Genomic DNA, 56739 nt, shown 5'->3' on the forward strand with positions numbered 1-56739 from the left:
CGACGCGTTCGCGGAGGTGGACGAGGATTTCGGGGATGTTGATGGCGACGGGGCAGACGTCGTAGCAGGCGCCGCAGAGGGTGGAGGCGTAGGGGAGGGAGGCGGTGTGGGGGGTGGTGGTGCCGTGGAGTTGGGGGGTGAGGATGGCGCCGATGGGGCCGGGGTAGGGGGAGTTGTAGGCGTGTCCGCCGGCGCGTTCGTAGACGGGGCAGACGTTGAGGCAGGCGGAGCAGCGGATGCAGCGGAGGGCTTGGCGGCCGGTGGTGTCGGCGAGGGTGTCGGTGCGTCCGTTGTCGAGGAGGATGAGGTGGAAGGTGGTGGGGCCGTCGTTGTGGGTGGTGCCGGTCCACATGGTGGTGTAGGGGTTCATGCGTTCGGCGGTGGAGGAGCGGGGGAGGGTTTGGAGGAAGATTTCGAGGTCTTGGAAGGTGGGGATGATTTTTTCGATGCCGACGATGGAGATGAGGGTGTCGGGGAGGGTGAGGCACATTCTGCCGTTGCCTTCTGATTCGACGACGACGAGGGTGCCGGTTTCGGCGATCATGAAGTTGGCGCCGGAGATGGCGATTTTGGTGGTGAGGAATTTTTCGCGGAGGTGGAGGCGGGCGGCTTCGGCGAGGTCGGTGGGGGTGTCGGTGAGGTGGGGTGGGGCGGGTCGGCCGTGGTCGGCCATGTGGTGGGTGAAGATGTCGCGGATTTCGGTGCGGTTTTTGTGGATGGCGGGGACGAGGATGTGGGAGGGGGTGTCGTTGTCGAGTTGGACGATGAGTTCGGCGAGGTCGGTTTCGACGGGGTGGATGCCGGCTTGTTCGAGGGCGTGGTTGAGGCCGGTTTCTTGGGTGGTCATGGATTTGACTTTGAGGACTTCGGTTTCGCCGGTGGCGTGGATGAGGGTGGTGGCGATGTGGTTGGCTTCGTCGGCGTTTGTGGCCCAGTGGACGGTGCCGCCGGCGGTGGTGACGGCTTGTTCGAGTTGGAGGAGGTAGTGGTCGAGGTGGTGGAGGGTGTGGTCTTTGATGGTGGCGCCGGCGGTGCGGAGTTGGGGCCAGTCGGGGAGTTCGGCGATGGCGGTGGCGCGTTTGGTGCGGATGGTGTGGGTGGCGTGGGTGAGGTTGGCGCGGAGTTGGGTGTTGTGGGTGGAGGTGTGGGCGGCCTGGGGGAAGGTGGGCATGCCCAGGTCGGTGGGGTTCATTGGGGGGCTCCTGTGGGTGTCGGGGGTGTGTAGGGGTGTTGTTCGGTGGAGGCGAGGATTTCGGCGAGGTGGAGGGTGTGGAGGGTGTGGTGGGGGGTGTGGGTGTGGTTGAGGATGCCGTTGAGGTGCATGAGGCAGGAGTTGTCGGCGCCGGCGAGGGTGGTGGCGCCGGTGTTGAGGGCGTGGCGGATTTTGTCGTGGCCCATGGCGAGGGAGACGTCGGGGTTTTTGATGGCGAAGGTGCCGCCGAAGCCGCAGCATTCGTCGGCGGCGTCGAGTTCGCGTAGGTCGAGGCCGCGGACGGCTTGGAGGAGGGTGCGGGGGCGGTGGCCGAGGCCGAGCATGCGCAGGCCGTGGCAGGAGGGGTGGTAGGTGACGGTGTGGGGGAAGTAGGCGCCGACGTCGGTGACGCCGAGGATGTCGATGAGGAATTCGGTGAGTTCGTAGGTGCGGGGGGTCAGGGAGGCGGCGGCGTCGGCGAGTTGGGTGCCGCGGCCTTCTGCGTGGGCTTTGGCGCCGATGCGGGGGTAGTTGTCGCGGATCATCGCGGCGCAGGAGCCGGAGGGGGTGACGATGTAGTCGTAGCCGTGGAAGGCGTGGGCCATCCGGCGGACGAGGGGTTCGGTCTCGTGGCGGTAGCCGGTGTTGAACTGGGGTTGTCCGCAACAGGTCTGGGCGGGCGGGAAATCCACCTCCACCCCCAACCGCTCCAGCAGGGTCACCACGGCCCGCCCGGTGTCCGGGTAGAGGAGGTCGTTGACGCAGGTCACGAAGAGGGCCACGCGCAGGGGGCCTTCTTGGCGCGCCGCGCCGCCGCTCGGTTCTCGATCACGCATGCGCTCATCCTGCCCCAGCCCCGCGCACCAGGGGAAGGATACATCCGATGTCTATCGGTGGGGTCGGCCCGTGAGAGCGGGTGGACTCCGGCGGGAGCTCCGCCGAACGCAGGCTGAACGGCGCCGCTGGACCACCGTCGGGCCGCCACCGGATCACGGGCCACCACCCGATCGCCGCCGGAACGGGGCCGCCGGAGCGCTCAGCGGGCAGGCAACGGCACCGCCGCCGGGACGGACCGCCCGGGCGCGGCGCCCGTGCCCCCGCCTCCACCCGCCAGCAGAGTTCGGATCTCGCGCACCGCGCCGCGCCCCGCCCGGTTGGCCCCGATCGTGCTCGCCGAGGGCCCGTAGCCCAGCAGGTGCACTCGCGGATCCTTCACCACGCGGGTGCCGTCCAGCCGGACGCCTCCGCCCGCCTCGCGCAGCCGCAGCGGCGCGAGGTGGTCCAGCGCCGCGCGGAAACCGGTCGCCCACAGGATGACGTCCGCGTCCAGCGTCCGGCCGCCGTCCCAGGCCACGCCGTGCGGCGTGATCCGGTCGAACATGGGCTCGCGGCGCAGGACGCCCCGCGCCTGCGCCGCGAGCACCGCCTCGGTCGCCGCCAGCCCGGTCACGCTCACCACGCTCTGCGGCGGCAGCCCCGCCCGGACCCGGTCGTCCACCCGGGCCACCACCGAGCGGCCCCACTCCTCGTCGAACGCCATGTCCCGGAAGACCGGCGGCCGCCTCGTCACCCAGGTGGTGCGGGCCGCGCCGCCCGGCTCGTTCAGCTCCATCAGCAGCTGCACGGCCGAGGTGCCGCCGCCCACCACGACGACGTGCAGCCCGGCGAACTCCGCCGCGCTGCGGTACCCCGCGGTGTGCAGCTGCCGCCCGAGAAAACCCTCCTGGCCCGGGTAGTACGGCAGGAACGGCCGGTCCCACGTGCCGGTCGCGTTCAGCAGCGCCCGCGCCGACCAGGTGCCGCGGTCCGTCTCCACCCGCATCCGCCCGCCGGTGCCCTCGCGCACCGCGATCACGTCGGCGGGGCGCAGCACCCGCAGGTCGAACGCCTCCTCGTACCGCCGGAAGTACTCCCCGACCACCTGGGACGACGGCAGGTCCGGGTCGCCGCCCGCCCATTCCATGCCCGGCAGCGCGTGCACCCGGTGCGCCTTGCCGTAGGTCAGCGAGGGCCAGCGGAACTGCCAGGCGCCACCCGGCCCGGGGGAGTGGTCGAACACCACGAAGTCCGTGCCGCTGCGCAGGCCCGCGCGGGTCAGGAAGTAGCCCGCGGACAGCCCGGCCTGCCCCGCGCCGACCACGGCCACGTCGATCTCCGCAGGGGCCGGGGTCGCCACGGGACCGCCCTCCGCGGCCGGGCCGCCCTGTTCCGCGAGGCGGCGCTCCGTACCCAGATCGTCCATGCCTCTGCCAACCGGTGCCGGCGGCGATTGCTTCCCGCGCGGCGGCTGCCGGAAGGCGACCGGGCGCCGCCCGGGCCCGGCGAAAGGCGAGGTCGGCCGCGGACGCGTGGATTCAGCGAGCCGCGGGCCGGTGCTCGTCCGCTGCCCTGGGGCGATCGAGCGGGCTCCCGGCGGAGGAGGGGACCAGGCACGGCTCCGAGGCCCATCGCCGCAGGCGGGACACGCGCGCGGCGGCCTCCTCGAGACGGGCGACGGGGAGGTCGCCGTCGCCGACGGCCCGCGCGGTGGCGGCGTGGATCGCGTCGCGTACCCCCGGCCCGCTGCCCGGGCCCAGCCGGATGAGGTCCGCCCCGGCGATCCAGGCGAGGACGGCGGCACCGGGCGCGCCCCAGCCGTCGACGATGGTCGGTTCGTCGAGGGGGGCGCTCAGCACGACGCCGCTGTAGCCGAGTTCGCCGCGCAGCACCCCGCTGATCGTGTGGCCGCTCACCGTGGCAGGGACGCCGGCGGAGATCGCGCGGACGCCCGCGGCCGCCGCCTCCGCGAAGGGCCGCAGGTTCCCGGAGCCGGTGAAGGGTCCCAACGCCGCGGCCACACCGTGGGCCTGGAGGTCGGACACGAAGTCGCGGGTTCCGTCCGCCCGCGGGTCCGGTCCCACGCCGAGGTGCAAGTTCGCCCCCACCGCCATCAGTTCCGCGGCGGCGGCGCTTCCGTTCTGCGTCCCGTTCTGCGTTCCGCCCCGCGGCCCGGGGTGACCGGTGAGCGCGTCCGGCACGGCGGCCCGCACCGCGTCCGAGGCGGCCCGGGCGGCGGTCCCGTCCGCGTGCACCGCGACGCCCGGGGTGCCTCTCTCCAGCCCGCGCAGGATCCACTCCGGCAACTCCGGGGCGCCGCCCCGCACGGACGGCAGCAGGCACGAGTCGACCAGTACCGCGAGCCGGTGCAGCGTGTTCACGTACGGGTCCCCCTTCGGGGCGCGGCAGTCGGCGATCCCCCGAATGGTACAGACCAATATGCGGCCGGGGCAACGTGTCCGGCTCCGCGTCCCCCTCCGCCCGCCGCGGCACCGCACGCGTACCGAGGTCCGGCGCGGGTGGCCGCGCGCGGCGACGCCCCGGTGGCGGTCGTGTGCGCGGCTCCCGGAGGTGCGTGGGCCACCATGGGGACATGGCCGAACGATTTGGAACCCGCGTCATCGACATCCATACCGGCAGGCAGGAGGCCGTGCACGATCTGACGGGCGCCTGCGAGGAGTTCCTGCGGGAGGCGGCGCAGGGGCGGGACGGGCTGTTCAACGTCTTCGTGCCGCACGCCACCGCCGGAGTGGCCGTCATCGAGACCGGCGCGGGCAGTGACGACGACCTGCTCGCCCTGCTGCGCGACCTGCTGCCCGCCGACGACCGCTGGCGGCACCGGCACGGCAGCCCCGGGCACGGGCGCGACCACGTGCTGCCCGCGCTCGTCCCCCCGCACGCCACGCTGCCGGTGCTCGGCGGGCGGCTCGAACTGGGCACCTGGCAGTCGGTGGTCCTGGTCGACACCAACGTCGACAACCCGCGCCGCCAGGTCCGGTTGACCTTCATGGCGGCCGGGTGAGAGGGCGGTAATGCACCGGCTCCGGCACGGCGGCATTGAGGGCGGGCCGCTGGATCGGGTGACTGTCTGGGGGTAGTATCCCAGCGGAGTTCAAAAGGGCGGTGTGACGCGGGGGTAGCTGGTCGTGGCAGCGGGCACGGTAATAAGTTTTGACGCGGTCAAGGGGTACGGGTTCATCTCGCCGGAAACGGGCACGGAGGACGTTTTTCTCCATGTCAACGATTTCCCCGGAGGCAAGCATCTCCTGCAGGTGGGCTCGGTGGTGGAATTCGAGGTGGAGAACGGCGACCGCGGGCCGAAGGCCACCGGGGTGCGCCTCGTCCATCAGCCCGGCGAGGGCCAGGTCCACGCCGGGTTCTCCGACGCGGGGCCGGCGGTGGGCGGCCTTTCACGTACGGGCCCCGCAGCGCCCGCAGCGCCCGGAGCGCCCGGCGTCGGGGCGTACCAACAGGAGCTCACCGAGGCGCTGATGGCGGCCGACGCCCAGTTGACGGCCCAGCAGATCCTCCGGATCCGGTCGGCCGTCGTGGAGGTCGCCCGCCGGCGCGGGTGGGTTCAGGGCTGACCGGGCCGGCCTCGCCGGTGACCGCCGCGCGTACCGGTGGCCCGTTCCGGCCTCTGCCGACGGAGCCCGCACGCACGGCCGTTGGGCGGGCGTCCATCCGTTCCCGGTCCCGCTGCCGCGCGGACCCCTGAGAATGTCCCGACCGGTCCCGGTCGTTCGCTGTCAATTGCCGTTGTTCGCCGTCGTCATTCGGTTGTCGAATCGTGCGCAAGAAAGGAAGGGTGCATCATGCCGGTGGAGACGTTCGAATTCCAGGTGGAAGCACGTCAGCTCCTGCAGATGATGATCCACTCGATCTATTCGAACAAGGACGTGTTCCTGCGGGAACTCATCTCCAACGCCTCCGACTCGCTCGACAAGTTGCGGCTGGAGGCACTCCGGGACGACTCGCTCGGCGCCGACGTGTCCGATCTCCATATCGAGCTCGAAGTCGACGAGAAGGCGCGCACGCTGACGGTCCGGGACACCGGCATCGGCATGTCCTACGACGAGGTCGTCAAGCTGATCGGGACGATCGCGGACTCCGGGACCGCGAAGTTCCTGCGGGATCTCAAGGAGAGCGACGACCCCGCGCGGTCCTCGGCCGCGGAGAATCTCATCGGCCAGTTCGGCGTCGGCTTCTATTCCAGCTTCATGGTGGCCGACGAGGTCACCCTGCTGACCCGGCGGGCGGGCGAGACCCAGGGCTCCCGGTGGGCGTCCGACGGCGCGGGCACCTACACGATCGAGGCCGTGGACGACGCCCCCCAGGGCACCTCGGTCACGCTGCGGCTCAAGCCCGAGGACGTCGACGACAAGCTCTACGACTACACGTCCCGGTACAAGCTCAGGGAGATCGTCAAGCGGTACTCCGACTTCATCTCGTGGCCGATCAGGATGGCGGCGGTGCCGCTCCCGGCAGGCGGGGACGACACGGACACCGAGGCAGGCACGGACGGCGACGCCCCCACCCCCGCGCCCGAGACGCTCAACTCGATGAAGGCGCTGTGGGCGCGCCCGCGGGCCGAGGTCTCCGACGAGGAGTACCACGAGCTGTACAAGCGCATCAGCCACGACTGGGTCGACCCGCTGGAGACGATCCTGCTCCAGGCGGAGGGCACCTTCGAGTACCAGGCGCTGCTCTTCGTCCCCTCCCGCGCACCCCAGGACCTCTACACCCAGGGGTACGTCAACGGCCTCCAGCTCTACGTGAAGCGTGTCTTCATCATGGGCGACTGCGAGGCGCTGCTCCCGTCGTACCTGCGCTTCGTCAAGGGCGTGGTGGACGCCCAGGACCTCTCGCTCAACGTGTCCCGCGAGATCCTCCAGCAGGACCGGCAGATCCAGCTCATGCACCGGCGGCTGGCCAAGAAGGTGCTGTCGACCATCCGCGAGATGATGACCGGATCCCCGGAGCGGTACGCCACGCTCTGGCGGGAGTTCGGCCGCGTCATCAAGGAGGGGCTGCTGAGCGACCGGGACAACTCCGAGGCGATCCTCGGCATCTCCTCGTTCGCCTCGACGCACGACCCCTCCGAACCCACCACGCTGCGGCAGTACGCGGAGCGGATGGGCGAGGGCCAGGAGCACATCTACTACATGACCGGGGACTCCCGGCAGACCATCGAGAACTCGCCGCACATCGAGGCCTTCAAGGCCAAGGGTGTGGAGGTGCTGCTGCTGACCGACCCGGTCGACGAGGTGTGGGTCGAGGCGGTCCCCGAGTTCGACGGCAAGGCGCTGCGGTCCGTGGCCAAGGGCGAGGTCGACCTCGACTCCGAGGAGGACCGCAAGGAGACCGAGACCCGGCGCGAGCAGCAGCGGGACGAGTTCGCCGGGCTGCTGGAGTGGATGACGGAGCGGCTGAGCGAGAGCGTCAAGGAGGTGCGGCTGTCCTCCCGGCTCACCGTCTCACCGGCCTGCGTCGTCTCGGACACCGACGCCGTGACGCCCGCGCTGGAGAACCTGTACCGGGCCATGGGCCAGGAGGTGCCGCACGTCAAGCGCATCCTCGAACTCAACCCCGGGCACCCGCTGGTCACCGGCCTGAACAAGGTGCACGCAGCCAACGCAACCAACGCAGCCAACGGCGCGAGCGGAGCGGACGGGCAGAACGGTGCCGACGGAGGAGCGGCCGAGGTCGCCGAACTCCTCTACGACCTGGCGCTGCTCGCCGAGGGCGGGGCCCTCGACGACCCGTCACGGTTCGTCCGGGCCGTGGCCGACCGCCTGGAGCGCACCCTCTAGCCGCGACGGTGTGCGCCCGGTCGACACACCGTCGGCCGGGCGCACACCGACGGCAGACCCTAGGTGCCGAGCACCTCGTCCAGGTCGTAGCCCACCGGCTCCTCCAGTTGCGCGTACGTGCACTGGTCCGGCTCGCGGTCCGGGCGCCAGCGGCGGAACTGGGCGGTGTGGCGGAACCGGTTGCCCTGCATGTGGTCGTAGGCGACCTCCACGACGCGCTCGGGGCGCAGCGGCACCCACGAGAGGTCCTTCTTGCCGGTCCAGCGGCTCGGCCCGCCCGGCAGCCGGTCGGCGGCCTGGGCCTCCTCGCTGGCCCACTCCTGCCACGGGTGACCCTCGGCGGACTCCATCCGCAGTGGCGCGAGTTCCTCCATGAGCGCCTTGCGCCGGGCCATCGGGAAGGACGCGCAGACCCCGACGTGCTGGAGCCGGCCGTCCCCGTCGTACAGGCCGAGCAGCAGGGAGCCGACCACCGGCCCGCTCTTGTGCGGCCGCAGCCCGGCCACCACGCAGTCCGCGGTCCGCTCGTGCTTCACCTTCACCATGGCCCGCGCCCCTGGCTGGTACGGCAGCTCGCGCGGCTTGGCGACGACGCCGTCCAGGCCCGCGCCCTCGAACTGCTCGAACCACCGGCGCGCCACGGCCAGATCGTCGGTGGCCGGCGTGACGTGCACCGGGGCGGCCGCGTCGCGCAGCGCCACCACCAGCGACTCCCGGCGTTCGTGCTGGGGCACCTCCAGCAGCGAGGCGTCGTCCAGTGCCAGCAGGTCGAACGCCACGAAGCTGGCCGGTGTCACCTCCGCCAGATGGCGGACCCGCGAGTCGGCCGGGTGGATCCGTTCCAGCAGCGCGTCGAAGTCCAGCCGCCCGCCTCCGGCGATCACGATCTCCCCGTCCAGCACGCAGCGTGGCGGCACCTGCGCCCGCAGCGCCGCGACCAGCTCGGGGAAGTAGCGGGTCAGCGGCTTGCCCGAGCGGCTGCCCAGCTCCACCTCGTCGCCGTCGCGGAAGACGATCGCCCGGAAGCCGTCCCACTTCGGCTCGTACAGCATGCCCGGCGGCACCGCCGCCGCGGACTTCGCCAGCATCGGCCGCACCGGCGGCATCACGGGAAGGTCCATGCCCGGATTCTCCGCCGTCCGGACGCCGGGCGCCCGCCGAACGGAAGGTCCGGGCCGTGCGCGCGGGGAGCCGCGGTGCGGGGCGGCGCGGTGGTGCGGGGCGGGCGGGAACACGCCGCCTCCGCCGGCGGGCGTGCCCCGCGGATGCGGCTTAGCGTGAGGGGCATGGCAGAGGCGCTGGAACTGACGGTCGGCGAGCGCACGGTCCGCGTGTCCAACCCGAACAAGGTGTACTTCCCGGAGCGCGGGTTCACCAAGGCCGACGTGGTCCGCTACTACCTGAGCGTCGGGGACGGCATCCTGCGCGTGCTGCGGGACCGGCCCACCACCCTGGAGCGGTACCCCGACGGCGTCGGCGGCGAGTCGTTCTTCCAGAAGCGCGCGCCGAAGAACCTGCCCGACTGGATCCCGACCGGCCGGATCTCCTTCCCCAGCGGCCGGCACGCCGACGAGATCTGCCCCACCGAGACCGCCGCCATCGCCTGGGCGGCCAACCTCGGCTGCCTGACCTTCCACCCCTGGCCGGTGCGCCGTGGCGACACCGAGCACCCCGACGAGCTGCGCATCGACCTCGATCCGCAGCCCGGCACCGACTTCGGCGACGCGGTGCGCGCCGCCCACCGGCTGCGCGAGGTGCTGGACGGCCTGGGCCTGACCGGCTGGCCCAAGACCTCCGGCGGCCGCGGCCTGCACGTCTTCGTGCCGATCGCCCCCGAGTGGACCTTCGTGCAGGTCCGCCGCTCGGCGATCGCGGTCGCCCGCGAGCTGGAGCGGCGCGACCCCGGCCACATCACCACCGCGTGGTGGAAGGAGGAGCGCGGCGCGAAGATCTTCGTCGACTACAACCAGACCGCCCGTGACCGCACCATCGCCAGTGCCTACTCGGTACGCCCCCGCCCGCACGCCCCCGTCTCCGCGCCGCTCCGCTGGGAGGAGCTGGACAGCGCGGTGCCGGCCGACTTCGACCTGGCCACCATGCCCGCGCGGTACGCGGAGGTCGGCGACCTGCACGCCGACATGGAGGAACACGCGTTCCGGCTCGACGCGGCCCTGGAGCTCGCCGCGCGCGACGAGGCCGAGCACGGCCTGGGCGACCTGCCCTACCCGCCGGACCACCCGAAGATGGCCGGCGAGCCGAAGCGGGTGCAGCCGAGCCGGGCGAAGAAGGCCCCCGAGCAGTAGCGGCGGGGACGTCCGTCACGCCGGGGACGTCCGTCACGTCGGGTACGGCCGGGCGGTGACCCGGGCCAGGAGGCACCTCGGCCCGGGTCACGTCGGGTGCCTCAGTCGAACGTCTCCACGAACTCCTCGGGAGGGCCCAGTTCCGGGCGGTCGCGCAGCTCGATCCGGTCGCCGAGCCGCTCCAGTTCCAGCACCGTCACGGTGTTGGCCCCGGAGGTCAGCAGCGGCGCGGGCACGTAGAGGGTGACCTGCGGGCCGATCTCCCAATAGCGGCCCAGCAGCGTGCCGTTCACCCAGGCGAAGCCCTTGCCGAAGCCCGGGAGGGCGAGGAAGGTGTCGGCCGGTTCGGAGAGGGTGAGCGACGCGGTGGCGAATCCCGCACCGCCCGCGGGCGCGGCCGTGCTCGGCGCGAGCCGCACGTCGTCCGGCGACCACTCGTCCAGCGGGAGCTCGCGCATCTCCCATCCGTGCACGAGCCGCCGCTCGATCCGGACCCCGTCGAGAATGCCCTTGCCCTGGCCCAGCAGCGGCCCGTAGTTGATCCGGCCCTGGTTCTCCACCAGCAGCTCCAGCCGGACCCGGGCACCGGTGCCCTCGACGGCGAACGAGCCCGTCTCCTGGTCCAGCACGCCCACGAGCACCCCGTCGGCGAAGACCTGGGCCCGGTCGTGCAGCCCGGTCACCGTCACCTCGTGGCTGCCGTTCGGCACCCGCGGCCACGCCCGGTAGAGCACCAGCCCGGACGGCTGTCCCAACTCCTCGAAGCTCAGCGGGTACGGCGACCGCACGGCCGTCGACATCGCCAGGAGACCGTCGAGCAGCCCCGCGCCCGGGCGCACCCGCAGGGTGCGCGGGGCCAGCAGCGCGGCCGGCGGGGGCAGCGGCCGGTCCCGCTCCGGGCCCGCCGCCGCTCCGGCGTCCCTGGCGCGTGTCTCCCGCAGCCGCTCCCGCAGCGCGAAGAACTTGGCGCCGGGCACGCCGTGTTCGGGGATGGGCGCGTCGGAGTCGTAGCTGGTGACGGTCGGCTGGAAGCGGGTGCCGTCGTGGTTGGCGCCCGCCCACAGGCCGAAGTTGGTGCCGCCGTGCGCCATGTACAGGCTCACCGAGCCGTCCTCGTCGAGGATCTCCCCGAGTGCGTCCCGGGCGCTGCCGGCCGAGCGGACGTGGTGCGGGTCGCCCCAGTGGTCGAACCAGCCGTTCCAGAACTCCGCGCAGACGAACGGCTCGTCCGCCCGGCGTTCTCGCAGCAGCCGGGCCGCCTGCCCCGCCCGCGATCCGAACGTCGCGGTGGCCAGCACCCCTGGCAGCGAACCGCCGTCCTGCATCAGCTCGGTCGGGCCGTCGGCGGTGCACAGCAACTCGCTGATCCCGCGCGCCACCAGCGCGTCGCGCAGCCACTCCAGGTACGCGGCGTCGTCGCCGTAGCTGCCGTACTCGTTCTCCACCTGCACCGCGACGACCGGCCCGTCGTACGCCGCCTGCGCGGCCGCGAGCTTGGGCACCAGGACGTCGAACCAGCGCGCCACCTCGTCGAGGAACGCCGGGTGGGACGTGCGCGGGCGCATCCCGGGCAGCCCCGTCAGCCAGGACGGCAGCCCGCCGTTGTCCCACTCGGCGCAGATGTACGGGCCCGGGCGGACGATCACGTCCAGACCGGTGTCCTGGGCCAGGCCGAGGAAGCGTTCGAGGTCGCGCGGGCCGTCGAAGCGGGGCGCGGTCCGGCGCGGCTGGTGGAAGTTCCACGGCACGTACGTGTCCACGGTGTTGAGGCCCAGCGCGGCGAGCTTCGCCAGCCGGTCCTGCCACTGCTCCGGGTGCACCCGGAAGTAGTGCAGCGAGCCGGCGAGGATCCGATGGGGCTCGCCGTCCCGCAGCAGTTCGCCCTCGGGGTGGGACAGGATCGGGGCGGGCGGCCGGCCCGGGCTCTGCACGGGCGCGGCGACCTTGAGCCGGCCCCGGGGCCCCGCCTGCGCGCCCACGCCGACCGCGACCCCCCGGAATGATACCGATACCGTGCGGTCCACCGCCGGGTTCCCCATGATCGCTCCCAAGTTGCAGTGCTCGCCGGTGGAGCAACCTGGGTGGAACTGTCGCACAAGATGATATCGATGCCAACTCCGGGGCCGGGCGATCGCCCTGCGGACGGGAGGACCGGCCGCACCGACCGCCCGGCCACGGGAACTAGTCCTGGGCCAGCGGCTGGACGGTGAGGTGGTAGTCCTCGACGATCCGGCCCGCGTCGTCGAGGAGCAGGAACGCCCGGGCGGCCCAGGCCACTTCGCCCGCTCCGGGGCCCTTGGCCCGGGTCAGCCGGAGGGTGAGCACGACGATGTCGTCGTGCACCGTGACCTGGTCGTCCTTGGTGACGTGGTACTCCCCGGAGGCGACGAACAGCCCGTGCGCCTCCGCCACCCGGTCCACCAGTCCGGTGTGGTCGCGGAACCGGGTGCCTTCGACGAACTCGACGCCGTCCGGGGCCCAGAGCGCGGCAACCGCACGCTCGCGTGCGGCGGTGTCCGGCTCGCTCCAGACGGCGACGTAGTCCGCGACGATCCGGTCGACGTCGACGGCGGTGGTCTGCGACATGACGAGTCAGCTCCCTTGCTGGGCGGATGAGGGGCGGCCGGAAGCCGGCCGCGGGAACCAAGGTCCCGGCCGCCGCCGCGGGAGGGTCAAGGGCGGCCTGCGCGCCGGACTCTCCCCCTACGGGAGGCCGCACACTCGATGCGTGACGAGCTACCTGTCGATCGGCGACTTCTCCCGTGCCACGCACATGACCGTCAAGACCCTGCGGCATTACCACGAGAAGGAGTTGCTGGAACCGGCCGCCGTCGATCCGCTGACCGGCTACCGGCGTTACACGCCCGAGCAGATCCCCACCGCCCAGGTGGTCCGCCGGCTGCGCGACCTCGGGATGCCCCTGGAGGAGATCCGCGCCGTCCTGGCCACCTCCGACGTCGCCACCCGCAACCGGCACATCGGCGCCCACCTGCAGCGGCTCGAAGAGGAACTCGGACGGACCCGGCGCGCGGTGGCGGCCCTGCGCGACCTCCTCGCGCCCCCCGCCGCCGAGGACCCGCCGATCGAACTGCGCAGCGTCGGCCCGGTCCAGGCCGCGGCGATCACGGCGACGGTCGCCGTCCAGGACGTGGGGGACTGGTTCCAGGGCGCTCTCGGCGAACTGTTCGCGACGGTGGCGAGCCAGGACCTACGGGAGACCGGGCATGCCGGCGGCGTGTACGCGGACGAGCTGTTCACCCTCCACCGCGGGCAGGCCACCGTCTTCGTGCCCTGCGACGGCGCGGTCCGGCCGGTCGGCCGGGTCGAGCCGCTGCGGGTGCCGCCGGCGGAGCTCGCGGTGATCGAGCACTGCGGGCCCCCGTCGGAGGTCGACCGCGCTTACGGCGTGCTCGCCGCGTACGTGGCCCGCCACGCGCTCGCCGTCGACGGGCCGATCCGCGAGTATTACGTCTTGAGCAGGCGGCACACTCCGGACAGTGCTCTCTGGCGGACCGAGGTGTGCTGGCCGGTCTTCCGCACGGCCCTCCCCTCCGACGAGTGATCGGGCGCCCCCTCGGACCGCGGTGTCCTTCTGCCCGGTGGGCCTCCCCGTTGCGTGTGGCGGCGCCCCCCTTTTCCCGGGAGCGGGGGCTGCTGCCCCAGACGGTGCCCCTTCTCGCAGGTGGGCGTCCCCTTTACGGGCTGGCGGTGCTCCCCCTTCCCGGTGGGGCGGGGCCGCTGCCCGAGAGGGTGCCCCTTCTCGCAGGTGGGCGTCCCCTTTACGGCTGGCGGTGCTCCCCTTTCCCGGTGGCGCGCGGCCGCTGCCCGAGAGGGTGCCCTCCAGGGGCGCGGGGAACTGCGCGGCCAGCCAGCGCGGCGCGGCCGGGGGCCCGCAGGCCCAAGCCCCGCGGGGGGTTCCCCCGGACCACCGGCCGGTGGCCGGTTCCTCGCGCAGTTCCTCGCGCCCCTGGTGGTGGACGTTTCCCCGTCGGGATGCCCACGCCAGGGGCTGGGGGTGCTTTTCAGGGGCGCGCCGAACTGCGCTCCCCCAGAGCTTCGCCTGGGAGGTGCCCCCAGCCACGACGGTGCGGCCGGGGGCCCGCAGGCCCAGCCCCCGCGGGGGGTTCCCGGAGCTCCGGGCGGTGGCCGGTTGCGCGGCCATGGGACCGTTATCATCGGGGAGGAGCGGAAGGGGCCCATGGAGAAGCAGAGCGGGCGCGAGGCCGTACGGCCGCCCGGGATGACGGACGTCGCGCGGGTCGCGGGCGTGTCCGCGCAGACGGTCTCGCGGGCCCTGGCCGGCCACCCGAACGTGCAGGAGAAGACCCGCGCGAAGGTGCTCGCCGCGGTGGAGCAGCTGGGCTACCGCCGCAACAACGCGGCCCGCATGCTCTCCTCGGGCCGCAGCCGCACCATCGGCGTGGTCACCCTCCAGACCAGCTTCTACTCGCGCACCGCGCTCACCTCGGGCATCGAGCACGCCGCGCAGGCCGCCGGGTACGCCGTGAGCACCGCGACCACCGCATCCCTGGACACCTCGGCGATCGAGGGGGCGCTGCTGCGGCTGGCCGACCAGCACGTGGAGGGCGTGATCCTCGCGGTGCCGCTGATCCATGTGAGCCGGCAGATCGAGCAGTTGACCGGCGCGGTGCCCACCATCACCATCGACGGTTCGCGCACGTCCGCCACCGAGGTGGTCGCCGTCGACCAGTCGCTCGCCGCCCGGCTGGCCACCAGGCACCTGCTCGACCTGGGCCACGAGACGGTGTGGCACGTGTCCGGGCCCGGCCAGTGGCTGGACGCGGCGAGCCGCTCCGCCGGCTGGCGGGCCGAGCTGGAGTCCGCCGGGCGCACCGTCCCGCCGGAGCTGGCGGGGGACTGGTCGCCCGCGTCCGGGTACCGCAACGGCCTGATCCTGGCCCGCATCCCCGACGTCACCGCGGTGTTCGTGGCCAGCGACGAGATGGCGTTCGGCGTGATCCGGGCGCTGCACGAGCTGGGGCGCAGGGTGCCGGAGGACATCTCCGTCGTGGGCGTCGACGACATCGCGCTCGCCGAGTACTGCTCGCCGTCGCTCACCACGGTCGCGCAGCCGTTCGCCGAGATGGGCGCGCTCGCGGTGGCCCATCTGGTCCGCGCGATCGCCGAACCCGGCGCCGAGCCCGAACCCGCCTCCGTCGAGCCGGAGTTGATCGTCCGCGCCAGCACGGCGCCGGTCCGCACCGCCTGAGCCGCGCGCGGGGCGCCGCCTGAACGGGGCCCGCCCAAGCCGCCCCGCCCGGAACCGGCAGCGCCCGCTGATTGCTGGGCGCTATCACCCTTCCTTCCACGCCTCACAGACTCTGGTGTTATCGATGCCATCGCCGCTACAGTCTGCACCACTCTCGGCTTTCCCCGGCCCTAGGTGGTAGTTGGAATGACCTCGCGCCCGCCCCGATCACCGCGCCGCAGACCCGGACGACGCCTTGCGAGCGTCACCGCGCTGCTCGCCTCCCTCGCGCTGCTCTCCCTCGGCGCCACGCCCGCGCTCGCCGCGGCCCCGCCCGCGCAGACGGCCGCCGCCGACCCCGGCACGCCCATCGACCCGGCCCAGTACAGCCTGGTCGGCGCCGACTCCCAGTCGCCGGCCTACCCCGCGCCGCCCGCGCTGGACGGCACCGCGCTCGCGGCGTTCGACAACGACACCGGCACGCAGTGGACGGTGGCCTACGACGTCGTGAACGGGACCGGGGTCGCCAAGACGCCGATGCCGCACTGGCTGACGCTCGACGTGGGTGGCTCGTTCACCCTCACCGGCCTCGACTACTCCGTGAAGAAGCAGGACAACGGCCCGGTCAAGGACTTCAAGGTCTACGTCACCGACGACGCGGCGACCGCGAAGGACCCGAACGGGGACTGGGGAGCGCCGGCGGCCACCGGGTCGTTCCACCAGCCGGCCGCCGACACCGACGTGCAGACGGTCGTCTTCGACAAGCCGGTCAAGGGCCGCTACGTCAGGTTCGAGGCCGACAGTGCCGTCAACGGCAGCGACAACGCGTCCGCGTCGGAGCTGCGGGTGCGCGCGATCGGGGACACCACGCCCGCGCCCGTGACCCCGCCGCCCCCGGCCCACCCCGCCACCCCGGTGCCGCTGTCCCGCGGGGGGCTCACGGTGCAGGTCGCGAAGGAGTTCCCGCAGGTCGTGTCGTACGCGATGGACGGCGGCACGCTCGGCGGGCAGGCGTCCGTGCTGGACACCTTCGACATCAACGGGAAGGCGTACACCGCGACCACCGCGATGCGCGCGAGCGGCGACACCGCGACCTACACCTCCACCTTCGCCGGCCTGCCGAACGTCACCATCACCTCGGCGATCACCGTGACCGCGAAGAGGACCGTGGTGTTCGAGGTGAAGAAGATCGCCGGCAGCGCGGCGCGCACGGTGGACGAACTGTCCATCCCCGACCAGTCGCTGGTGTCGGTCGACACCTCCGACCCGCACGCGAACCTGGCGCGCACCAGGATCTCCACGGACTCCACCACCACCGCGGACCAGTTCACCGCGGTCAACGGCGCCACCACGCCCGACCCCGCACCCGTCGGCACTCCCTACGGCTTCGTCGGCAACTCCCGGCTGTCCGCGGGGCTGCTCACCGACGCGACCGACGACGCCGCGCAGGACGACAACGACAACGGCAACTCCCGCCTCCAGTCGCGGATCGTCGACGCCGGGGGCGGCGCCCGCCGCGCCGAACTGTCCGTCGGGAACTACACCTACGCGCCCAAGGGCGCCACCGACCCGCGGGTCTCGACGTACACACTGCCCAGGACCACGGTGGTGCTGGCCGGGGACGCCAACGGTGACGGCGAGGTGACCTGGGAGGACGGGGCGATCGCCTACCGGGACGCGATGACGCACCCGCTGGGCGCGGACCGGGTGCCGGAACGCGTGGTGCAGCACATCCCGTTCAACTTCGCCAGCGAGGCGACCAACCCGTTCCTGAAGACGCTCGACAACGTCAAGCGGATCTCGCTGGCCACCGACGACCTCGGTCAATGGGTGCTGGAGAAGGGCTACGCCAACGAGGGCCACGACTCCGGGCACCCGGACTACGGGGGCGACTACAACGTCCGCGCGGGCGGCCTGGGCGACCTCGACGAACTCGCCGCGCAGGGCGAGAAGTACAACGCCGACCTGGCCGTGCACGTCAACGTCACCGAGGCGTACCCGCAGGCGAAGAACTTCAGCTCCGGCCTGGTCCAGGGCCAGGTCAACGGCTGGGACTGGCTCAACCAGTCGTACCACATCGACCAGCGCACCGACCTGGGCACCGGCGCGATCCTCGACCGGTTCGCGGAACTGCGCAAGCAGGCGCCCGGCATCAAGACCGTCTACATCGACGCCTACTACTCCAGCGGCTGGCTCGCCGACGAACTCGCCACCCAGCTGCACACGATGGGCTTCGAGGTGGCCAGCGAGTGGGCCTACAAGTTCGAGGGCGAGTCGATCTGGTCGCACTGGGCCAGCGACAAGAACTACGGCGACGCGACCAACAAGGGCATCAACTCCGACATCATCCGCTTCATCGGCAACTCCGACCGCGACGTGTGGAACGTCGACCCGCTGCTCGGCGGCTCCGACATCAAGGAGTTCGAGGGCTGGACCGGCCAGGACGACTGGAACGCGTTCTACGACAACATCTTCAGCCAGAACCTCCCCACCAAGTTCCTCCAGCACTACCAGGTCACCGACTGGGACTTCGGGAAGAGCGCCGAGCTGACCGGCGGGGTCCGCGTCGCCATGGACGACGGGGTCCGGCAGATCACCATGGGCGGCGCCCTCGTCCTGAAGGGCGACAGCTACCTGCTGCCCTGGGGTGAGGCCAAGGGCGGTGACGGCGTCTCCTCACCGAGCGACGCCGACAAGATGTACGCCTTCAGCGCCTCCGGCGGCGCCCACACCTTCGACCTGACCGCCCAGTTCGCCGGGAGCCGGCACTTCACCCTCTACAAGCTCACCGACACCGGCCGGGTGAAGGCAGCCGACGTCACCCCGGTCGACGGCCGGGTGACCCTGACCACCGCCGCGAACCAGCCGTACGTGCTGGTGCCCGCCGGCGGCAGGGCCCCGCACACGAGCGTCGACTACGGCCAGGGCACCGGCCTGTCCGACCCGGGCTTCAACGCCGGGAACCTGACCGCCTGGCACCCGACCGGCGGCGCGGCCGTCGCGCGCACCGCCGACGGCGACAACGTCGCCCGCCTGGGCACCGGCGCCGCGTCCGGCATCTCCCAGCAGGTGAAGGGCCTCAAGCCCGGGAAGACCTACACCCTCGGCGCCGACGTCGAGATCGCCAAGGGACAGCGGCGCACCGTCGACGTCACCGTCGGCGGCACGGCGAGACCTGCCGTGAACTCCTTCGACACCACACCCGCGCCCAACGAGGTCGCGGCCGACGCCAAGGAGGGCACCTACGCCCAGCGCGCCTCGGTCACCTTCACCGCGCCGCCCGGCGGCCGGGTGACGGTCGGCATCGCCGCGTCCCCGGGGGCGGCCGCGGTCACCCTGGACGACGTGCGCCTGATGGCCGACACCAGCGTGCCCGTCCTGAAGGCGGGGACCAGGGCCGGCGGCGGCACGGTCGTGGCCGCCGAGGACTTCGAGGGGAACCAGCCCGGTTGGGGCCCCTTCGTGAAGGGCGACGCCGGCGGGATCACCGACCCGCGCACCAGCATCAGCGACCTGCACGCGCCCTACAGCCAGAAGGCGTGGAAGAACACCTACTCGCCTTACGACACGGGCACACTCAAGGGCCAGGCGGTGGACGACGTCATCGGCGGCGACCACTCGCTGAAGTCCCATGAGGAGAACACCGGACTGGTCTACCGGACCGTCCCGGCCACCGTGCCCTTCGTCGCCGGCCACGCGTACCGGGTGTCGTTCCGCTACCAGACCGACGTGGACGGGCAGTGGGCCTGGGTGACGGGCGCCGACACCGTCGGCGGCGGCGAGGTCACCAGCAAGGACCTCACCCGCGACACCCTCGCCCCGGCGCTGGACACCGCCACCTACAGCAAGGACATCGTGGCCGGGTGCGGCGACACCTGGGTGGGCCTGCGCAAGCTCGGCGGCGCGGCCGGCACCGACTTCGTGCTGGACGACTTCACCGTCACCGACCTCGGCCCCTCGGCGACCGGGCCGGCCTGCGCGAGCGTGACGGTGCCGCCCACCGCCGAGCTGAGCCCGGGCACGCCGAGCGAGTACACCACCACCTTCACCAACAACGAGGCCGGCGCGGCCACCGGCGTCCGCACCACGCTCGACGGGTTGCCCGCCGGGTGGACCGCAGCGGTGGAGCAGAAGGGTGGCAACGCCTTCGCGTCCGTCGCGCCCGGCGCCACCGCGACCACCACCTGGCTGCTCACCGCACCGGCCGGCGCGGCGGGTACGACCGCGCAGTGGAAGGCCACCGCCACTTACACCAACGGCGGCGACACCAAGACCGTCACCGCCGACGCCAAGGCGACGGTCGCCTCGCGGGCACTGCTCCCGCCCGGCTCGATGACCGCGACCGCCGACTCCGAGAACCGCTCGTCCGGCGCCGCCGAGGGCCCGGTCGCCAACGTCCTCGACGGCGACCCGGGCACCATCTGGCACACCGACTACACCGACACGGAGGCCCCCTATCCGCACTGGGTCACCCTGAAGCTGTCCGGGCCCGCCGACATCGACGGCTTCGGCTACCTCGACCGCCAGAGCGGCGGCCCCAACGGCCGGATCGGCGACTACGAGATCGCGGTCTCCGACGACGGCACCACCTGGACGACCGTCACCCACGGCACCCTCGCGGACTCGCCGCAGACCCAGCAGATCGACTTCACACCGGTCCGGGCCTCCTATGTCCGCTTCACCGGGCTGGACGCGCTCAACGGCCTGCCGTTCGCGGCGGCCGCCGAGATGCGGGTCTACGGGTCGTACGCCGACCCGCCGGTGGGCTACCCGCCGCAGTAGGGCGCGTGCCGTGGCCCGGGGTGGCCGCTCCTCGCGGGAGCCGCCACCCCGGGCTCCGTATCTTGCCGGGTCAGACCATCCGCAGTGGCCTGCGCAGCCCGGAGAGCGCCAGCAGATCCACCGGCACGACCTCCTGGGTGCGGTCGTCGATCACCGAAACCCGCACCGCGGGGCTCGGGTTGGCGTCGGCGGTCGCGTTCTCGTCCAGGGCGAACAGCACGTTGACCGGTCGTGCGCCGCGGGCGTCCTCGTGCACGCCCGCGAACCGCAGCACCCGCCAGCCGTCGTCGTCCCAGGCGTCCAGCAGCGCCGACCGCACGATCGGCGCCGACGCCTGCCATGCGAGCGAGCGCTCCAGCAGCTCGACGGTTGCCTCTACGGGTACGCGGCCGCCCGGGTCCGCCGGCAGCGGGGTGCCGAACACCCGCAACCGCAGCCGGCGCAGCGGCAGCCACACCCGGTCCAGGTCGGTGGACAGGGCGAGCAGGCCCGCCGCGGCCACCGCGACCACCAGCACCGACCAGCCCGGATCCCGGGCCACCCGCGACCACCAGGCGGTGCCCGCGAAGGCCGCGGCGACCCCGCAGAGCAGCACCGCCCCGGCCCGCGCGAAGGAACGGACACCGATTGGACCCTCGTCGCGGGCGCTGCATCCGCAGGAGGACTGCGGCGCCGTCGCCTTCGCGTAGCCGAGGTAGCCCACGAAGCCCGCGCCGAGCACCGCCGTGGCGGCACCGGGTACGACCGTGGCCGGTGCCGCCAGCAGCCCGGCGGCGACGGCGAGTTCGACAGCTCCCACCGCGCGCAGCGCGAAGGCCGCCCGGTGGCCGTTGCCGAGCACGCGGACCAGCACGGTGTTCGCCGCGACCTGGGCGGTGCGCCGGCCGAGCAGCTTGGCCGCGCCGCTCACCGCGAGCAGTACACCGCACACCAGGGGAGCGAGGTCGAGGATCATCACGCCGCCCCTCAATGCCCGACGGTGACGCGGGCGATGTCCACCGAGTCGTCCGCGGGCCGCCACGCGCCGAGCACCTGCGCCGACTGGCCGATCCGCACCCGGGACAGGTCCGGGGTCAGCGACCCGCCCAGGTAGGAGGCGGTGGTGGTCTCGGGCACGATCCGGCCGACCACGGCGTGGTTGCCGTCGCCGTGCGTGAGGTGCAGACGGTCCTTGGCGATGCCCCGGACCGTGCAGAACAGGTTCACGATGTTGACCCACACGGCGTCCGCGGCGATCGTGCCGTCGGGCATGTCGACGCCCCGCGCGTACAGGCCGTCCCCGGCCTCGATGGCGTCGGCGGTGGTGGCACGCAGCTTCCAGACGCTGGTGGCGTGGGTGAGCTGGATCAGGTGCTGCTCGCCGTACGAGCCGGCCACTTCGAGCACGCTGCCGTTGATCGCGGTGATCCGGCCCTCGGCGAAGGTGGACTTGGCGATCGCGGGGTCGAGGGACGGCATCGGCGCGGCGAACGCGGCATCCGCGTCGATCCCGCCGAGCGCCGAGGCGCCCACGATGGTGGCGCCGCCGAGCGCGGCCGTGGTCAGGAAACGCCTGCGGTCGAAGCCGGAACGGGGCCCGGGGTCCTGGCGGTTGCTCATGTCGGTGCTCCTCCTGCCGGTCGGCTCACTCGTAGATGTAGACCGGCAGCTTGCCGGAGTCGAGGTTCCCGATCGCCGAGAAGGCCGCCGGGGTCAGGTCGATCACGCGGTTGGTGCGGCAGGCGCCGTTGCAGCAGGTGGCCTCGCCGCAGAAGCTCTGCGTGCGCGGGCCGCAGTCCGCGACCGTGACGCAGACCTCGGCGCCGGAGCACTGGTGCTTGACGTTCATCACCGAGCCGCAGCCGCGCCGGGGGATGCCCTCGCCGCACACGTCGGGACGGGTGATGTTGAAGCACGCCTGGGTGGTGTTGGGCCAGGCGGCCTGGTGGGCGCTGGACTGGCAGGTGCCGCAGGCGCCGGTGCCGGCGCTGCCGCACGGCCCCCAGGAGCTGCCGCAGCAGAACCAGGTGGTCTCACCTGCCCAGAGACTGGTCGATCCGCAAGCCATGTCGGGTTCCCTTCGTCGATCGTGAGTGATCTGTGCATGACAACTCGAACCGCCGGGGGAGCCGCCACCGTGACGCGGTGCGGATGGGGGTGTGCGGCGGTGCGGCGTTGCCCGGTGCGGGGTGCTGCGTACGAAGTACGGCGGTACGGGGGCGGTACGGCGGTACGGGGTACGGCCTGCTCGGTACGAGAGGCGACGTGCGATGCGCGGCGTTGCGACGTGCGAGGTGCCCGGTCCGGCGTGCGACGTGCCCGTGGAGCCTCGTGGACCCGCATGCCGAGCGGCGCCGCGCGCGAACGGGGCCCGGGAGCGGGCGGCGCCGGCTGTTCCGGGTGGGAAGGATGAGCCGGCAGTGCAGTGGGGCACGGCCATGATGCGCGTTTCTACGCGCGTCCGCCAGAGGGCCGACGGTGGTGGATCGCCGCCGGACCGCCGCGGATGGCCGGAATCGTCACTCCCTTGTCCTTGCCGCCAAACCGGCGCCGAGCCGACGATGGTCGCGTGACCAGTCGACGTATCGTCTTCGCCGTCTACCCGGGTTTCCAGATCCTGGATCTCACCGGGCCGCACGAGGTGTTCACGAACGCCGGCCGGCTGGCCGCTGTCGCGGGGGCGGGCACGGAGACGGGTGCGGGGACGGGCGCGGCGCCGACCGTGATCGAGGTCGTCGCCGCGGGGCCCGGGCCGATCGAGTCCAGTGGCGGCCTGGCGGTGGCCCCGACGCTGACCGTCGCGCAGGCCGCCGGACCGGTGGACACGCTCGTCGCCGTCGGCGGCCCGGGCGTCCAGCGGGCGTGCCGGGACCGGGAGTTCGTCGACTGGTTCGCCGCCACCGCGGCTGCCGCCCGGCGTACCGCGTCGGTGTGCAGCGGCGCGTTCCTGCTCGCCGAGGCGGGGCTGCTCGACGGGCGGCGGGTCGTCACCCACTGGTCGGTGTGCGCGCTGCTGGCCGAGCGCTACCCGGCCGTCACCGTCGACCCCGACCCGATCTTCGTCCGCGACGGCGACGTGTGGACGTCGGCCGGGGTCACCGCCGGCATCGACCTCGCCCTGGCCATGGTCGAGGCGGACCACGGCCCCGAGATGGCCCGGACGATCGCCCGCCACCTGGTGATGTTCGTGCAACGTCCCGGCGGACAGGCCCAGTTCAGCACCCAGCTCGCCGCCCAGCGGCCGGACCGGTCCCCGTTGCGGGAGGTGCTGGACTGGATCGCCGACCACCTCCGCGACGACCTCACCGTCCCGGTGCTGGCCGCGCGGGCAGGGATGAGCGAGCGCAACTTCACCCGGGTCTTCCGCGCGGAGACCGGCCGCACCCCGGCCGCATACGTGGAAGGCGCCCGCATCGAGGCCGCGCGCCGCCTGCTGGAGTGCACCGGCACCACGCTCGACGCCGTCGCCCGTACCTGCGGCTTCGGCACCGTGGAGACCCTGCACCGCAGCTTCAAACGCCGGGTCCGGGTCACCCCCGGGGAGTACCGGCGGCACTTCGCCACGGTCGCGCCGCCTCGACCGGCCGCCCCCGCCCCGCGGTAACCGGAACCCGGACCGTCCGGGCCGACTCCGTCCTCCGACCGCTCGACCGCCTCGCGGGTCGACAAACCGACGTGCCCGTAAGGCGATCCGCCCTGGGCCGACGGCGCCCGAACCGGTGCCGAACACGCCCGAAAACGATCACTCCTGGAAAGGCCCCGACCATGCGCATCGTCTTCCCGATCTTCGACGGGTTCACCTCGCTCGACGCCGTCGGCCCCTACGAGGTGCTGCGGATGCTGCCCGGCGCCGAGGTGGTGTTCGCCGCCGAGGACACCGCCCCGGTCACCGACGACGCCGGCCGGCTGACCGTGACCCCGTCCGCGACGCTGGCCGCGACGACCTCCGCCGATGTGCTGGTGGTGCCAGGCGGACCCGGCGCCCGGCGCAACCTCGGCAACGAGGCACTGCTCGGGTGGATCCGCCGGATCCACGCCACCAGCACGTGGACCACCTCGGTGTGTACCGGCTCGCTGCTGCTCGGCGCCGCCGGTCTGCTGGACGGGCTGGAGGCCACCACGCACTGGAGCGCGGTGAAGACGCTCGAGTCCTACGGCGCCACCTACACCGAGGAGCGCGTCGTGCGGCAGCCCGGGGGGATCATCACCTCGGCGGGGGTCTCCTCCGGGATCGACATGGCGCTGCGGCTCGCCGAGCTCCTCGCGGGCCGGGTCGCGGCCGAGGCGTTCCAACTCGCCATCGAGTACGACCCGCAGCCGCCGTTCGACTCCGGCTCGCTGTCCAAGGCGTCCCAGGACGCGAAGGACTACCTGACGGCGCGCTGAGCCGAGCGCTCGCGGTGGGCGGCGTCGTGGCCCCTGCCGCCCTGCGGGCGGTGCGCGGCCGGAACATCGGGCACGGGAGGCACCGGGGGCACCGGCGGAGCGGGAGGGGCGACGGGCGCGGGGGAGACGGGCGCAGGGGCGGGCGCCCGGACCGCCGCCGGCGCGGGCACCGGAGCCGGGGCCGGTACCGACTCGCCCGCCCCCGGCCCGGGTTGAGGCTGCGGCTCGGGGGCCCGCAGCTGCTCCGCCCCGCGCTCCACCGACTCCACCAGCGGCAGGAACCGTTCGGCCACGCGTTCCCGCAGGGCGATCTCGGTGCGGGTCCTGACCACCCCCGGCAGCTGGATCAGCCGCTGGATGATGTCCTCCAGGTGCGGGTTGTCCCGGGCCACGACGCGCGTGAGCAGGTCACCGCCGCCGGTGACCGAGTACGCCTCGATGATCTCGGGCACCGCCGCCAACTGCGCGCCTATCGCGTCGAGGTGGCCCTGCGAGACCTCGATCCGCACGAAGGCCAGCACCGGATGGCCGAGCGCCGCGGGGGACACCCGCGGGCCGGCCGCGGTGATCACCCCGTCGCGCTCCAGCCGGTCCAGCCGGGCCTGGAGGGTGCCACGGGCGACGCCCAGGATGCGGGCGTACTCGCGGACGCTGGTGCGCGGCTGCTCCAGGAGCAACCGCAGGATACGAGCGTCCAAGGCGTCGACGGGCATGGGCCGGTGGTCCCCTCACGGCAGTGTTTTTGGCATATTCACGGTACCGACGGGTGATCGCCCAACGATCATTTCGAGCCACCGTCGACGGCCGGGCGGAAAAACCCGTACCGGAAGGGAACCAACGGGTCATCGGCGGAATCTTCCTATTCACGGGCAAGGAAGCGGGCCGTGCGCATAGGCTCCGGCCACACCGGGTGCGATCACGCACGCCCCGGTGTGCGGCGACAGTGATCATGTCCGAGGGTGGGGGGAGTTCGCGGTGTCTTGGGATGGGCAGAACGGCAGCGGCGGAGGCGGGTACGGCCCTCCGCCGCCCGGCGGCGCGGGAGGGCCCGGCGCCCCCGACAACCCCGCGGGAAGCGGCGGTTACGGAAGTCCCGGCGGCTACGGCGCGCCGCCGCCGGTCCCGCCCGCACCGCCGGCTCCCCCCGCCGGCGGCGGTTACGGAGCGCCGGGCAGCGCGTACGGCGCCCCGGGCGGCGTGTTCGGCCCGCCCGGCAGCCCCGGCGGGTTCCTGCCGCCCCCGCCGCCCGCCCCGCCCAGACCGCCGGCCGACGCGCTGCGAGCCGTCGGTGTCGCGCTGCTCAACCTCAGCGGGCTGGGCCTCGGTTACGCCTTCATGCGGCGCTGGCTCGGCTTCGCGATCTGCCTGATCGCCAGCGGCATCCTGCTGGTGGTCGCGCTGCCCGCCAAGCCGGACGGCGTGTCCGGCGGCGCCCTCGTCGCCTACCTGGTCTTCCTGGTGCTGGCCGCCGCGCACGGTGCCTGGCGCGGGCTGCGCACCCGCCTGTCGTGGCCGCCCCTCGCACCGGTCGCCATCGTCCTCGGCGTGGTGCTGCTGGCCGTGCCCGCCGGCGGCGTGGTGCTTTACGACAACGCCCGCGACAACGCCACGCAGAAGATGCTGCTGGACCGCCTCGCCGCGGCAGACACCAAGGTGGCCGCCGCCAAGGGCAAGGACTTCGCGTCCGCGCAGTCCCAGTACAAGTCGGCCCTGGCCTCCTACCGCGACCTCAAGGACCACCACTCCGGGTCCAAGGCCGCCCACCTGGTGCCGGACCGGATGCGCACCTTCTACTCGACGGTCGCCGCCCCCTACGACCAGAAGCAGTACTGCGACGCGGTGCCTCCGCTGAAGTACCTGCGCACCGTGCCCGGCTCGTTCGGCAAGGACGGCCTCGGCTCGCTGGCCACCTGGCCCGACGACCGGCTGGCGACGTCCCTGTACGAGTGCGGTGCGGCCGACCTGGAGAGCACCGACGAGTCCGCGGCGAGCGGCGGCGACGAGAACGACCTGGGCGAACTCCTCACCACCTTCCCGCAGTCCGCGCAGGCGGCCAAGGTCGAGCCCGCGGTCGGCTCCACCATCGACAAGGCGGCGAAGGCGATCACCGGCAGCGACCCGTGCGGCGCCACCGACAAGGTGCGCGGCCTGGGCTCCTTCGCCTCCACCCTGTCCGGCAAGGCGAACGGCAGTGCCGCGAGCGCCCTCACCAAGGACTCGACGCGGGCCAACGGCCACGTGGAGTCCGGTACCTACGCGTGCGGCGTCCACGAGTACAAGTCCGGTGACTTCGACACGGCGCTCACCACGATGAACGACTTCGCCAGCACCTACCCGCACGACAAGAACCACGCCCTGGCCAAGAAGTTCTCCATCGCCGCCGAGATCGCCAAGGAGGAGGCCGCCGCCGGCAAGCACGTGCCGACGATGGCCTCCGGCGGCAGCATCAAACTGATCGTCAGCAACGACAGCCCCGACCCGGTGGAGATCCTCTACACCGGCAAGGTCACCGGCAGCTTCACCCTCCCGGCGTGCGGCAGTTGCTCCGACTACTCCAGCGAGATCACCGCCGGCGGCAGCGCCTGCCAGGCCAGTGGCAAGCACTACCCGAAGAAGACCGTGTACCTCCCGACCGGCACCATCTACATCCTGCACAAGCCCTCGGGCGGCTCCACCGCCACCGCGCACGCCGACTCCGAGACGCTGAGCTCGGGCAGTTACTACACCGACTGCGCCTATACCGTCTCGTCCTACGGCAGTTTCTGACCACCGGTCGGCAGCACGCCCCGGGCCCGGGTGCCCGCGTGACCGCACGGTCCGCGGCCCCGGGCCCGCCGCCGTGCACCCCCTGGGGCGACGCCGGGCCACGGCAGGTACTACTCTCAGCCGCCGTAAAGGGTGTCAGTCGGAAGAGGTACGGCAAGTGGCCGCACATGCATACATCGGGTCGTTCACGTCAGCGGGCGGGCACGGGCTCACCGCCGCCGGGTTCGACCCGGGCACGGGCGCGCTGACCGCGCTCGGCCACAACGCCGAGGTGCCCAACCCCTCCTTCCTCACCGCCTCCGCGGACGGGCGCACGCTCTACGCGGTCGGCGAGACCGATCCGGAGGGCAGCGCCGCCGCCTTCTCCCTGGCCGACCCGGCCGCGCCCAAGCTGCTCGGCGCCCCCGTCAAGGTGCGTGGCGGCGCCCCCACGCACCTGGCGCTGCACCGGGGTCACCTGGTGACCGCGAACTACTCCGCGCCCGGCAGCGTCAGCGTGGTGGCCGTCGAGGACGGCGGCGCCCTCGGCGCGGTTCGCTGGGTGCTGGAGCACGAGGGCGACGGACCGAACCAGGAGCGCCAGGAGGCCCCGCACGCCCACGCGGTGCTGCCCGACCCCACCGGTCACTGGCTGCTCAGCGTCGACCTCGGCACGGACTCCGTGCGGGTCTGCGAGCTCGACCCGGCCTCCGGCGAACTGGAGGTCGAGCGCGAGCTGGGGCTGCGCTCCGGGATCGGCCCGCGCCACCTCGCCTTCCACCCCGGCGGCGAGCACGCGTACGTCATGAACGAGCTCGACTCCGTGGTGACGGTGTGCCGTTGGGACGCCGGCAAGGGCAGCCTCCGGCCGCTCGCGGAGGCGCGGGTGCTGCCCGAGGGCACCCAGGGCGACAACTTCCCCTCGGAGCTGGTCGTCTCGGCCGACGGCCGGTTCGCGTGGGCCGCCAACCGGGGCCACGACAGCATCGCGGTGCTCGGCATCGACGAGAGCGGCGAGCGGCTCGAACTCCTCGACACCGTCAGCTGCGGTGGCTCCTGGCCCCGGCACCTCACCCTCGACCCGTCCGGCAGCCGCCTCTACGCGGCCAACGAGCACTCCGGCGACGTGAGCTGGTTCGACGTCGACGCGGCGACCGGCATCCCGAAGCAGGCCGGTGCGCTGGCGCTGCCCGCGGTGTCCTGCGTGCTGTTCGTCTGAACGCGCGTCGGGCGCCCCCTCCTTGGCGAGGGGGCGCCCGACGGACGTGAGCGGCCGGAGCCCTCGCGGGCCGGCCGTGCGTGCTGCTACTCCTGCTGGGCGCCGCCCTGGTGCACCGGCTGGAGCGCGATGCCCAGCGCCGTCGCGTACTGCGTCACCACGAGCTTGCCGACCGCCGGGTAGGGGCCGAGCGCGTCGGCGCCCGAGCAGTCCGCCTCCGCGGCCGCGGTGTGCAGGAGCTGCGGGGCGATCTCCGGACCGATCAGGCACGGCGCCAGCGCCAGCGTGGTGGAGCCGGAGGCGCGCAACTGCTCGGCGGTACCGGCGATCGCGCCGTCCACGTCCAGAGCGGCGGCCAGCACCGGCACGGCCAGCCGCGCGGCCAGCAGCAGCCCGGTCACCCCTGCGGCCTGCGCCGCCTCCTCGCCGCCCACGGTGGCCAGGATGATGCCGTCGGCCGCCGTCGCGACGGTGAACAGCCGGGCCCGGTCGGCGCGGGCCAGGCCCGCCTCCGACAGCCGCACGTGCAGCGCCTCGGCGAGCAGCGGGTGCGGGCCGAGCACGTCGGTCAGTTCCACGTGCGCCTTGCTGTCGACCACGGCCTGCCGGATCCGGCGCAGCGCGGCCGCCTCGGGGCCGGCCAGCAGCGGCACCACGACCGCCGAGGTGTCCTCTCCGGGCCGTTCGACCGCCACCTGGTCCAGCACGCCCCGCAGCGACGGGAACTCGCCCAGGTCGCCCTCGTCGCCGTCCACAAAGGCGATCCGCGGGTCGAGACCGGACAGCTCCGACCGCGCGATGCTCACCACCTCCTCGGCGAGGCTGAGCGCCGCGGGGGTCGGGGTGCCCGGGACGGCGAGAACCAGCGCCGGAGAGCCCTCGGGCGCGGCCAGCGCCTCGGGGCGGCGGTGGCGTCCCGGCTGGCGCGGACGCGGCATTCGAACGGGGAGGCCGGAGGCCGGCCCTGTGGCATTGCTCATGGCGTCGCATGTTAACGCCTTGCGCCACCTGCTTGTTCGCGCGGGTGCGAAGGAGGTCGGACCTGTCCGCAAGTGTCCGGTTCGCAGCTCGGCTCCGGTCCGCACGCGTGTCCGGCCGGTGCGGACCGGTGTCATGGCGTGCCAGGACCGGGGCGTCAGGGCGCGCTCGGCCGCTCTGTCACGGTGAGAAGCCCCGGGTCGACCGGCAGGGGCAGCCCGCCGCGGTGCAGGGCGCCCGCGATCAGGACCGCGCCGTCCAGCGGGTCGCCCGCGGCAGGCAGCAGGGTGGCGCCGGGCAGCAGCGATGCGGCCTGCGCGCGCAGCGGGCCGAGCAGCGGTTCGCCCATCTTGAACAGGCCGCCCGCGAGCGCCACGTCCACCGGGCCCGCGCCGGGCCGTACGGCGGCGGCCGACTCCAGGATGTGTGCCGCGGCCTGCCGCAGGATGCCGGCGGCCACCGGGTCCTCCCGCGCACACTGGCCGACCTCCGGCGCGAACGAGGCCAGCACGGCCGCCCGGTCGGGCCGCGGGTAGAGCTGCCCCGGCAGCGTCGCGAGCGACCCGAAGCGCTTCTGGGCCGCGGTCAGCAGTGCCGCCGAGCCGCCGGCCCGCCCGTCGTGGGCGCGCATGGCCGCGTCGAGGCCGGCCCGGCCGATCCAGGCGCCGCCGCCCGCGTCGCCCAGCAGGTGGCCCCAGCCGTCCGCACGGCGCCAGCCGTGGCCGCCGCCGGTTCCGTGCGGCCCGTCCCCCGTGCTGCCGCCGTCCTGGCCCACGTTGTCCTGGTCGCCGTCGGCCGCGGTGCCGAGCGCGATCATGCCGGTACCGGCGGCCACCACCACGCCGGGCCGCAGCCCCAGCGCGCCCGCGTACGCCGTCACCGCGTCGCCCGCCAACGCGAGGCGGCGTACGCCGAAGGTGTCGTGGAGCGCGTCCGGGAGCCGGGCCCGCAGGTCGTCGCCGAGCGAGGCCATCCCGGCCGCGCCGACGCACGCCGCGGAGATCGTCCGGGCTCCCGCGGCCGCCATCAGCCCCTCGGCGAGCGGCCGGAGCAGTGCCAGCAGGCTCCCCGCGTCGATACCGCGCTCGCCGGTGACCGCGGGGCGGTCCGCGGCGGCCACCGCCGCGCCGGCCCCCGTCGCTGCGGCGCGGTCGCCGGCGGGCACGAGGGCCACCCGGACGCCGGAGCCGCCGGAGTCGATGCCCAGCGCCCACGCGTCATGACCGGCACCTGCGCCGACGCCGTCGTCCGGCGCGGACCCGGTCGCGGCAGAGGAGGGGGGCACGCGTCAGCCGAGCCCGCGGGAGTCCTGCTTGAGGGCGGTGTCCACGGTGAGCGCGGACGCCACGACCATGCTCAGCAGCGGGTCGGCGAGCTGCCGGTGGATCTGGAGGACGTAGTTGTCGGCGGTGGTGAACATCGTCTTGGCCAGGCCCTCCCAGGTCTTGGTGATCCGGGCGATCTCGGTCTCGGTGTGGTCCACGATGGCGAAGTTCCAGGCCCGCCAGTTCTCGGCCTTGATCGCGCCTATCTGCTGGCCGTTGTACATGAAACCGAACTTGATCTTGCCGAAGGCGTTCTGCTGGACGATCTCGCCCAGCGGCTCGCCGTTCGCCCGGTGCACCAGCACCTTGGACTTGATGAACTTCGCCGGCCGGGTGAGCACCAGCTGCGGCTGACCCTGCGCGTCCCGCACCTCGAGCTTGTGGGTGAGGAACTGGTCCACGCTGGAGACGAATCGGAGCACCTTCTTGGCGGTGCTCTGGCCGATCTCCACCACCGAGCCGAGGGTGCGGCCGTTCTGGTCGAAGACGCTGTACTCGTTGACCAGCTCGATCAGCTTGGCCTTCTGGTTCACCACGAGCACGGGCTCGGTGAACAGGGTGCCGCCGCCGTATCCGGGCGACATGACGCCGGCCTGACCCTGCACCTGGTGCTGGATCTTCCCGGGGTCGGGTGTGCGGCTGACGTTCAGCTCCCAGGCGTTGCCGCCCTCCTGCTTGGGGCCCTGCTGGCCCGGGACCTGACCGGGGTTGGTGTGCTCGGTCCACTGGGAGCCGTCCCAGTACCGGAGCAGGTTCGGAGTGCCCTGCGGGTCGGCGTACCAGCCGGCCGGGGTGTTGGAGTGCGTCGTCACCCGGGAAGACTACCGTGGGCGCCCGCTCAGGGGAGCTGCCAATGCACCGGCTGGGCGCCCTGCTGGGACAGCAGGTCATTGGCGCGGCTGAAGGGGCGCGAGCCGAAGAAGCCGCGGTCCGCCGACATCGGCGAGGGGTGCGCCGACTCGATCGCCGGCAGGTCGCCCAGCAGCGGCCGCGCGTTGCGGGCGTCCCGGCCCCACAGGATCGACACCAGCGGGCGGCCGCGGGCGGCCAGCGCTCGGATCGCCTGCTCGGTCACCTGCTCCCAGCCCTTGTTGCGGTGCGCGGCCGGGGAGCGCGGCGCGGTGGTCAGCGCCCTGTTGAGCAGGAGCACGCCCTGCTGCGTCCAGGGCGTCAGGTCGCCGTTGGACGGCCGGGGCGTGCCGAGGTCGCCGTGCATCTCGCGGAAGATGTTCTCCAGGCTGCCCGGCAGCGGCCGAACATCCGGTGCCACCGAGAAGCTCAGGCCCACCGCGTGCCCGGGCGTCGGGTACGGGTCCTGGCCCACGATCAGCACCTTCACGTCGTCGAAGGGCTGCTGGAACGCGCGCAGCACGTTCGCCCCCGACGGCAGGTAGGTGCGGCCCGCGGCGATCTCGGCACGGAGGAAGTCCCCCATCACCGCGATCCGGTCCGCCACGGGTTCGAGCGCCTTCGCCCAGCCCGCCTCGACGATTTCGTGCAATGGTCGCGCAGTCACGGTCCGTCACTCTACTGGCTCAACAGCGGTGCCGCGTACGGGCATCCGCGATCCGGGCGCCCGGACCACGGGCGACGCGCGCGGTGTCCGCCGTCAACCGCCGTCGTGGTCGTCGCGTTCGCCGCGGTCGCGATGCTCGCCGCGGGCCGGCTCGCGGGCGGGCTCGCCGCCCGGCCCCAGCCGCGCCGCCTCCGGGCGGTGCTCCTGCGGGCCGGGGGGTGAACCGGCCCACCAGTCCAGGCCGTAGCGCTGGAAGAGCTCGGCGCGCAGCCGGGCCACCGGCATCGGGGCGCCCGGCAGCAGCAGGGCCACCGTCGCGCCCATCAACAGCGCCCGCAGCAGCGGGTACTCCTCCTCCGGGGACTGCGCGCCCCACCGCGCCACCGATTCCCGCAGCAGGGCCGCGAGCCGCTGCTGCTCGGGACACCGGATGAACCCCTCGTCGGCCAGGATCAGGGACATGTGGGTGCGCATCAGCTTGGTGTGCGTGACCGTCAGCCCGAGGATCGCGTCGATCGCCCGCGCCAGCACCTCCTCGCCGTCCTCCGCCGGCGGCTCCGCGTCGAGCGCCGCGGCCAGCTCCCGGTTCATCAGGCGGTGCACCGCGGACTGCACCAGCGCGCGCTTGCCCGAGTAGTAGTACGACACCAGGCCGCGTGCCGAACCCGCCCGCCGCGTGATGTCGGCGAGCGTCGTGGCCTCGTAGCCGCGCTCCTCGACCAGTTCGACGGTGGCCTGCAGGAGCCGGTCGCGGGAACGCTGACGCATCGCCTCGTTGACCGACGCGCTGCGAGGGGACATGATGAACTCCTGCGTTGGCTGGCTGCGAGCCAATATACTCAACGCGACTCGCCGGGCCAGATTGATGGCGGGTGTACGGGGATCGGGCGCCGGTTCCGGCGGAACAGGGGATCGCCGGAACCGGCGCCCGATGACGTCGCCCTACGGTCCGTGCCGTTCGCCTGTCATCAGTGCGCCCCCTCCTTGCCGCCGGGCAGGTCGAGCACGGGCAGGAGCGCGTCGGGGCGCCGCTCCACAGGCAGCGGGTCCACCAGCAGCACCCGGCAGCCGAGCGCAGCCGCGCCGCCGTCGGCGGCCGGACTGTCCCCGACCATCACGGCCTCCCGCACGTCCGCGCCCGTGATGCCGAGCGCGTCGAGCGCCACCCGGAACAGCCGCGGGTCCGGCTTCTGCACCTCGTGCTCGTAGCTGAGCACGAAAGCGTCGACGTGGTCCGCCACCCCGTGCACCCGGAAGATCGGCCGCAGGTCCCACCCGATGTTGCTCACCACGGCCACCGGCACCCCGCGTTCGTGCAGCCGCGCCAGCACCTGCGCGGTGTCGGGGTACGGCTGCCAGGCGGCCGGTGTCCGGTGCCGCTCGTACAGCGCGTCGTGCACGTCCCACGGCAGACCAGCCGACCGCGACAGGGCGGTGTACGCCGCCCGGTGCCGCTCGGCGGTCAGGTCCCGCGACTCCCACAGCTCCGCGAGGTCCGCGGGGGGTGCGTCCGGCATCACGCCTCCGGGCTGGGCGCCGACCCGCTCCAACTCCCCTGCGTACTTCGCGATGTCGACGTCATCCGCCTCGAAGCCCTCGGCCGCGAGCGCGCCCGCGAGCCACCGCTCGCAGGGCTCGATCCGGAACAGGGTGCCCGAGAAATCGAACATGACCGCCTTGATGGTGCCTCCCCGGGTAGTGGCCGCTCGCTTCCAGCATCCCAGACGCGATCCGGCGGCCTTCGGGGTGCTCCGGGCGGGCGTTCCCGCTGCCTGGCGGAGTGCGGTGGGACCGGTCGATGGGGAGCTGGGCGCCTTGACGCCAGGGGGCGTTCAGCTCAGGGCATGCAGGCCGGGGCCGAAGGTGATGATCAAGGGGACGGCCGGGACCAGCAGCGACAGCAGGGTCAGCCGCAGCCGGTGGGCGACCGGAAGGCGGGGCGCCGGTGAGAGCAGCCGGTTGACCCGGCCCGGGAGTTCGGCGAGCGGCGCGGGGGACGGGCCGAAGACGCCGCGCGGCTCGTTGAGTTCGACCAGCGCGAGAGCGGTGGTGAGGCGGCCGAAGCGGCGCGAGGCGGTGTCGTCGGCGGCGAGTTCGATCAGGAGGTGGACCTGGTCGCGGAAGGCGGCGAAGACCGGGACCTGCGGGAAACCGCCGGCGAGCGCGCCCGCGCAGTGCAGCAGCAGGTCGTGCCGGGCCCGGACGTGGCCCTGCTCGTGGGCGAGGACGGCGTCCAGCTGGCGGCCCTTGAGCCGGACCAGCGCGGCGGTGGTGATGACGAGCCGCGGCTCGGCGCCGGACAGCCACCACGCGTCGGAGCGGGTGTCCTCCAGCACCACCAGCCGCTCCCCGGCCCACACCGACTCGCCGGGCAGCCGGGGCGCGCGCACCCGGAGTTCGGCCCGGCGCGTGCGCCGCCTGCCCCGCGCGGCGCGCACCTCGCGGGTGAGCATCGCCGCGGTCCACACACCGCCGAGGGCGAGCAGCACCGCGAGCGCGCCGGCCCACCGGCCGTGGCCCTGCAGCCCGTAAGCGTCCTCGACGCCGTGCGGAGCGAACGCGAAGACATGGCCGCGGACGGCCGTCCACGCGGCCGAGGCGGTGAGCGCCATCGCGGACACGCAGCACAGCAGCACCGCGGCGACCACGCACTGCCACACCCACAGGGCGAGTACCGGCTCGCGCTCGGGCCATTCGGCACGGGCGAGCAGACGCGGCGCCGTCGCCGCCGCAAGTGCGCCGAGCACCAGCAGCACGAACGGGACCGTCATGCTGATCACCCTAGGAGTCGGCTCGCACCGTGTGATGCGGCACCGCACCGATGTGACGCACGACTCACATGGGCGACGTGCGGCCTTCGCCCGGGGCGTGCGAGGCGCCGTGGGACGGGGTTCTCACATGGCGAGCAGCATGACCACCATGCCCAGCGCCATCGACACCCGGCAGGCGACGGCCACCTCGGGGGCGTGGCGCAGCGGTAAGGACATCGGTGTGGGCGTGGGCGTGGGCGCGGGAGCCGGCGCGGGGCCGGCGACCGCCGCGCCCGGTATCAGCCCGCCGGCCGCCGGCGCCGGGGCTGGGACCGGCACCGTGACCGCCGCCGATGCGAGCCGGGCGCCCGTACGCAGCACGTAGACCGCGAAGTAGAGGAGGAAGAGCCCGGTCGCGACAGCGCTGCCCGCGCCTCCCATGGCCATGCCGCCGCCCGGGTGGGACGGCCCGGACCCGGCCATGGCCACCGCCATGTAGACCATCGCGGCCGAGCACACCACGTGGTGCACCCGGTGGCCGGGGGAGTGGGCGCCCGGGAGGACGGCGCGCAGTGCGGCCGCCGTGTAGACCACCGCGAAGGCGGGGGCGCACCAGGGCCGGGGGTCGAGCACCGAGACCGGCAGCGCCATCAGCGTCATGCCGGCGCCCATCACGGCTTCGTCCCGGTCCTCGGCGCGCACCAGGCACGCGACGGCCGCCGCCGCGCTGAGCGCCACCAGAAGCCACGCGACCAGCGATGGTCCGTGCATCACCGATCGCCCCTTCCCGTCGGCTCTCCCCAGGGCCGGCCGCGGGTCGGTCCCCGCACGCCGCTTGGGTCCTACCCGTCCCTGCGGGCGCGCAGGCAAGCGCACAGGATTGCCCGGGGGAGTGCGTTCGAGCGGCGCGCGCCCCCCTGCTCCGCCGTTGCACCGCGACGGCGCATGACGGGGACGGGCCCGGATCCGCCGGGGACAGCCCTCGGCGGCGGACGGCCGCTTCGGTAGCCTGACGGGCATGGACACCGCATCCCTCACCTTCCGCCCCGCCACGCCGGCGGACGTGCCCGCGCTCGTGACCCTGGTCGAGTCCGCGTACCGCGGCGACGCGAGCCGGGCCGGGTGGACCACCGAGGCCGACCTCATCGAGGGGCAGCGGACCGACCCCCAGGGCGTGCTGGACGTGGTGGAGAAGCCGGACAGCATGATGGTGGCCGTCGAGCGCGACGGCGAGCTGGTGGCCTGCTGCCAGCTCGAACACCGTGGCGTGCACGCCTACTTCGGCATGTTCGCGGTCCGTCCGTCACTGCAGGGCGCCGGGCTCGGCAAGGCGATCATCGCCGAGGCGGAGCGCCTCGCCGCCAAGGAGTGGGGCGTCGCCGAGATGCACATGACAGTGATCAGCGCGCGGGAGGACCTGATCGCCTGGTACGTGCGGCGCGGCTACACCCGCACCGGCGAGATGTCCCCCTTCCCTTACGGCGAGGAGCGGTTCGGCCGGCCCGTCCGCGACGACCTCCGGTTCGAGCTGCTGACGAAGAGCCTCGGCTGACCGCTGACCGTTCGGAGTCGGCCCGCTCAGAGCCGGCCCGCTCAGAGCCGGCCCGCCTCCGTGATGCGCCGCAGGAACTCTTGGGTGCGCTGCCGGCTCGGGGCGCCGAAGACCTCGGCGGGGGTTCCGCGCTCCAGGACGATCCCGCCGTCGAGGAAGCAGACCTGGTCGGCGACCTCGCGGGCGAACGCCATCTCGTGGGTGGCGATCACCATGGTCATGCCCTCCTCCTTCAGGTCGCGCACCACCGCCAGCACCTCGCCGACCAGTTCCGGGTCCAGCGCGGCGGTGATCTCGTCGAGGAGCAGCAGGCGCGGCCGGGTCGCCACCGCGCGCAGCAGGGCGACCCGCTGCTGCTGGCCGCCGCTGAGCCGGTCCGGGTACTCGTGCGCCCGGTCGGCCAGGCCGAGCCGCTCCAGCAGTTCCCGGGCCCTGCCCTCGGCCTGCTCGCGCGGCTCCTTGTGGACGCGCCGGGGCGCGAGGGTGATGTTGTCCAGCACCGTCATGTGCGGGAAGAGGTTGTACGCCTGGAAGACGACGCCGATCCGGCGCCGCACCTCGTCGACGTCCGTGCGGGGGTCGGTGATGTCCTGGCCGTCGAGGAGGATCGCGCCGTCGTCGACGTCCTCCAGCAGGTTCGCGCAGCGCAGCAGCGTGGACTTGCCCGAGCCGGACGCGCCGATGAGCGCGGTGACGGTGTGCGCGGGCACCTCCAGCGCGATGTCGCGCAGCACCACGGTGCCGCCGTACGTCTTGCGGACCGCCTCCATCCGCAGGACCGGCTCCGCGCGCAGCGCCGGCTCGGGTCCGTCCGCCGTACCGGACTTCGGGCCGATCGCGCTCATACCGCGCCTCCCTGCGACTGCCGCCGGTTCATCCGCGCGGCCACCCAGTCGGTGAAGCGCGTCATGGGGATGGTGATCGCCACGAAGATCAGACCCGCGATCACGTAGGGCGTGTAGTTGAAGTCGCGGCTGGCGATGATCTGCGCGGCGTAGACGGCGTCCACCGCGCCGCCGATGGAGACCAGGCCGGTGTCCTTCTGCAGGGACACCAGGTCGTTGAGGAGCGGCGGCACCACCCGGCGGACGGCCTGCGGCAGCACCACGTAGCGCATCGCCTGGGCGTTGCTGAGTCCGAGCGAACGGGCCGCCGCGCGCTGGCTGGGGTGCACGCTCTCGATGCCCGCGCGGAACACCTCGGCGACGTAGGCGGTGTAGGTCAGGCACAGCGCGAACGCGCCGAGCAGCACCGGGTTGTTGGTCACCCCGGTCAGCCGCAGTGCCGGGATGCCGAAGACGCACAGCAGGATGCAGATGATCAGCGGCAGCCCGCGGAAGAAGTCCACGTAGGCGGTCGCCAGGGCGCGTACCGGGAAGAACACCGGGCCGCGCAGGGTGCGCAGCAGGGCCATCAGGAGCCCGGCGACCAGGACGATCGCGCCGCACACCGCCAGCAGCCGCAGGTTCAGCCACAGGCCGTGCAGGATCGGGTGGAGGGAGATCCGGGCGTAGTGGGCGTCGAAGAACGTCTGCCGGGTGCGTTGCCAGCCGGGCGAGTTGACGATCAGTGCGTACAACGCCCCTGCCGTCAGCAGGGTGCTGGCCGAGGCGACGGCGAAGGCGCGCCGGGTGCGGGTGCGCCGGTAGCGCTCCCTGGCGATCCGCCGCGCCGAGGGGCGGTACCCGTCGTCGCCGCCCTTCCCGCCGGCGGGACCGGGTCCGGCGGGACCGGGTCCGGCGGGAGGGAACGGCGGCGGTGCGACGTCCTCGCCGCCGCGCTCCTGCCCGTCCCGGACGGTCACTTGAGCACCGGGGCGTTCACCGCGTCGGACAGCCACTTCTTCTCCAGCGCGGCGAGCGTGCCGTCCTTGCGCAGCGTGGTGACGGCCTGCGAGACGCAGGGCGTGAGCCTGCTGCCCTTGTCGAGCACCAGCCCGAACTGCTCCGGTGTGCCGCCCGCCGCGTCGAACTGCCCGATCACCTTGGCGTCGGTGACCTCGGCGCCGGTGATGTAGAACGCGGTCGGCAGGTCGACCACGATCCCGTCGACCTGGCCGTTCTTGAGGGCGGCGACCGCGAGGTCGTTGCGCTGGAAGACCGCGGGCTGCTTGGCGGGCTTCACCAGGTCGTCGATGACGTCCAGGCTCGTGGTCCCCACCTGGGCGCCCAGCTTGGCGTTCTTCAGGTCGGCCAGCGAGCGCGCCCCGGCGATCTTCGAGCCCTTGGGGACGACGACCGCCTGGCGCACGTCGTAGTAGCCGGGGGAGAAGTCCACCGTCTTCTCGCGGGCGGCGGTGATGGAGACCTGGTTGATGTCGATGTCGAAGTCCTTGGCACCGGGCGCGAAGGCGCTGTTGAACGGCACCTTCTGCCAGACCACCTGGTCGCTGGTGTAACCGAGTTGCTTGGCCACCGCGTAGGCGACCGCCGACTCGTAACCCTTGCCGTTGGACGGCTTGTTGTCGGCGAACCACGGGTCGTACGCCGGGTTGTCGGTGCCGACGGTGAATTTGCCGGCGGTGTGTGTGGCGAGTGACGCGGCGGTGCAGGAGCCGGCCGGGGAGGAGGAGTTGGCGGCCGATCCGCCGGAAGGCGAGGACGAGGCCGACGCGTTGCCGTCGTCCTGCGGTGAACAGGCGGCCAGGGCCAGGGTGAGCAGGGCGGCCGAGGCGAGGGCCGCGCGGTGACGGGACGGAGGTGTCGCGGGTCGCATGGCGGGACCTTGGCACCCGGCGGGCGGATCTGTCCACGCCATTCGGCCCGCTGTCCGGATGCCGGACCTTTGTGTCCGAGGTGTTTCCGATCCGTGGCGGCGGACGGTCGGTCAGGCGCGCGGCGGCACCGGAAGGTCCCGGCCCTGCGCGGGCGGCAGGTCGGTCGCCGCGCCGTCCAGGCCGAGCGCGCGGGCCAGCGCCCAGTCCTGCGGGGTGTTGACGGTCCACGCCATGACGGCGATACCGGCGGCATGGCAGCGGCGCACCGTGTCGAGGGTGAGCCGCGTGAGGTCGAGACTGACCAGGCGGGCGCCGACCGCCTGCGCGCGCGGCACGACGTCGGGGCCGGACGCGCCGGCCACCAGCACGGTGGCGACCCCGGGCAGCAGGGTGTGGATCTCGGCGAGCGCCTCGTCGTGGAAGGACAGCACGCTGACCCTGCTCGTCTCGCCGCGCTCGCGCAGGGTCGCGGCGAGCACCCGGGCGGCGGCGGTGTCCTTGATCTCGGCCTGGATCGGGCGGGCCACCGCGTCCAGGACCTCCTCGAAGACCGGCACTCGCTCGCCCAGCCCCGCGTCCAGGCCGCGGACCTCGGCGAGGGTGAGGTCGCGGATCTGGCCCTTGCCGTCGGTGGTGCGGTCGACCGAGCCGTCGTGCATGACGACCAGGGCGCCGTCCTTGCTCAGGTGCAGGTCCAGCTCGATCTGGTCCACGCCCTCGCGCTCCGCGCGCCGGAAGGACCGCAGGGTGTTCTCCGGCTCGACGCCCATGACGCCGCGGTGGCCGACGGTGAGGAAGCTCATGGGGGCACCCTAACCACGCCCCGTCCGGCCGAGGCGACCATCGTCCGAACACGCCGTGACGAGCGGGTGTGCCCCGCCCCCCGCCCCTGCCGCCACCCCTGGCGCCGGCCGCGTACGCCGGCGGTCGTGCTCCGGTGGCCCGCCGCGTGGTGGTGTGCTCCGGTGGCGGCGGGCACCCCGCACATCCCTGGCGATGCCGCAACTTTTGGCGCCACATCCAGGCGACCGGCCGTAAAAACAACGGCTCTTGGCCCCTCCGGCAGGACGATCTCAAGGAAGTGACCTTGTACGCGGAGGCCGCCCATGGATACGCTGGTCCGACGACAGTTTCTTTTGCGAAGGAGGGGTCATGGGCGAAGTTCTTTCGTCGAAGGTGGCAGCCGGAGGCGGGATATCCGGTGAAGGCGTCCTGGGGCACCCTCAGTGGCCGGTGCTGAAGCAGGCCGTCGAGGCGATCCGGCCCTGGCAGCGAAAGGACGGTTCGATCGACTTCGAGGCGGAGGACGCGCCGACCCGCGACGACGCGAGCCGCACCCTCGGCCGCGTCGTGGACGCGCTCGAACAGCTGGCGCCCCTGCTGCCGCACGACGAGGCGTACCACCAGGCGCTCGCCACGGACCTGCGCCGCTGGTCCGAAGGGGGGTTCGCGGTACCCGACTTCCTCGACTCGCTGCTGGCCTTCCAGCCCTCCGCCGACCGCCGTGACGGCCTCCAGCACCTCGTCGTCTTCCCGATGTACACGCAGAACGGCAACCCGGACCGCAACCTGGAAGCCGTCGTCCTCCGCGTGGTGTGGCCCGAGTGGCTCGCCGAGCTGGAGCGCACCCGCTACGACAACCCGCAGTTCGTCCCGATCACCTTCGAGGACTTCACCCCGGGGTACGACACCAACTCCGCGGTGCTCTTCCCGGAGACCGTCGCGGTGCGCAAGGCGCCCGACCGCTGGACCTGGGGCGCGATCTTCTGCGACCGCGAGGCCGCCCGCTTCCGCGCGGTGACCTCCGCCGCCGTGGACACCCTCGGCCTCGACCTGCCCGAGGACGCGGCCCGCCTGGTCGACGACCAGGAGCTCGCCCAGCAGACCTACGTGTTGTGGGACATGATCCACGACCGCACCCACAGCCACGGCGACCTGCCGTTCGACCCGTTCATGATCAAGCAGCGCGCCCCCTTCTGGATGTACGGCCTGGAGGAGCTGCGCTGCGACCTGACCACCTTCAAGGAGGCGGTCAAGCTCCAGGCCGAGGGCCACCCCATGGGCCTGGGCGTCCAGTACGCGATCCTCTTCGACCGGCTCTTCCGCTTCCCGGTCACCGGCGAGCGCGTGCGCAACTACGACGGCCTCGGCGGCCAGCTGCTGTTCGCCTACCTCCACAAGCACGACGCCGTACGCTGGACGGACAACACCCTGCACATCGACTGGGAGCGCGCACCCCAGGTCACCACGCAGCTGTGCGCCGAGATCGAGACGCTGTACCGCGACGGCATCGACCGGCCCAAGCTCGTGCACTGGCTGGCCGCCTACGAACTGGTTGCGACCTACCTCTCCCCGCACCCCGGCTCGGTCTGGGCCAAGGGCGCGGACGCCCTGGACCTGACGCTCCCGCCGCGCAAGCTGGTGGACGACGTGCTGCCGGACGAGTTTCCGCTCAGCATGTTCTACGAGGCCCTTGCGAAGAAGCTCCGCGAGGTGATCGCCTCGACCAAGGGCATCACCGGCGACAGCGCGCTGCGAGGCGCCGCATGACCGGTGCCGGCGAGGAGGCGGAGATGACGACCGACACGTACGCGGGCGGGCTCGACGGTGCGGTGATCGCGGTCGCGGGTGCGGCGGGACCGGCCGGGCGGGCCGTGCTCCAGCGGCTGGCCAGGGCCGGCGGCCACGTGGTCGCCGCGGACGCGGACCCCGAGCGGCTGGCGCAGGCGGTCGACGCCGCGCGTTACGACGCGGGCGGCGCGGACATCACCGGCGAGGTGGTGGACCTGCTGGACCTGGAGGCGACCGAGAACTGGGCCGCCCGGGTCGAGAAGGACCACGGCAGGGTCGACGGCCTGGTGCACGTGGTCGGCGGCTGGCGCGGCTCGGCGTCCTTCCCCGAGACCGAACTCGCCGACTGGGACGTGCTGCACAACCTGCTGATCCGCACCGCGCAGCACACCACGCTCGCCTTCCACGACGGCCTGATGCGCAGCCCCGGCGGTCGCTTCGTGCTGATCAGCGCGGCCGGCGCCAGCGCCCCCACGGCGGGCAACGCGGCCTACGCCGCCGCGAAGGCCGCGGCCGAGGCGTGGACGCTGGCCATGGCCGACTCGTTCCGCAAGCTCGGCGGCGACGACCTCACCGCGGCAGCCACTGTGCTCGTGATCAAGGCACTGGTGCACGATGAGATGCGGGCCCAGCGCCCGAACGCCAAATTCGCCGGCTTCACCGACGTGCGCGACCTCGCCGAGGCCATCGCGGACGTGTGGAACGCAAGCCCCCAGGAAGTGAACGGGACCCGACAGTGGCTGACGCCCCGACCGTGACCGACTCCATCGACAACACCACCCCCGGCGCGACGGCGCCGACCGGCTCCACCGACGCCGTACGGCGCCACGACCCGCAGGTCCGGGGTTTCGCCAGCGACAACTACGCCGGCGTCCACCCCGAGGTGCTGGCCGCCCTGGCGCTGGCCAACGGCGGCCACCAGGTGTCGTACGGGGACGACGCCTACACCGACCACCTCCAGGAGATCTTCCGCGGGCACTTCGGCCCCACCGCGGAGGTCTTCCCGGTGTTCAACGGCACCGGTGCCAACGTCACCGCGCTGCAGGCGATCACCGAGCGCTGGGGCGCGGTGATCTGTGCCGAGTCCGCGCACATCCAGGTCGACGAGTGCGGGGCGCCCGAGCGGGTCGGCGGCCTGAAGCTGCTCACCGTGCCCACCGAGGACGGCAAGCTGACGCCCGAGCTGATCGACCGGCAGGCGTACGGCTTCGACGACGAGCACCGCGCGCAGCCGCAGGTCGTGTCGATCACCCAGACCACCGAACTGGGCACCCTGTACACGCCGGAGGAGATCCGGGCGATCTGCGACCACGCCCACGCGCTGGGCATGGCCGTGCACCTGGACGGCGCCCGCATCGCCAACGCGGCGGCGAGCCTCGGCGAGCCGCTGGCCCGTTTCACCACCGAAGCGGGCGTGGACATCCTGTCCTTCGGTGGTACCAAGAACGGCCTGCTGCTCGGCGAGTGCGTGGTCGTGCTCAGCCCGGAGCGGGTCCGCGCGCTCAAGCATCTGCGCAAACTGTCCATGCAGCTGGCGTCCAAGATGCGGTTCGTGTCGGTGCAGTTCGAGGCGCTGCTCGCCGGGGACCTCTGGCTGCGCAGCGCCTCGCACGCCAACGCCATGGCCCGCAGGCTGGAGCAGGCGGTCCGCGGGATCGACGGGGTCACGGTGACCCAGCGGGTGCAGTCCAACGCGGTGTTCGCGCTGCTGCCGCGCGAGGTCAGCGAGCGGCTGCAGAAGCGCTACCGGTTCTACTTCTGGAACGAGGCGACCGGCGAAGTGCGCTGGATGTGCGCGTTCGACACCACCGAGGAGGACGTGGACGGTTTCGCCGCCGCGGTCGCCGAGGAGATGCGCGACGCCTGAGGCGTACTGCATGAGTATGCGCAGATCGGTAAATTGATTGATCGAGAGGTCGGTGGGTCCCTAGGCTCCGCGCTATGGAGCCGATCCCGGAAACCACCGACCTCTCCGCGTACCTGGCGGCCGACGCGGTCATCGACCACGATCACCCCCAGGTCCGGCAGACCGCCGCGCAACTGCGGAACGGCGCGCCGACGCCGTATGAGTATGCAAAGGCCGCCTACACCCACGTGCGCGACAGGGTGCCGCACTCCTTCGACAGCGGCGACGACCGCGTCGTCTGGCGCGCCTCCGACGTGCTGAGCACCCGCAACGGGATCTGCCACGCCAAGTCCCACGCCCTGGTGGCGCTGCTGCGCGCCGAGGGCATCCCGGCGGGGCTGTGCTACCAGCGGCTCACCGAGGACGACGGCAGCGACCCGGTCGTGCACGGCCTGGTCGCCCTGCTGCTGCCCGGCACCTCGCGGTGGGCCCGGCAGGACGCGCGCGGCAACAAACCGGGTGTCGACGCGCGGTTCTCCCTCGACGAGGAGCGCCTGGCCTTCCCTGTACGGCCCGAACTCGGCGAACGCGACTACCCGACGCTGTACGCGGCCCCGCCCGCCTCGGTGCTCGACGTGCTCCGCGGCTCCGCCGACCGCCAGGAACTGGCCGCGCGGCTGCCGGAAGCGCTGGACTGACGCCCCCCGCGGCCCTCGGCCGCTCAGGCGCTCGTGACGCGCTTCAGCAGCAGGTACATCTCGCAGCCCAGGCAGTAGGCGAACGCCGCGTTGAGGAAGGCGGCGGCCAGCGCGCACGCGGCGGCCGCCGTCCCCAGCCACTGCGGCCCCGCGAGGTAGCCGACCGAGCCCACCACCGCGAAGAACAGCCCCACCGCCTGGGCGAAGCGCGGCGGCGCCGCGTCCTCCGTCCCGGGCGGCGGCCCCAGACGCGGCCGGACCAGGGTGCGGAACACCCACCCGTACGGCGACCTCGCCACCCCGGCCGCCGCGCCGACCGCGAAGACGACCGCCTGCGCGGCCAGCAGCGGACCGCTGCCGGTGACCAGCACGACCGCGAGTACCACCGTGGTCAGCGCGGCGCCGAAACGGGGGCCGCGTACGTCGATCTCCATGGCTGGGATCATCACCCAGGAAGGCCGCCGCGCACCCGCGGGAATCATTGCGATCGCGTGAACGCTGCCTTCGACGGACTGGTGGGCGTTCTCGGCGCCCGCCTCGGCAGGCAGGGTGTACGGCAGGACGACGAGGGAGGCGGGACGGCGTGACCGGACTGATCGTGTGCCTGGCCGTGCTCGCCGCCGCAAGCGTCTTCGGCGTCGTGCACCGGCGCAGGGACGGGAGGATCAGGGTGCGGGCCAAGGACGGCGGGCAGCGGCTGACGGCCGACGACCTCGGGGCGCCGCTGGGGGAGCGGGCCACCCTGGTGCAGTTCTCCAGCGCGTTCTGCGCGCCGTGCCGTGCCACCCGGCGGGTGCTCGACGAGGTCGCCGGCATGGTGGAGGGCGTGCGCCACGTCGAGATCGACGCCGAGGCGCACCTGGAACTGGTGCGGCGGCTGGACGTGCTGAAGACCCCAACGGTGCTCGTCCTCGACGCCGACGGCGCCGTCGTGCGCAGGGCCACCGGGCAGCCGCGGACGGTCGACGTGATCGCCGCGGTGGGCGCGGCGGTCTGAGCCGTCGTGCGAGCAGTCGAGCCACCGGGGCAGCGGTCGCCGCGGGGGCCTGTCCGGTGTGACGGTCCTTCCATCTGCCCGAGCACTCTTGACGGTTGGCGCCCTGCATCGTCACTCTGACGTTATGTGCCGAGACCCGCAGCCGAGCGCACGCGCCGACGCCGACCACGGCCGCCGTCCCGGCGCGCGCTGTCCGGGTCACTGAGCGCCGACGCCCCTCCGCCCCGCGCACGGCTCCACCGAACGGCCGCCACGCCCGCAGCAGAAGGACGCACCCACCCGTGACCGCAACGCGCGACCTCGCCTCGGCCCGCCCGGACACCCCCGACCTCGACCCGGCCGTCTTCCGCTCGGTCTTCCGCCGCCACGCCGCCGGCGTCGCCGTGGTCACCGCGCAGGGCGACCACGGCCCGGTCGGTTTCACCGCCACCTCCCTCACCTCGGTGGCCGCCGAACCCCCGCTGCTGTCCTTCGGCATCAGCGTCGGCTCCTCCTGCTGGCCCACGGTCTCCACCGCCGAGCACGTCGGCGTCCACATACTCGGCGACCACCAGCAGGAACTCGCCGCCGTCTTCGCCAAGTCCGGGGCCGACCGGTTCGGGCCGCCGACATCCTGGTCCCTCGGCCCGCACGGAGTGCCGCTGCTCGGCGGCGTGCAGGCGTGGCTGGTCGGCCGGGTGGCGGGCATGGTGACGGCCGGCGACCACCGGATCGTGGTGGCCCAGGCGGTCGCCGGCGACCCCGACGGCCCCGGCGGGCCGCTCGTCCACCACCGCGGCGGCTTCCACCGGCTGCCGGGCTGAACCACGGCCGACCCGCGCCGCGTTCGGCGGGCACCTCCCGGGACGTCGGCCACGTCACAGTGCAGAGGTCTTGCGGATGGGTAAGTGCCTCTGTGTACTGACGAGTAATATATTCGGCGGGGAAGATACCGTGCCTTGGCAGGGAGCCGCCACAGAAGGCGCCTAACCTGGGCAGTTCACGAAGACGTGCAGGACGGAAGCAGTAGGAGAGCAGGCGTGAGCTTGAGGATCGTAGTCGCAGTGAAGTATGTGCCCGACGCCACGGGCGACCGTCACTTCGCCGAGGACCTGACCACCGACCGCGACGCGGTCGACGGCCTGCTGTCGGAGCTGGACGAGTACGCCGTGGAGCAGGCGCTCCAGATCGCCGAGGCCGCCGACGACGCGGAGGTCACCGCGGTCACGATCGGCCCGGAGGACGCGCGCGGCGCGGTGCTGAAGGCGCTGCAGATGGGCGCGGCCAAGGGCGTCCACGTCGAGGACGACGCCCTGCACGGCACCGACATCATCGGCACCTCGCTGGTGCTGGCCAAGGCCATCGAGCACATCGGCTACGACCTGGTCGTGACCGGCATGGCCTCCACCGACGGCACCGCCGGCGTGGTCCCGGCGCTGCTGGCGGAGCGCCTGGGCATCCCGCAGGTGACGCTGCTGTCGGAGGTCGCGGTCGCCGACGGGAAGGTCACCGGCCGCCGCGACGGCGACGTGGCGAGCGAGCAGCTGGAGGCGGCGCTGCCGGCGCTGGTGTCGGTCACCGACCAGTCCGGCGAGGCCCGTTACCCGTCCTTCAAGGGCATCATGGGCGCGAAGAAGAAGCCGCTGGAGACGCTGGACCTGTCCGACCTCGGGGTGGACGCCGCCGAGGTGGGCCTGGACGGCGCCTGGAGCGCGGTGCAGGACGCCACCGCGCGCCCCGCGCGCACCGCGGGCACGATCGTCAAGGACGAGGGCGAGGGCGGCAAGCAGCTCGCCGAGTTCCTGGCCGCGCAGAAGTTCATCTGAGCGACCCCGGCCGCGGCAGCCCCTCCGGGCGCCACCGCCGCGACCGCTCCGCCGCCCCTGTGACGGCCCGCCGCCCCTTCCCGAACCCGCAGGAGAACGATTCCCATGGCTGAAGTCCTCGTCTACGTCGACCACGTGGACGGTGCCGTCCGCAAGCCGACCCTCGAACTGCTCACGATCGCCCGCCGGATCGGCGAGCCCGTCGCGGTCCACCTCGGCCCGGGTGCCGAGGCCGCCGCCAAGGTGCTCGGCGAGCACGGCGCGACCCGCGTACTGGCCGCCGACGCACCGGAGTTCGCCGACTACCTCGTCGTCCCCAAGGTCGACGCGCTGGAGGCCGCGGCCAAGGCCGTCGGCCCGGCCGCCGTGCTGGTGCCGTCCTCCGCGGAGGGCAAGGAGATCGCCGCCCGCCTGGCGCTGCGCCTGGGCTCGGGCATCATCACCGACGCCGTCGACGTCGAGGCGGGCGCGGACGGCCCGGTCGCCACGCAATCGGCGTTCGCCGCCGCCTTCAGCACCAGGTCCACGGTGCGCAAGGGCGCTCCGGTGATCACCGTCAAGCCGAACGCCGCCCCGGTCGAGGCCGCGCCGGCCGCCGGCGCCGTCGAGCCGCTGGAGGTCTCCTTCGGCGAGCTGGCCACCGGCACCAAGGTCGTCTCGCGCACCCCGCGCCAGTCCACCGGCCGCCCGGAGCTGACCGAGGCCGCCATCGTGGTCTCGGGCGGCCGCGGGGTCAACGGCGCCGAGAACTTCTCGGTGATCGAGGCGCTCGCCGACTCGCTGGGCGCCGCGGTGGGCGCCTCCCGCGCCGCGGTCGACGCCGGCTGGTACCCGCACAGCAACCAGGTCGGCCAGACCGGCAAGTCGGTCTCGCCGCAGCTCTACATCGCCAACGGCATCTCCGGTGCGATCCAGCACCGTGCCGGCATGCAGACCTCGAAGACCATCGTCGCGGTCAACAAGGACGCCGAGGCGCCGATCTTCGACCTCGTCGACTACGGCGTGGTCGGCGACCTGTTCAACGTCGTCCCGCAGCTGACCGAAGAGGTCAAGGCCCGCAAGGGCTGAGCTCCCGGACCGCACCGGCCCCCGGACGCCCCCGGCGTGCGGGGGCCGACCCGTGTCCGCGAACGCCCGCGCTCGCGGGGCTGTTGACCGGTCCGCACGGCCCCGCTAGCTTGCACTTCAACGATTTGTTGAATTCGGGGAGGGTGCAGATGCCGGCCGTGACGACACTCGCAGACGCCGTGGGCGCCCGGATCGGCGCCGCGCTGGCCGCCACCGACGCCGAACTGGCCCGCCGCTATCCCGGCGAGCCCGCCACCCGCCAGCCCGTGCACACCGTCTACGTGCCCGCCGACGCCTTCCACGCCGGCACCGTCCGCGCCTGGGGCGACCAGGCACTGGCCGCACTCGACGCCCACGCCCCCGACCCCGCCGCGCTGGGCGCCGTACTCGGCCTGGACGGCGCGCTCGCCGCCGACGTGTACGACCGGGTCCGCGCCAAACTGCGCGACGAGCCCGTCGAGGACCTGCGGATCGACTTCGAGGACGGCTACGGTCCGCGCCCGGACGCCGAGGAGGACGCCGCGGCCGTTACAGCCGCCCGGACCGTCACCGCCGCCGTCGCCGACGGCACCGCACCGCCCTTCGTCGGCATCCGCATGAAGTGCATGGAGGCCGCCGTGCGCGAACGCGGCATCCGCACGCTCGACCTGTTCCTCACCGCACTGCTCGACGGGGGAGCGCTGCCCACCGGGCTCGTCCTGACCCTGCCCAAGGTCACCTTCCCCGCGCAGGTCGCCGCGATGGCCGACCTGTGCGAGGCGTTCGAGCGGGCGGCGGATCTGCCCGAAGGGCGGCTCGGCTTCGAGATCCAGATCGAGACCACCCAGGCCATCCTGGGACCCGACGGCGCCGCCACCGTGCCCGCCCTCATCGACGCCGCCCGCGGTCGCGCCACCGCACTCCACTACGGCACCTTCGACTACAGCGCGGCCTGCGGGGTCAGCGCCGCCCACCAGTCCCCGGACCATCCGGCCGCCGACCACGCCAAGGCCGTCATGCAGGTCGCCGCGGCCGGCACCGGAGTACGCCTCAGCGACGGCTCCACCAACGTCCTCCCGGTCGGCTCGACCACCGACGTCCACTCCGCCTGGCGGCTCCACTACGGCCTCGTACGCCGCTCTCTGGCCCGCGCGTACTACCAGGGGTGGGACATGCACCCTGCCCACCTCCCGACCCGCTACGCCGCCACCTACGCCTTCTACCGGGAGGGCCTGGCCGCCACCACGGCCCGCCTCGCCGCCTACACCACTCCCTCCGGCGCGCCCACCCCCGCCGTCCTCGACGAACCCGCCACCGCCCGCGCCCTCGCCACCCACCTCCTCCGCGGCCTCGACTGCGGCGCCCTCACCCCCACCGAACTCCCCCTCCCCACCCCCACCTTGACCACCCTCGCCACCCGCTGACCCGCCAGAGGGCCGCGAGGAACTGCGCGAGCAACCTCATCGGACGGGCACCCACCAAACCGCCCCGCACCCCCCCAGGCGAAGCTCTGGGCGAGAACTGCGCGACCAGCCCCACATCGGACGGGCACTCAACAAACTGCCCGTACCACTCCAGGGGCGCGTGGGGGCACCTCCCAGGCGAAGCTCTGGGGGAGAACTGCGCGACCAGCCCCCACCGGCAGGTGGTCTGGGAACAACCGGCACCCCCCACCCCGGAGGGACCCCCACCGGCAGGTGGTCCGGGAACAACCGGCACCCCCCACCCGTGGACGGCCCCCTCACCTCGCGGGCGGAATCTCCCCGGACCCCCGCTCGATCAACCGCACCGGCAACTCCGTCCGGGTCGCCTCCTCCGCCGCGATCCCGTCCAGCCGCCTGAACAACTGCTGCGCCGCCACCCGCCCGATCCCCGGGGCGTCCTGCGCCACCACCGTGATCGCCGGATCCAGCACGTCCGCCAGCTCGAAGTCGTCGAACCCGACCAGCGCGACCGGGTCCGGCCGGGCCGCGAGGACCCGCACCGCCGTCACGGTCACGCGGTTGTTCCCCGCGAACAGCGCCGTCACCGGCTCCGTCCCGTTCAGCATCGCGTCCAGCGCCGCCTCGACCCGCTCGGGGGTGGTCGGACCCATGGCGTACCACTCGGGCCGCACCGCGAGCCCCGCCGCGGCCATCGCCTCGCGGTAGCCGCGCAGGCGCTCACCCGCGGTGTGGATGCCGGGCTGGTCGCCGATGAAGCCGATCCTGCGGTGGCCGTGCGCGATGAGGTGCGCGACGCCCTCCCGCGTACCGCCCGCGTTGTCGGTGAGCACGACATCCGCGTCCAGCCGCCCGGCCGGCCGGTCCACGAAGACCGTCGCGACCCCGGCCGCGATCTCCGGCAGGAGGTACCGGTGGTCCTCACCGGCCGGCACCACGACCAGCCCGTCCACCCGCCGCGCGCAGAACGCCAGCACCAACTCCTGCTCCCGGCGCGGGTCCTCCGCGCTCGACCCGGTGAAGAGCAGCGCGCCGTGCGAGCGGGCCACGTCCTCCACCGCGCGGCTGAGCGCCGCGTAGAACGGGTCCGCCAGGTCCTCCAGCACCAGCCCGACGCTCGCGGTCCGCCGGGTGCGCAGCAGCCGCGCGCTGTCGTTGCGGCGGAAGCCCAGCGCGTCGATGGCGGCCTGCACGCGCGCGGCGGTGTCCGGTGTCACGCCGGGTTCCTCGTTCACCACCCGCGACACCGTCTTGAGGCCGACGCCCGCCCGCGCGGCGACATCCTTCATCGTGGGCCGGGGTGTGCGTCCTGGTGTTTGGGTCACGGTCGTAGTATTCCCTGCGGCAAGAGATGGACAACGTTGTCACGAACAGGCGAGACTACCCTCGTCGCCACCCCTTGCCGAGAACCCCCACCGAACGAGTCTCATACGAACGCAAAGCGACCGATAACCCACGCGCCGTGCGCGTCCAGAACCCACCGGACGGCACCGGCGCGAGAATCCGACCCGCCGGCCCCGCCGCAGACCACCTCCGTACCACCCCCACACCTCATGTACCGACAACGAAGCACCAGGCACCGCCCACCATCCCCACCCCGCACGCACAACGCACAAGGAGACGCCGCAGCGATGCACCCTGACAGCGCGACCGGTCCACTCGTGGCCGCACTGGACATCGGCGGTACCAAGATCGCCGGAGCCCTCGTCGACTCCGAGGGGCGCCTGGTGGCGCGCGCGCTGCGCCCGACACCCGCCGGCCCGGACGGCGACCGGGTGATGGGCGCGGTCGACGAGGTGCTCGCCGAACTGCGCGCCGCACAGTACTGGCCCGCCGTCGTCGCGGTCGGCATCGGCAGCGCCGGGCCGGTGGACGCGGCGCAGGGCACCGTCAGCCCCGTCAACGTGCCCGGCTGGCGCGAGTTCCCGCTGGTCCCGCGGGTCTCGGCGGCGGCCGGCGGCCTGCCCGTGATCCTGACCGGAGACGGCGTCGCCATGACCGCGGCCGAGCACTGGCAGGGCGCGGCGCGCGGCTACGACAACGCGCTGTGCATGGTGGTGTCCACCGGCGTCGGCGGCGGGCTGGTCCTCGGCGGCGCTCTCCTGCCCGGGCCGACCGGCAACGCCGGGCACATCGGGCACATCAGCGTCGACCTCGACGGCGACCCGTGCCCGTGCGGTTCGCGCGGCTGCGTGGAGCGGATCGCCAGCGGCCCCAACATCGCCCGGCGCGCCGTCGAGCAGGGCTGGCGGCCGGCGGCCGGCACGGAGCCGACCGCGGCGGCCGTGGCCGCGTCCGCCCGCGCGGGCGACCCCGTCGCGCTGGCCTCCTTCGACCGCGCCGCCCAGGCGCTGGCCGCGGGCATCGCGGCGACCGCCACGCTCGTGGAGATCCACGTCGCCGTGATCGGCGGCGGGGTCTCGGCGGCCGGCCCGCTGCTGTTCGACCCGTTGCGCGAACACCTGTCCCACTACGCCACGTTGTCCTTCGCGGCGGGTGTCGACGTGGTGCCCGCGAAGCTCGGCACCGACGCCGGTCTGGTCGGCGCCGCGGCGGCCGCCGCCCAGGCACTGCAACTGTTCCCCACCACCGCGTAGGCTCCGGCCCGGGCTCGCGCCGCGGCGGCGCGGGGCGGTGAGGAGGCCGGTGCGGTGGTCGGGAGCGAGCGCGACGTGGTCGTGGCGGTGCTGCTGCGGGCCGACCGGTTCCTGGTGATCCGGCGTGGGCCCGGCGCGCGGATGCCCGGCTATTGGGCGCCGCCGAGCGGCGTCGTCGAGGCGGGGGAGAGCCGGCAGGACGCGCTGGTGCGGGAGGTGCGGGAGGAGGTCGGCCTCACCGCCGTGCCGTCGGCGGAGGTCTGGCGGTCGCGCAGCGCGGACGGGGTGTCCCTGCTGCACTGGTGGACCGCCCGCGCCGAGCACGGCGAGGTCGTTCCGGACCCGCGTGAGGTCGCCGCGAGCCGCTGGGTCACCGCGGCGGAGTTCCTCGCCCTCGACCCGGTCTTCCCCGGCGACCGGGAGTTCTTCGTACGGGTGCTGCCGCGGCTCCAGGGACCCTGAGCGCAGGGGCGGCGCGTCATGTCGGTACGGCCGCCCGCGCGTCGGCGGCCCGCTGCCGGTCCTCCGAGCGGCCCGGCCTACGCCGAGCGCACGTGCAGGTGGCCCTCCTCGGGGAACTGCGGCGGATACGGCGGCAGTACGGTGCGCAGCTCGTACCCGCCCTTCTCCGCCACCCGGCAGGACGCCTCGTTGCTCCTGGAGTGCAGCAGGGCGATCCAGGTGAGCGGCAGCGGGCACTGGGGGCCCAACGCCCAGCGGGAGACGGTGTCCAGGGCGCGCGGCGCGATGCCGCGGCCCCGGGCTCCGGCGGCCGTCCAGTAACCGACCTCCGCGGCGCCCTCGGCCGGGCCGGTGCCCTCGCGTACGACGATGTGCCCGAGCAAGGGGGTCGTTGGACCGCTGAGGACGTTCACGGCGGTGTCGACGGTGTCGGTGTGCTCCTCGGTCGCGGCCGGTTCCTCGACGGCGAACGCGAAGCGGATGCCGGCGGCCCAGCCCGCCGCCTGGGCGTCGATCCAGCGCCGGGCGGCGGCCTCGTCCTCGAGGAAGGTCATCAACCGGCGCCGCAGCAGCGGGTCCTGGTGGGCCAGCGCCAGCGCCCCGGCGTCCTGCGGCTGCCACGGGCGCAGCCTCAACGCGGGTGCGGACGCGGTCGGTTCGACAGGCAGGTGGACAACCATGCGGGCTCCTCGGAGTGTTCGCCGGACCGCCCGCAAAGCTACCGGTGGATCCTCGGATCATCGGCGGTTTCGCCGTCCCCGTACGACGGCGACCTCGCGCACAGCGCCGCGCGAACGGCCGCCCGCCCGCACCGCGTTGGACGTCCCTGCGGCGGCAACGCCGCTCCGCTGGGCGGGGCCGGGTGCGTACCGGTGCCGCCCGCGGGCGCCCCGGGTGACCCGCGGCCGAGCCCGGTCCCTCCGCCGGAACCTTCGGTACCGTCGCCGCTCCCGACATACTGTGATGCCCCGCGGCGAGCCGGCCGCGGGCACACCGCGCGGCACACGGAGGGGGCCGATGGAGGACGACGAGGCGTACGCACTGTCCCTGTACCAGGCATTGCGCGCCAGCGGCGAGGCAGAGGCGGCCGGCCTGTCCACGGCGACCGGACTCGGCGGCGAGCAGGTCGAGCGGGGCCTGCGGCGGCTGCGCCGGCTCGGTCTGGTCCGCGAGACGGGCGGCGTGCTCGAGCCGGTCGAACCCGACGCCGCGCTGCTCGGCAAGATGGGCGCCCACCGGTCCACGGCCGCCGCGCACGCGGCGAGCGCCACCGAACTGGAGCAGCTCACCCACGCGCTGCTGACCCGGTACCGGCCCGCCGTCGCGGACGAAGCATCGCAGTTCGAGGTGGAGTTCGTCAGCGACCGGCGGACCAAGGACCGCAGGCTGCGCGACCTCAACGCGGAGGTCAAGCTGACCTGCGACTCGCTGCATCCCGGCGGGATGCCGCCGATGGACGTGCTGACCAGGTCGCTCGCCGAGGACGCGCGACTCGTCGAGCGGGGCGTGCACTGCCGCGCCATCTACCGGCAGGGACTGCTCCAGACCCCCAAGCACGCGCGCTATCTGCACGAACTCGTCCAGATCGGCGTCGAGGTGCGGCTCATCGAGCACGCGGCCTACGATCTGCTCCTCCTGGACCGCACGATCGCCTGGATCCCGGCCGCACCGGGCACCACCTCGCCGTCGGTGGTGCTGTTCCGCGGCGCGGCCCTGATCAACGCCCAGATCGCGCTCTACGAGGACTGCTGGCTGCGCGCGGTGCCGTACCCGAAGGCGCTCGCCGACTCCGAGCGGACGGCGCTTCCCGCACAGGAGCGGGCGGTGGTCCGGCTGATGTCGGGCGGCCTCAGCGACGACCAGATCGCGCGCAAACTGGGCGTGCACCGCCGGACGGTGCAGCGGACCGTCGCCAGGCTCATGGAACGGCTCAACGCCGGCAGCAGGTTCGAGGCCGGGATGAAGCTGGCCCGCACCATGGGCGGCGCGAGCGACGTCCCGGAACGGCCGCAGCTGTTCCAGCCGCGGCAACCGTCCCCGGCGTCCCCGGTCTCCTCCTCCGCGCCGTCCTCCCCGTCCGCGCCATCCGCGCCGGTACCCTCGCAGGCTCCCGCCGGCCGCAGCTCGTAGCCTCCTCCCGGCCGGGGCGCCCCGCGGCCGTCAGCCGCCGAGTACCGCGAGCGGGTCGTCCAGCACGGGCTGCCAGGCGAGTTCGGCGGCGCCGACGAGGCTGTTGTGGTCGAGCGCGCAGGCCAGCAGCGGCACGCTCCCGCTGCGCCCCCACAGGCTGCGGTCGGCGACCACCGCCCGCAGCCGCTCGGGGTCGGCGTCCAGCAGGTGCCGGTGCAGGCCGCCGAGCAGGATGCGGTCCGGGTTGAGCACGTTGACCAGCCCGGCCAGGCCGGTACCGAGCCGGTCGATGAGGGTGTGGGCGGCGCCGCGCACCGCCGGATCGTCGTACTCCGTGCTCAGCAGGTCGCGGGACTGCTCCAGCAGCGAGATCTCGGGCCCCGCCGGGCGCCCGGCGGCCTCGATGAAGGCCAGCGGGTCGGCCTCGACGTCGAGGCAGCCGCGGGAGCCGCAGTGGCAGGGGCGCCCGTCGGGCCGGACGGTGAGATGGCCGACCTCCAGGGCGAGGCCCGAACTCCCGGTGTGCAGGTGCCCGTCGAGGACGAGGGCGCCACCCACGCCGCGGTGGCCGGAGGCGACCACCAGCAGGTGCTGGGCGTCGCGCCCGGCTCCGTGGCGGTGTTCGGCGAGCGCCGCCACGTTGACGTCGTTGCCGACGAAGCAGGGCACCGGCCGCCCGCCGGGCCCGGTGATGCCCGCCTTGGCGATCTGCTCGGTGAAGATGCGCAGCACGGGCGCACCGGCCGGCCAGGCGAGGTGCAGCGGGTTGAGGGCGGTGCCCTCGGGTTCGGCGACCGCGGACGGCACGGCGAGCCCGGCGCCCACGCAGGTCCGCCCGTGCGTGCGCAGCAGCTGCAGCCCGGCCGCGACGACCTCGCCGAGGACATGCGCGGGATCGGCCGGCACCGTCATGCACCCGGGCGCGGTGGCCACGGTCTCGCCGCCGAGGCCGACCAGCGCGGCCCGGAAGCCGTCCGCGTGCACCTGCGCCGCGAGTACGACCGGCCCGTCGGCGGCCACCTCCAGCCGGTGGGAGGGCCGGCCCTGCGCACCGGACGGACCGGTCGGCCGGGTGTCCACCCTGATCAGGCCGAGCGCTTCGAGTTCGGCCGCCACCGCCCCCGCCGTGGCCCTGGTCACACCGAGTTCCGCCGTGAGCAGGGCGCGGGTGGCCGCGCGGCCGGTGTGTACCAGGCCGAGCGCGGGTCCGAGCGCGCCTCGGCCACGCTCAAGCCTTGTCCGAATCTGTGTCACCACTCTATTCTCACTTTGTGCCGACGCTGAACAAAATAGGGACGGCGCTGTCCCGATCCCACCACACATCCACCACCGACCCATCCCTCCGCGCGCTGCGCGTCGCGCTGACGGTCTTCTTCGGGGTGGACGGTTTCCTGTTCGCCGGGTGGGTGGTGCGCATCCCGGCGATCAAGGCCCAGGTCGGCGCGTCCGCGGGGCAGTTGGGGCTGGCGCTGCTCGGCGTGTCGGTCGGTGCGGTCGCCACGATGGTGATCACCGGGCGATTGTGCCGCGTGTTCGGCAACGAGCGGGTGACCGCCGTGACCGCCGCGATGCTGGCGATCAGCGTGGCCCTGCCACCGCGTACCCATTCCGCCCTGGCGCTGGGACTGGTCCTGCTCCTGTTCGGCATGTCCTACGGCGGTCTCAACGTCGCGATGAACAGCGTCGCGGTCGACCTCGTGGCCGCTCTCCGCCGCCCGGTGATGTCGGGGTTCCACGCCGCCTACAGCATGGGCGGCCTGCTCGGCGCGGGCATCGGCGGCGTGCTGGCCCCGCATCTGTCGCCCGCCACCCACCTGTTGCTGCTCACCCCGATCGGGCTGCTGACCGTGGTGTTCGCGGGGC

At 73.4% G+C, this 56739-nt stretch carries 51 protein-coding genes and 1 pseudogene (1 of these 52 only partly in view); 25 read left to right on the forward strand and 27 right to left on the reverse strand.

The genetic code is table 11. From position 1 onward, the window contains the following. The 4 genes from C4U44_RS33050 to C4U44_RS33065 all read right to left on the reverse strand — a co-directional run. On the reverse strand, nt 1-1192 hold a 1192-nt coding region (locus C4U44_RS33050), incomplete at its 3' end, for a lactate utilization protein B (protein WP_103889777.1). Further along, nucleotides 1189-1980 carry a (Fe-S)-binding protein gene (locus tag C4U44_RS33055; protein ID WP_103889907.1) on the reverse strand — a complete coding sequence of 264 codons (792 nt, stop codon included), beginning with the start codon at nt 1978-1980 and terminating at the stop codon, nt 1189-1191. The genes C4U44_RS33050 and C4U44_RS33055, both read right to left, overlap by 4 nt. A gap of 248 nt (nt 1981-2228) precedes the next feature. Next, complete coding sequence (locus tag C4U44_RS33060) at nt 2229-3434, reverse strand: NAD(P)-binding domain-containing protein (RefSeq protein WP_103889778.1); 1206 nt, start codon at nt 3432-3434, stop codon at nt 2229-2231. A 112-nt stretch (nt 3435-3546) separates the two neighbouring features. Next, the gene (locus C4U44_RS33065) at nt 3547-4389 is read right to left on the reverse strand and encodes a glycoside hydrolase family 3 protein (RefSeq protein ID WP_103889779.1); all 843 of its coding nucleotides are present in this window, start codon (nt 4387-4389) and stop codon (nt 3547-3549) included. 212 nt (nt 4390-4601) lie between these two features. On the opposite strand from C4U44_RS33065, the gene C4U44_RS33070 reads away from it, so the two are divergent. The 3 genes from C4U44_RS33070 to htpG all read left to right on the forward strand — a co-directional run bounded on the left by C4U44_RS33070 (nt 4602) and on the right by htpG (nt 7821). After that, nucleotides 4602-5030, forward strand: coding sequence for a secondary thiamine-phosphate synthase enzyme YjbQ (locus C4U44_RS33070; protein ID WP_103889780.1), 429 nt, complete (start codon nt 4602-4604; stop codon nt 5028-5030). A gap of 124 nt (nt 5031-5154) precedes the next feature. Next, nucleotides 5155-5595 carry a cold-shock protein gene (locus C4U44_RS43520; RefSeq protein WP_146088405.1) on the forward strand — a complete coding sequence of 147 codons (441 nt, stop codon included), beginning with the start codon at nt 5155-5157 and terminating at the stop codon, nt 5593-5595. A gap of 228 nt (nt 5596-5823) precedes the next feature. Further along, a complete protein-coding gene (gene htpG, locus C4U44_RS33080; protein ID WP_103889782.1) occupies nt 5824-7821 on the forward strand; it encodes a molecular chaperone HtpG in 1998 nt (665 codons plus the stop codon). Nucleotides 7822-7880: 59 nt separating this feature from the next. On the opposite strand, the gene C4U44_RS33085 is transcribed toward htpG, so the two are convergent. After that, complete coding sequence (locus tag C4U44_RS33085) at nt 7881-8942, reverse strand: ATP-dependent DNA ligase (protein ID WP_103889783.1); 1062 nt, start codon at nt 8940-8942, stop codon at nt 7881-7883. A 165-nt stretch (nt 8943-9107) separates the two neighbouring features. Here C4U44_RS33085 and ligD point away from each other — a divergent pair, with 165 nt between their 5' ends. Beyond that, on the forward strand, nt 9108-10124 hold the full coding sequence (gene ligD, locus C4U44_RS33090) for a non-homologous end-joining DNA ligase (RefSeq protein WP_103889784.1): 1017 nt from the start codon (nt 9108-9110) through the stop codon (nt 10122-10124). A 101-nt stretch (nt 10125-10225) separates the two neighbouring features. On the opposite strand, the gene C4U44_RS33095 is transcribed toward ligD, so the two are convergent. Then, a complete protein-coding gene (locus tag C4U44_RS33095) occupies nt 10226-12055 on the reverse strand; it encodes a glycoside hydrolase family 35 protein (RefSeq protein WP_235032549.1) in 1830 nt (609 codons plus the stop codon). A 250-nt stretch (nt 12056-12305) separates the two neighbouring features. After that, complete coding sequence (locus C4U44_RS33100) at nt 12306-12710, reverse strand: hypothetical protein (RefSeq protein ID WP_103889786.1); 405 nt, start codon at nt 12708-12710, stop codon at nt 12306-12308. 142 nt (nt 12711-12852) lie between these two features. Here C4U44_RS33100 and C4U44_RS33105 point away from each other — a divergent pair, with 142 nt between their 5' ends. The 3 genes from C4U44_RS33105 (at nt 12853) to C4U44_RS33115 (ending at nt 20115) form a co-directional block, all read left to right on the forward strand. Next, complete coding sequence (locus C4U44_RS33105; RefSeq protein ID WP_103889787.1) at nt 12853-13686, forward strand: MerR family transcriptional regulator; 834 nt, start codon at nt 12853-12855, stop codon at nt 13684-13686. 636 nt (nt 13687-14322) lie between these two features. Next, entirely contained in the window at nt 14323-15354 is a 1032-nt protein-coding gene (locus C4U44_RS33110) for a LacI family DNA-binding transcriptional regulator (protein WP_103889788.1), read from the forward strand. A gap of 186 nt (nt 15355-15540) precedes the next feature. Next, nucleotides 15541-20115, forward strand: a complete 4575-nt coding sequence (locus C4U44_RS33115) for an endo-alpha-N-acetylgalactosaminidase family protein (protein WP_103889789.1) — start codon at nt 15541-15543, stop codon at nt 20113-20115. Between the two features lie 70 nt (nt 20116-20185). Here C4U44_RS33115 and C4U44_RS33120 read toward each other — a convergent pair whose 3' ends face one another. The 3 genes from C4U44_RS33120 to C4U44_RS33130 are packed head-to-tail and all read right to left on the reverse strand — an operon-like array spanning nt 20186 to nt 22162. After that, a complete protein-coding gene (locus C4U44_RS33120; RefSeq protein ID WP_103889790.1) occupies nt 20186-21070 on the reverse strand; it encodes a MauE/DoxX family redox-associated membrane protein in 885 nt (294 codons plus the stop codon). A gap of 11 nt (nt 21071-21081) precedes the next feature. After that, nucleotides 21082-21714 carry a cell wall protein gene (locus C4U44_RS33125; RefSeq protein WP_103889791.1) on the reverse strand — a complete coding sequence of 211 codons (633 nt, stop codon included), beginning with the start codon at nt 21712-21714 and terminating at the stop codon, nt 21082-21084. A gap of 25 nt (nt 21715-21739) precedes the next feature. Beyond that, nucleotides 21740-22162: an RlpA-like double-psi beta-barrel domain-containing protein gene (locus C4U44_RS33130; protein WP_103889792.1), complete on the reverse strand. Its 423-nt coding sequence runs from the start codon at nt 22160-22162 to the stop codon at nt 21740-21742. A 501-nt stretch (nt 22163-22663) separates the two neighbouring features. Between C4U44_RS33130 and C4U44_RS33135 the strand changes: the two genes are divergently transcribed. Both C4U44_RS33135 and C4U44_RS33140 read left to right on the forward strand, forming a co-directional pair. After that, on the forward strand, nt 22664-23698 hold the full coding sequence (locus C4U44_RS33135) for a GlxA family transcriptional regulator (RefSeq protein ID WP_235032532.1): 1035 nt from the start codon (nt 22664-22666) through the stop codon (nt 23696-23698). 161 nt (nt 23699-23859) lie between these two features. After that, a complete protein-coding gene (locus tag C4U44_RS33140) occupies nt 23860-24480 on the forward strand; it encodes a DJ-1/PfpI family protein (protein ID WP_103889794.1) in 621 nt (206 codons plus the stop codon). Between the two features lie 239 nt (nt 24481-24719). Here C4U44_RS33140 and C4U44_RS33145 read toward each other — a convergent pair. Next, nucleotides 24720-25193, reverse strand: a pseudogene (locus C4U44_RS33145) (Lrp/AsnC family transcriptional regulator); the annotation flags it as partial. Nucleotides 25194-25455: 262 nt separating this feature from the next. Here C4U44_RS33145 and C4U44_RS33150 point away from each other — a divergent pair. After that, the gene (locus C4U44_RS33150; RefSeq protein WP_235032533.1) at nt 25456-27246 is read left to right on the forward strand and encodes a DUF2157 domain-containing protein; all 1791 of its coding nucleotides are present in this window, start codon (nt 25456-25458) and stop codon (nt 27244-27246) included. A 157-nt stretch (nt 27247-27403) separates the two neighbouring features. Then, nucleotides 27404-28444, forward strand: coding sequence for a lactonase family protein (locus tag C4U44_RS33155; RefSeq protein ID WP_103889795.1), 1041 nt, complete (start codon nt 27404-27406; stop codon nt 28442-28444). An 86-nt stretch (nt 28445-28530) separates the two neighbouring features. On the opposite strand, the gene C4U44_RS33160 is transcribed toward C4U44_RS33155, so the two are convergent. The 8 genes from C4U44_RS33160 to C4U44_RS33195 form a co-directional block, all read right to left on the reverse strand. Further along, nucleotides 28531-29424, reverse strand: coding sequence for a sirohydrochlorin chelatase (locus C4U44_RS33160; protein ID WP_103889796.1), 894 nt, complete (start codon nt 29422-29424; stop codon nt 28531-28533). 155 nt (nt 29425-29579) lie between these two features. Next, entirely contained in the window at nt 29580-30707 is a 1128-nt protein-coding gene (locus C4U44_RS33165) for an N-acetylglucosamine kinase (RefSeq protein WP_103889797.1), read from the reverse strand. A gap of 3 nt (nt 30708-30710) precedes the next feature. After that, entirely contained in the window at nt 30711-31559 is an 849-nt protein-coding gene (locus C4U44_RS33170; RefSeq protein WP_103889798.1) for a phospholipid scramblase-related protein, read from the reverse strand. Between the two features lie 26 nt (nt 31560-31585). Next, complete coding sequence (locus tag C4U44_RS33175; RefSeq protein WP_103889799.1) at nt 31586-32263, reverse strand: uracil-DNA glycosylase; 678 nt, start codon at nt 32261-32263, stop codon at nt 31586-31588. Between the two features lie 93 nt (nt 32264-32356). Continuing rightward, nucleotides 32357-33064: a TetR/AcrR family transcriptional regulator gene (locus C4U44_RS33180; protein WP_103889800.1), complete on the reverse strand. Its 708-nt coding sequence runs from the start codon at nt 33062-33064 to the stop codon at nt 32357-32359. 167 nt (nt 33065-33231) lie between these two features. Then, on the reverse strand, nt 33232-33933 hold the full coding sequence (locus C4U44_RS33185; protein ID WP_103889801.1) for an HAD family hydrolase: 702 nt from the start codon (nt 33931-33933) through the stop codon (nt 33232-33234). Nucleotides 33934-34095: 162 nt separating this feature from the next. Further along, a complete protein-coding gene (locus C4U44_RS33190; protein ID WP_103889802.1) occupies nt 34096-35034 on the reverse strand; it encodes a M56 family metallopeptidase in 939 nt (312 codons plus the stop codon). A gap of 123 nt (nt 35035-35157) precedes the next feature. Beyond that, nucleotides 35158-35784 (reverse strand): DUF5134 domain-containing protein, encoded by a 627-nt coding sequence (locus tag C4U44_RS33195; protein WP_103889803.1) that lies wholly within the window; start codon nt 35782-35784, stop codon nt 35158-35160. 247 nt (nt 35785-36031) lie between these two features. Between C4U44_RS33195 and C4U44_RS33200 the strand changes: the two genes are divergently transcribed. Further along, nucleotides 36032-36565, forward strand: coding sequence for a GNAT family N-acetyltransferase (locus tag C4U44_RS33200; RefSeq protein WP_103889804.1), 534 nt, complete (start codon nt 36032-36034; stop codon nt 36563-36565). A gap of 41 nt (nt 36566-36606) precedes the next feature. Here the strand turns inward: C4U44_RS33200 and C4U44_RS33205 are convergent, their stop codons facing one another. The 4 genes from C4U44_RS33205 to C4U44_RS33220 all read right to left on the reverse strand — a co-directional run bounded on the left by C4U44_RS33205 (nt 36607) and on the right by C4U44_RS33220 (nt 40084). Next, the gene (locus C4U44_RS33205) at nt 36607-37410 is read right to left on the reverse strand and encodes an amino acid ABC transporter ATP-binding protein (RefSeq protein WP_103889805.1); all 804 of its coding nucleotides are present in this window, start codon (nt 37408-37410) and stop codon (nt 36607-36609) included. Beyond that, nucleotides 37407-38228, reverse strand: a complete 822-nt coding sequence (locus C4U44_RS33210; RefSeq protein WP_235032552.1) for an amino acid ABC transporter permease — start codon at nt 38226-38228, stop codon at nt 37407-37409. The genes C4U44_RS33205 and C4U44_RS33210 overlap by 4 nt, the downstream gene beginning before the upstream one ends. 137 nt (nt 38229-38365) lie before the next feature. Next, nucleotides 38366-39280, reverse strand: a complete 915-nt coding sequence (locus C4U44_RS33215; protein WP_103889807.1) for an ABC transporter substrate-binding protein — start codon at nt 39278-39280, stop codon at nt 38366-38368. Between the two features lie 111 nt (nt 39281-39391). Next, nucleotides 39392-40084, reverse strand: coding sequence for a glycerophosphodiester phosphodiesterase (locus tag C4U44_RS33220; RefSeq protein ID WP_103889808.1), 693 nt, complete (start codon nt 40082-40084; stop codon nt 39392-39394). Between the two features lie 349 nt (nt 40085-40433). Here C4U44_RS33220 and C4U44_RS33225 point away from each other — a divergent pair, with 349 nt between their 5' ends. The 4 genes from C4U44_RS33225 to C4U44_RS33240 all read left to right on the forward strand — a co-directional run bounded on the left by C4U44_RS33225 (nt 40434) and on the right by C4U44_RS33240 (nt 44396). Further along, the gene (locus tag C4U44_RS33225) at nt 40434-41831 is read left to right on the forward strand and encodes a DUF6421 family protein (RefSeq protein WP_103889809.1); all 1398 of its coding nucleotides are present in this window, start codon (nt 40434-40436) and stop codon (nt 41829-41831) included. Nucleotides 41832-41854: 23 nt separating this feature from the next. Beyond that, a complete protein-coding gene (locus tag C4U44_RS33230; RefSeq protein WP_322973714.1) occupies nt 41855-42610 on the forward strand; it encodes an SDR family oxidoreductase in 756 nt (251 codons plus the stop codon). After that, nucleotides 42607-43719 (forward strand): threonine aldolase family protein, encoded by a 1113-nt coding sequence (locus C4U44_RS33235; RefSeq protein WP_235032534.1) that lies wholly within the window; start codon nt 42607-42609, stop codon nt 43717-43719. The genes C4U44_RS33230 and C4U44_RS33235 overlap by 4 nt, the downstream gene beginning before the upstream one ends. Before the next feature lie 74 nt (nt 43720-43793). Next, on the forward strand, nt 43794-44396 hold the full coding sequence (locus tag C4U44_RS33240; RefSeq protein WP_103889812.1) for a transglutaminase-like domain-containing protein: 603 nt from the start codon (nt 43794-43796) through the stop codon (nt 44394-44396). A gap of 23 nt (nt 44397-44419) precedes the next feature. On the opposite strand, the gene C4U44_RS33245 is transcribed toward C4U44_RS33240, so the two are convergent. Beyond that, nucleotides 44420-44830: a DUF4395 domain-containing protein gene (locus tag C4U44_RS33245; RefSeq protein ID WP_103889813.1), complete on the reverse strand. Its 411-nt coding sequence runs from the start codon at nt 44828-44830 to the stop codon at nt 44420-44422. Nucleotides 44831-44979: 149 nt separating this feature from the next. Here C4U44_RS33245 and C4U44_RS33250 point away from each other — a divergent pair, with 149 nt between their 5' ends. From C4U44_RS33250 to C4U44_RS33270, 5 genes are all read left to right on the forward strand, one after another. Continuing rightward, nucleotides 44980-45393 carry a thioredoxin family protein gene (locus tag C4U44_RS33250; protein ID WP_103889814.1) on the forward strand — a complete coding sequence of 138 codons (414 nt, stop codon included), beginning with the start codon at nt 44980-44982 and terminating at the stop codon, nt 45391-45393. A 281-nt stretch (nt 45394-45674) separates the two neighbouring features. After that, on the forward strand, nt 45675-46196 hold the full coding sequence (locus C4U44_RS33255; protein ID WP_103889815.1) for a flavin reductase family protein: 522 nt from the start codon (nt 45675-45677) through the stop codon (nt 46194-46196). A gap of 216 nt (nt 46197-46412) precedes the next feature. Beyond that, nucleotides 46413-47198 carry an electron transfer flavoprotein subunit beta/FixA family protein gene (locus tag C4U44_RS33260; RefSeq protein ID WP_103889816.1) on the forward strand — a complete coding sequence of 262 codons (786 nt, stop codon included), beginning with the start codon at nt 46413-46415 and terminating at the stop codon, nt 47196-47198. A gap of 105 nt (nt 47199-47303) precedes the next feature. Next, the gene (locus tag C4U44_RS33265) at nt 47304-48266 is read left to right on the forward strand and encodes an electron transfer flavoprotein subunit alpha/FixB family protein (protein WP_103889817.1); all 963 of its coding nucleotides are present in this window, start codon (nt 47304-47306) and stop codon (nt 48264-48266) included. 149 nt (nt 48267-48415) lie between these two features. Next, nucleotides 48416-49669, forward strand: a complete 1254-nt coding sequence (locus C4U44_RS33270) for a DUF6986 family protein (protein WP_103889818.1) — start codon at nt 48416-48418, stop codon at nt 49667-49669. A 317-nt stretch (nt 49670-49986) separates the two neighbouring features. Here C4U44_RS33270 and C4U44_RS33275 read toward each other — a convergent pair whose 3' ends face one another. Beyond that, the gene (locus tag C4U44_RS33275; protein ID WP_103889819.1) at nt 49987-50976 is read right to left on the reverse strand and encodes a LacI family DNA-binding transcriptional regulator; all 990 of its coding nucleotides are present in this window, start codon (nt 50974-50976) and stop codon (nt 49987-49989) included. A gap of 342 nt (nt 50977-51318) precedes the next feature. Between C4U44_RS33275 and C4U44_RS33280 the strand changes: the two genes are divergently transcribed. Next, on the forward strand, nt 51319-52284 hold the full coding sequence (locus C4U44_RS33280; RefSeq protein WP_103889820.1) for an ROK family protein: 966 nt from the start codon (nt 51319-51321) through the stop codon (nt 52282-52284). Between the two features lie 54 nt (nt 52285-52338). Then, nucleotides 52339-52746 carry an NUDIX domain-containing protein gene (locus C4U44_RS33285; RefSeq protein WP_200823492.1) on the forward strand — a complete coding sequence of 136 codons (408 nt, stop codon included), beginning with the start codon at nt 52339-52341 and terminating at the stop codon, nt 52744-52746. Between the two features lie 77 nt (nt 52747-52823). Here the strand turns inward: C4U44_RS33285 and C4U44_RS33290 are convergent, their stop codons facing one another. Further along, a complete protein-coding gene (locus tag C4U44_RS33290) occupies nt 52824-53426 on the reverse strand; it encodes a GNAT family N-acetyltransferase (RefSeq protein ID WP_103889821.1) in 603 nt (200 codons plus the stop codon). Between the two features lie 337 nt (nt 53427-53763). Here C4U44_RS33290 and C4U44_RS33295 point away from each other — a divergent pair, with 337 nt between their 5' ends. Continuing rightward, nucleotides 53764-54876: a helix-turn-helix transcriptional regulator gene (locus C4U44_RS33295; RefSeq protein ID WP_103889822.1), complete on the forward strand. Its 1113-nt coding sequence runs from the start codon at nt 53764-53766 to the stop codon at nt 54874-54876. A gap of 30 nt (nt 54877-54906) precedes the next feature. Here C4U44_RS33295 and C4U44_RS33300 read toward each other — a convergent pair whose 3' ends face one another. Then, nucleotides 54907-56130, reverse strand: coding sequence for an ROK family protein (locus C4U44_RS33300; RefSeq protein ID WP_103889910.1), 1224 nt, complete (start codon nt 56128-56130; stop codon nt 54907-54909). 17 nt (nt 56131-56147) lie between these two features. Here C4U44_RS33300 and C4U44_RS33305 point away from each other — a divergent pair, with 17 nt between their 5' ends. After that, a protein-coding gene (locus C4U44_RS33305) for an MFS transporter (protein ID WP_200823494.1) crosses the window boundary here: on the forward strand, nt 56148-56739 show its 5' portion. 761 nt of this gene lie beyond the right edge of the window; only the first 592 of its 1353 coding nucleotides appear in the window; it begins with the start codon at nt 56148-56150; the stop codon falls past the right edge of the window.

It is taken from the genome of Actinacidiphila yanglinensis (assembly GCF_900107965.1).
GTDB classification, from domain to species: Bacteria; Actinomycetota; Actinomycetes; order Streptomycetales; family Streptomycetaceae; genus Actinacidiphila; species Actinacidiphila yanglinensis.

Excerpts from the sequence above, each read along its gene's own strand:
- C4U44_RS33060 (WP_103889778.1), bottom strand. The coding sequence starts at position 3,434 with ATGGACGATCTGGGTACGGAGCGCCGCCTCGCGGAACAGGGCGGCCCG.
- C4U44_RS33070 (WP_103889780.1), top strand. The coding sequence starts at position 4,602 with ATGGCCGAACGATTTGGAACCCGCGTCATCGACATCCATACCGGCAGG.
- htpG (WP_103889782.1), top strand. The coding sequence starts at position 5,824 with ATGCCGGTGGAGACGTTCGAATTCCAGGTGGAAGCACGTCAGCTCCTG.
- C4U44_RS33085 (WP_103889783.1), bottom strand. The coding sequence starts at position 8,942 with ATGGACCTTCCCGTGATGCCGCCGGTGCGGCCGATGCTGGCGAAGTCC.
- ligD (WP_103889784.1), top strand. The coding sequence starts at position 9,108 with ATGGCAGAGGCGCTGGAACTGACGGTCGGCGAGCGCACGGTCCGCGTG.
- C4U44_RS33100 (WP_103889786.1), bottom strand. The coding sequence starts at position 12,710 with ATGTCGCAGACCACCGCCGTCGACGTCGACCGGATCGTCGCGGACTAC.
- C4U44_RS33110 (WP_103889788.1), top strand. The coding sequence starts at position 14,323 with ATGGAGAAGCAGAGCGGGCGCGAGGCCGTACGGCCGCCCGGGATGACG.
- C4U44_RS33115 (WP_103889789.1), top strand. The coding sequence starts at position 15,541 with ATGACCTCGCGCCCGCCCCGATCACCGCGCCGCAGACCCGGACGACGC.
- C4U44_RS33120 (WP_103889790.1), bottom strand. The coding sequence starts at position 21,070 with ATGATCCTCGACCTCGCTCCCCTGGTGTGCGGTGTACTGCTCGCGGTG.
- C4U44_RS33125 (WP_103889791.1), bottom strand. The coding sequence starts at position 21,714 with ATGAGCAACCGCCAGGACCCCGGGCCCCGTTCCGGCTTCGACCGCAGG.
- C4U44_RS33130 (WP_103889792.1), bottom strand. The coding sequence starts at position 22,162 with ATGGCTTGCGGATCGACCAGTCTCTGGGCAGGTGAGACCACCTGGTTC.
- C4U44_RS33140 (WP_103889794.1), top strand. The coding sequence starts at position 23,860 with ATGCGCATCGTCTTCCCGATCTTCGACGGGTTCACCTCGCTCGACGCC.
- C4U44_RS33160 (WP_103889796.1), bottom strand. The coding sequence starts at position 29,424 with ATGAGCAATGCCACAGGGCCGGCCTCCGGCCTCCCCGTTCGAATGCCG.
- C4U44_RS33180 (WP_103889800.1), bottom strand. The coding sequence starts at position 33,064 with ATGTCCCCTCGCAGCGCGTCGGTCAACGAGGCGATGCGTCAGCGTTCC.
- C4U44_RS33185 (WP_103889801.1), bottom strand. The coding sequence starts at position 33,933 with ATGTTCGATTTCTCGGGCACCCTGTTCCGGATCGAGCCCTGCGAGCGG.
- C4U44_RS33190 (WP_103889802.1), bottom strand. The coding sequence starts at position 35,034 with ATGACGGTCCCGTTCGTGCTGCTGGTGCTCGGCGCACTTGCGGCGGCG.
- C4U44_RS33195 (WP_103889803.1), bottom strand. The coding sequence starts at position 35,784 with ATGCACGGACCATCGCTGGTCGCGTGGCTTCTGGTGGCGCTCAGCGCG.
- C4U44_RS33200 (WP_103889804.1), top strand. The coding sequence starts at position 36,032 with ATGGACACCGCATCCCTCACCTTCCGCCCCGCCACGCCGGCGGACGTG.
- C4U44_RS33205 (WP_103889805.1), bottom strand. The coding sequence starts at position 37,410 with ATGAGCGCGATCGGCCCGAAGTCCGGTACGGCGGACGGACCCGAGCCG.
- C4U44_RS33215 (WP_103889807.1), bottom strand. The coding sequence starts at position 39,280 with ATGCGACCCGCGACACCTCCGTCCCGTCACCGCGCGGCCCTCGCCTCG.
- C4U44_RS33220 (WP_103889808.1), bottom strand. The coding sequence starts at position 40,084 with ATGAGCTTCCTCACCGTCGGCCACCGCGGCGTCATGGGCGTCGAGCCG.
- C4U44_RS33225 (WP_103889809.1), top strand. The coding sequence starts at position 40,434 with ATGGGCGAAGTTCTTTCGTCGAAGGTGGCAGCCGGAGGCGGGATATCC.
- C4U44_RS33230 (WP_322973714.1), top strand. The coding sequence starts at position 41,855 with ATGACGACCGACACGTACGCGGGCGGGCTCGACGGTGCGGTGATCGCG.
- C4U44_RS33240 (WP_103889812.1), top strand. The coding sequence starts at position 43,794 with ATGGAGCCGATCCCGGAAACCACCGACCTCTCCGCGTACCTGGCGGCC.
- C4U44_RS33245 (WP_103889813.1), bottom strand. The coding sequence starts at position 44,830 with ATGGAGATCGACGTACGCGGCCCCCGTTTCGGCGCCGCGCTGACCACG.
- C4U44_RS33265 (WP_103889817.1), top strand. The coding sequence starts at position 47,304 with ATGGCTGAAGTCCTCGTCTACGTCGACCACGTGGACGGTGCCGTCCGC.
- C4U44_RS33270 (WP_103889818.1), top strand. The coding sequence starts at position 48,416 with ATGCCGGCCGTGACGACACTCGCAGACGCCGTGGGCGCCCGGATCGGC.
- C4U44_RS33275 (WP_103889819.1), bottom strand. The coding sequence starts at position 50,976 with ATGAAGGATGTCGCCGCGCGGGCGGGCGTCGGCCTCAAGACGGTGTCG.
- C4U44_RS33280 (WP_103889820.1), top strand. The coding sequence starts at position 51,319 with ATGCACCCTGACAGCGCGACCGGTCCACTCGTGGCCGCACTGGACATC.
- C4U44_RS33290 (WP_103889821.1), bottom strand. The coding sequence starts at position 53,426 with ATGGTTGTCCACCTGCCTGTCGAACCGACCGCGTCCGCACCCGCGTTG.
- C4U44_RS33295 (WP_103889822.1), top strand. The coding sequence starts at position 53,764 with ATGGAGGACGACGAGGCGTACGCACTGTCCCTGTACCAGGCATTGCGC.